The 57671-nt window shown below is 45.4% G+C and carries 56 protein-coding genes, 1 tRNA gene and 3 pseudogenes; 40 read left to right on the plus strand and 20 right to left on the minus strand.

Annotation, left to right across the window (positions count from 1 at the left end):
- The 8 genes from tssI to AYY17_RS00040 form a co-directional block, all read left to right on the plus strand.
- The coding region (gene tssI / locus AYY17_RS21685) for a type VI secretion system tip protein TssI/VgrG (RefSeq protein ID WP_162271082.1) at nucleotides 1-1763 on the plus strand (1763 nt) is incomplete at its 5' end.
- 99 nt (nucleotides 1764-1862) lie between these two features.
- On the plus strand, nucleotides 1863-3560 hold the full coding sequence (locus AYY17_RS00010; protein WP_067420260.1) for a hypothetical protein: 1698 nt from the start codon (nucleotides 1863-1865) through the stop codon (nucleotides 3558-3560).
- Between the two features lie 49 nt (nucleotides 3561-3609).
- A complete protein-coding gene (locus AYY17_RS00015) occupies nucleotides 3610-4434 on the plus strand; it encodes a hypothetical protein (protein WP_067420262.1) in 825 nt (274 codons plus the stop codon).
- Nucleotides 4435-4492: 58 nt separating this feature from the next.
- The gene (locus AYY17_RS00020) at nucleotides 4493-4762 is read left to right on the plus strand and encodes a PAAR domain-containing protein (protein WP_067420264.1); all 270 of its coding nucleotides are present in this window, start codon (nucleotides 4493-4495) and stop codon (nucleotides 4760-4762) included.
- Nucleotides 4763-4936: 174 nt separating this feature from the next.
- The gene (locus AYY17_RS00025) at nucleotides 4937-5917 is read left to right on the plus strand and encodes a hypothetical protein (protein WP_156656596.1); all 981 of its coding nucleotides are present in this window, start codon (nucleotides 4937-4939) and stop codon (nucleotides 5915-5917) included.
- A gap of 76 nt (nucleotides 5918-5993) precedes the next feature.
- A complete protein-coding gene (locus tag AYY17_RS00030; RefSeq protein WP_067420268.1) occupies nucleotides 5994-6263 on the plus strand; it encodes a PAAR domain-containing protein in 270 nt (89 codons plus the stop codon).
- 256 nt (nucleotides 6264-6519) lie between these two features.
- On the plus strand, nucleotides 6520-7344 hold the full coding sequence (locus AYY17_RS00035; RefSeq protein WP_067420270.1) for a hypothetical protein: 825 nt from the start codon (nucleotides 6520-6522) through the stop codon (nucleotides 7342-7344).
- A 58-nt stretch (nucleotides 7345-7402) separates the two neighbouring features.
- A complete protein-coding gene (locus AYY17_RS00040; protein WP_067420271.1) occupies nucleotides 7403-7672 on the plus strand; it encodes a PAAR domain-containing protein in 270 nt (89 codons plus the stop codon).
- Between the two features lie 95 nt (nucleotides 7673-7767).
- Here the strand turns inward: AYY17_RS00040 and AYY17_RS00045 are convergent, their stop codons facing one another.
- Nucleotides 7768-8223 carry an Lrp/AsnC family transcriptional regulator gene (locus tag AYY17_RS00045; protein ID WP_067362324.1) on the minus strand — a complete coding sequence of 152 codons (456 nt, stop codon included), beginning with the start codon at nucleotides 8221-8223 and terminating at the stop codon, nucleotides 7768-7770.
- Between the two features lie 446 nt (nucleotides 8224-8669).
- Between AYY17_RS00045 and AYY17_RS00050 the strand changes: the two genes are divergently transcribed.
- Nucleotides 8670-8742 (plus strand) — tRNA-Lys (locus AYY17_RS00050).
- Nucleotides 8743-8967: 225 nt separating this feature from the next.
- Here AYY17_RS00050 and AYY17_RS00055 read toward each other — a convergent pair.
- Nucleotides 8968-10575 carry an ABC-F family ATPase gene (locus AYY17_RS00055; protein WP_067420273.1) on the minus strand — a complete coding sequence of 536 codons (1608 nt, stop codon included), beginning with the start codon at nucleotides 10573-10575 and terminating at the stop codon, nucleotides 8968-8970.
- 215 nt (nucleotides 10576-10790) lie between these two features.
- Here AYY17_RS00055 and AYY17_RS00060 point away from each other — a divergent pair, with 215 nt between their 5' ends.
- The 7 genes from AYY17_RS00060 to AYY17_RS00090 all read left to right on the plus strand — a co-directional run bounded on the left by AYY17_RS00060 (nucleotide 10791) and on the right by AYY17_RS00090 (nucleotide 18617).
- Nucleotides 10791-11534 carry a DUF4184 family protein gene (locus AYY17_RS00060; protein ID WP_067420274.1) on the plus strand — a complete coding sequence of 248 codons (744 nt, stop codon included), beginning with the start codon at nucleotides 10791-10793 and terminating at the stop codon, nucleotides 11532-11534.
- A gap of 95 nt (nucleotides 11535-11629) precedes the next feature.
- Nucleotides 11630-12094 (plus strand): YaiI/YqxD family protein, encoded by a 465-nt coding sequence (locus AYY17_RS00065; protein WP_067420276.1) that lies wholly within the window; start codon nucleotides 11630-11632, stop codon nucleotides 12092-12094.
- 345 nt (nucleotides 12095-12439) lie between these two features.
- Nucleotides 12440-13864, plus strand: coding sequence for an NAD(P)/FAD-dependent oxidoreductase (locus AYY17_RS00070; protein WP_067420278.1), 1425 nt, complete (start codon nucleotides 12440-12442; stop codon nucleotides 13862-13864).
- A 37-nt stretch (nucleotides 13865-13901) separates the two neighbouring features.
- Complete coding sequence (locus AYY17_RS00075; RefSeq protein WP_067362358.1) at nucleotides 13902-14390, plus strand: RidA family protein; 489 nt, start codon at nucleotides 13902-13904, stop codon at nucleotides 14388-14390.
- Between the two features lie 332 nt (nucleotides 14391-14722).
- Entirely contained in the window at nucleotides 14723-17122 is a 2400-nt protein-coding gene (locus AYY17_RS00080) for a DMSO/selenate family reductase complex A subunit (protein WP_067420280.1), read from the plus strand.
- A complete protein-coding gene (locus AYY17_RS00085; RefSeq protein WP_067399549.1) occupies nucleotides 17119-17748 on the plus strand; it encodes a DMSO/selenate family reductase complex B subunit in 630 nt (209 codons plus the stop codon). The genes AYY17_RS00080 and AYY17_RS00085 overlap by 4 nt, the downstream gene beginning before the upstream one ends.
- Nucleotides 17745-18617, plus strand: coding sequence for a dimethyl sulfoxide reductase anchor subunit family protein (locus AYY17_RS00090; RefSeq protein WP_067420283.1), 873 nt, complete (start codon nucleotides 17745-17747; stop codon nucleotides 18615-18617). The genes AYY17_RS00085 and AYY17_RS00090 overlap by 4 nt, the downstream gene beginning before the upstream one ends.
- A gap of 52 nt (nucleotides 18618-18669) precedes the next feature.
- Here AYY17_RS00090 and AYY17_RS00095 read toward each other — a convergent pair whose 3' ends face one another.
- The 3 genes and pseudogenes from AYY17_RS00095 to AYY17_RS22650 all read right to left on the minus strand — a co-directional run.
- Nucleotides 18670-18969 carry a helix-turn-helix domain-containing protein gene (locus AYY17_RS00095; RefSeq protein WP_067420285.1) on the minus strand — a complete coding sequence of 100 codons (300 nt, stop codon included), beginning with the start codon at nucleotides 18967-18969 and terminating at the stop codon, nucleotides 18670-18672.
- A 1-nt stretch (nucleotide 18970) separates the two neighbouring features.
- Entirely contained in the window at nucleotides 18971-19318 is a 348-nt protein-coding gene (locus AYY17_RS00100) for a type II toxin-antitoxin system RelE/ParE family toxin (RefSeq protein WP_067420287.1), read from the minus strand.
- Nucleotides 19319-19591: 273 nt separating this feature from the next.
- Nucleotides 19592-19696 (minus strand): annotated as a pseudogene (locus tag AYY17_RS22650) (peptidoglycan DD-metalloendopeptidase family protein); the annotation flags it as partial.
- A gap of 318 nt (nucleotides 19697-20014) precedes the next feature.
- Between AYY17_RS22650 and AYY17_RS00105 the strand changes: the two are divergent.
- The 5 genes and pseudogenes from AYY17_RS00105 to AYY17_RS00120 all read left to right on the plus strand — a co-directional run bounded on the left by AYY17_RS00105 (nucleotide 20015) and on the right by AYY17_RS00120 (nucleotide 22600).
- On the plus strand, nucleotides 20015-21265 hold the full coding sequence (locus tag AYY17_RS00105) for a colicin-like bacteriocin tRNase domain-containing protein (RefSeq protein ID WP_067420289.1): 1251 nt from the start codon (nucleotides 20015-20017) through the stop codon (nucleotides 21263-21265).
- Between the two features lie 238 nt (nucleotides 21266-21503).
- A pseudogene (locus AYY17_RS22655) lies at nucleotides 21504-21893 on the plus strand (colicin E3/pyocin S6 family cytotoxin); the annotation flags it as partial.
- A 12-nt stretch (nucleotides 21894-21905) separates the two neighbouring features.
- A complete protein-coding gene (locus AYY17_RS00115; protein ID WP_067420294.1) occupies nucleotides 21906-22160 on the plus strand; it encodes a colicin E3-like toxin immunity protein in 255 nt (84 codons plus the stop codon).
- A gap of 86 nt (nucleotides 22161-22246) precedes the next feature.
- Nucleotides 22247-22330, plus strand: a pseudogene (locus AYY17_RS20910) (colicin E3/pyocin S6 family cytotoxin); the annotation flags it as partial.
- Between the two features lie 12 nt (nucleotides 22331-22342).
- On the plus strand, nucleotides 22343-22600 hold the full coding sequence (locus tag AYY17_RS00120; RefSeq protein ID WP_067420296.1) for a colicin E3-like toxin immunity protein: 258 nt from the start codon (nucleotides 22343-22345) through the stop codon (nucleotides 22598-22600).
- 140 nt (nucleotides 22601-22740) lie between these two features.
- Here AYY17_RS00120 and AYY17_RS00125 read toward each other — a convergent pair whose 3' ends face one another.
- The 4 genes from AYY17_RS00125 to AYY17_RS00135 form a co-directional block, all read right to left on the minus strand.
- Nucleotides 22741-23217, minus strand: a complete 477-nt coding sequence (locus AYY17_RS00125; RefSeq protein ID WP_067420298.1) for a murein hydrolase activator EnvC family protein — start codon at nucleotides 23215-23217, stop codon at nucleotides 22741-22743.
- 149 nt (nucleotides 23218-23366) lie between these two features.
- Nucleotides 23367-25322, minus strand: a complete 1956-nt coding sequence (locus AYY17_RS21965) for an efflux RND transporter permease subunit (protein WP_235845218.1) — start codon at nucleotides 25320-25322, stop codon at nucleotides 23367-23369.
- Nucleotides 25249-26454, minus strand: a complete 1206-nt coding sequence (locus AYY17_RS21970) for an efflux RND transporter permease subunit (protein ID WP_235845219.1) — start codon at nucleotides 26452-26454, stop codon at nucleotides 25249-25251. Before AYY17_RS21970 ends, AYY17_RS21965 begins: the two co-directional genes overlap by 74 nt.
- On the minus strand, nucleotides 26451-27548 hold the full coding sequence (locus AYY17_RS00135) for an efflux RND transporter periplasmic adaptor subunit (protein ID WP_067420301.1): 1098 nt from the start codon (nucleotides 27546-27548) through the stop codon (nucleotides 26451-26453). The genes AYY17_RS21970 and AYY17_RS00135 overlap by 4 nt, the downstream gene beginning before the upstream one ends.
- A 148-nt stretch (nucleotides 27549-27696) precedes the next feature.
- Between AYY17_RS00135 and AYY17_RS00140 the strand changes: the two genes are divergently transcribed.
- Entirely contained in the window at nucleotides 27697-27933 is a 237-nt protein-coding gene (locus AYY17_RS00140) for a hypothetical protein (RefSeq protein WP_067420304.1), read from the plus strand.
- Nucleotides 27933-28562 (plus strand): rhomboid family intramembrane serine protease, encoded by a 630-nt coding sequence (locus tag AYY17_RS00145; protein ID WP_067420306.1) that lies wholly within the window; start codon nucleotides 27933-27935, stop codon nucleotides 28560-28562. The genes AYY17_RS00140 and AYY17_RS00145 overlap by 1 nt, the downstream gene beginning before the upstream one ends.
- A gap of 57 nt (nucleotides 28563-28619) precedes the next feature.
- Here the strand turns inward: AYY17_RS00145 and AYY17_RS00150 are convergent, their stop codons facing one another.
- Nucleotides 28620-29081, minus strand: a complete 462-nt coding sequence (locus AYY17_RS00150) for a YehS family protein (protein ID WP_067362395.1) — start codon at nucleotides 29079-29081, stop codon at nucleotides 28620-28622.
- Nucleotides 29082-29222: 141 nt separating this feature from the next.
- Between AYY17_RS00150 and AYY17_RS00155 the strand changes: the two genes are divergently transcribed.
- The 7 genes from AYY17_RS00155 (at nucleotide 29223) to nemA (ending at nucleotide 36582) form a co-directional block, all read left to right on the plus strand.
- Nucleotides 29223-30623, plus strand: a complete 1401-nt coding sequence (locus AYY17_RS00155) for an amidohydrolase (RefSeq protein WP_067421254.1) — start codon at nucleotides 29223-29225, stop codon at nucleotides 30621-30623.
- Nucleotides 30620-31450: an HAD family hydrolase gene (locus AYY17_RS00160; protein ID WP_067420308.1), complete on the plus strand. Its 831-nt coding sequence runs from the start codon at nucleotides 30620-30622 to the stop codon at nucleotides 31448-31450. The genes AYY17_RS00155 and AYY17_RS00160 overlap by 4 nt, the downstream gene beginning before the upstream one ends.
- Before the next feature lie 69 nt (nucleotides 31451-31519).
- Nucleotides 31520-32356 carry a hypothetical protein gene (locus AYY17_RS00165; RefSeq protein ID WP_067420310.1) on the plus strand — a complete coding sequence of 279 codons (837 nt, stop codon included), beginning with the start codon at nucleotides 31520-31522 and terminating at the stop codon, nucleotides 32354-32356.
- 41 nt (nucleotides 32357-32397) lie between these two features.
- Nucleotides 32398-33327 carry a Dyp-type peroxidase gene (locus tag AYY17_RS00170; RefSeq protein WP_067420312.1) on the plus strand — a complete coding sequence of 310 codons (930 nt, stop codon included), beginning with the start codon at nucleotides 32398-32400 and terminating at the stop codon, nucleotides 33325-33327.
- A 111-nt stretch (nucleotides 33328-33438) separates the two neighbouring features.
- Nucleotides 33439-34791 (plus strand): molecular chaperone, encoded by a 1353-nt coding sequence (yegD, locus tag AYY17_RS00175; RefSeq protein WP_067420314.1) that lies wholly within the window; start codon nucleotides 33439-33441, stop codon nucleotides 34789-34791.
- 37 nt (nucleotides 34792-34828) lie between these two features.
- Entirely contained in the window at nucleotides 34829-35428 is a 600-nt protein-coding gene (locus AYY17_RS00180; protein ID WP_067421256.1) for a TetR/AcrR family transcriptional regulator, read from the plus strand.
- A gap of 53 nt (nucleotides 35429-35481) precedes the next feature.
- Complete coding sequence (gene nemA / locus AYY17_RS00185; protein ID WP_067420317.1) at nucleotides 35482-36582, plus strand: alkene reductase; 1101 nt, start codon at nucleotides 35482-35484, stop codon at nucleotides 36580-36582.
- Nucleotides 36583-36635: 53 nt separating this feature from the next.
- Here nemA and AYY17_RS00190 read toward each other — a convergent pair whose 3' ends face one another.
- The 5 genes from AYY17_RS00190 to AYY17_RS00210 form a co-directional block, all read right to left on the minus strand.
- On the minus strand, nucleotides 36636-37382 hold the full coding sequence (locus tag AYY17_RS00190) for an ABC transporter ATP-binding protein (protein ID WP_067420319.1): 747 nt from the start codon (nucleotides 37380-37382) through the stop codon (nucleotides 36636-36638).
- Nucleotides 37379-38362: a FecCD family ABC transporter permease gene (locus tag AYY17_RS00195; RefSeq protein WP_235845220.1), complete on the minus strand. Its 984-nt coding sequence runs from the start codon at nucleotides 38360-38362 to the stop codon at nucleotides 37379-37381. The genes AYY17_RS00190 and AYY17_RS00195 overlap by 4 nt, the downstream gene beginning before the upstream one ends.
- Entirely contained in the window at nucleotides 38359-39270 is a 912-nt protein-coding gene (locus tag AYY17_RS00200; protein WP_067420323.1) for an ABC transporter substrate-binding protein, read from the minus strand. Before AYY17_RS00200 ends, AYY17_RS00195 begins: the two co-directional genes overlap by 4 nt.
- Nucleotides 39271-39282: 12 nt before the next feature.
- Nucleotides 39283-41430, minus strand: coding sequence for a TonB-dependent receptor plug domain-containing protein (locus AYY17_RS00205; RefSeq protein WP_067421258.1), 2148 nt, complete (start codon nucleotides 41428-41430; stop codon nucleotides 39283-39285).
- Between the two features lie 336 nt (nucleotides 41431-41766).
- On the minus strand, nucleotides 41767-44256 hold the full coding sequence (locus AYY17_RS00210) for a heavy metal translocating P-type ATPase (RefSeq protein ID WP_067420325.1): 2490 nt from the start codon (nucleotides 44254-44256) through the stop codon (nucleotides 41767-41769).
- A 218-nt stretch (nucleotides 44257-44474) separates the two neighbouring features.
- Here AYY17_RS00210 and AYY17_RS00215 point away from each other — a divergent pair, with 218 nt between their 5' ends.
- Nucleotides 44475-44882: a bleomycin resistance protein gene (locus tag AYY17_RS00215; RefSeq protein WP_067420326.1), complete on the plus strand. Its 408-nt coding sequence runs from the start codon at nucleotides 44475-44477 to the stop codon at nucleotides 44880-44882.
- 23 nt (nucleotides 44883-44905) lie between these two features.
- On the opposite strand, the gene AYY17_RS00220 is transcribed toward AYY17_RS00215, so the two are convergent.
- Nucleotides 44906-45184 (minus strand): VF530 family protein, encoded by a 279-nt coding sequence (locus AYY17_RS00220; RefSeq protein ID WP_067399625.1) that lies wholly within the window; start codon nucleotides 45182-45184, stop codon nucleotides 44906-44908.
- A 63-nt stretch (nucleotides 45185-45247) separates the two neighbouring features.
- Nucleotides 45248-46324 carry a protein adenylyltransferase Fic gene (fic, locus tag AYY17_RS00225; RefSeq protein ID WP_067420328.1) on the minus strand — a complete coding sequence of 359 codons (1077 nt, stop codon included), beginning with the start codon at nucleotides 46322-46324 and terminating at the stop codon, nucleotides 45248-45250.
- Nucleotides 46325-46553: 229 nt separating this feature from the next.
- Between fic and AYY17_RS00230 the strand changes: the two genes are divergently transcribed.
- The 8 genes from AYY17_RS00230 (at nucleotide 46554) to AYY17_RS00265 (ending at nucleotide 54211) form a co-directional block, all read left to right on the plus strand.
- The gene (locus AYY17_RS00230; protein ID WP_067420330.1) at nucleotides 46554-46889 is read left to right on the plus strand and encodes a metalloregulator ArsR/SmtB family transcription factor; all 336 of its coding nucleotides are present in this window, start codon (nucleotides 46554-46556) and stop codon (nucleotides 46887-46889) included.
- A gap of 84 nt (nucleotides 46890-46973) precedes the next feature.
- On the plus strand, nucleotides 46974-48263 hold the full coding sequence (locus AYY17_RS00235; RefSeq protein ID WP_067420342.1) for an arsenic transporter: 1290 nt from the start codon (nucleotides 46974-46976) through the stop codon (nucleotides 48261-48263).
- 10 nt (nucleotides 48264-48273) lie between these two features.
- A complete protein-coding gene (arsC, locus tag AYY17_RS00240; RefSeq protein ID WP_067420344.1) occupies nucleotides 48274-48696 on the plus strand; it encodes an arsenate reductase (glutaredoxin) in 423 nt (140 codons plus the stop codon).
- A 245-nt stretch (nucleotides 48697-48941) separates the two neighbouring features.
- Nucleotides 48942-49934, plus strand: coding sequence for a YeeE/YedE family protein (locus AYY17_RS00245; protein ID WP_067420346.1), 993 nt, complete (start codon nucleotides 48942-48944; stop codon nucleotides 49932-49934).
- An 8-nt stretch (nucleotides 49935-49942) separates the two neighbouring features.
- Nucleotides 49943-51319 carry a rhodanese-like domain-containing protein gene (locus AYY17_RS00250; protein WP_067420348.1) on the plus strand — a complete coding sequence of 459 codons (1377 nt, stop codon included), beginning with the start codon at nucleotides 49943-49945 and terminating at the stop codon, nucleotides 51317-51319.
- A 316-nt stretch (nucleotides 51320-51635) separates the two neighbouring features.
- Nucleotides 51636-52694 carry an SEL1-like repeat protein gene (locus tag AYY17_RS00255; protein WP_156656597.1) on the plus strand — a complete coding sequence of 353 codons (1059 nt, stop codon included), beginning with the start codon at nucleotides 51636-51638 and terminating at the stop codon, nucleotides 52692-52694.
- On the plus strand, nucleotides 52691-53053 hold the full coding sequence (locus AYY17_RS00260) for a hypothetical protein (RefSeq protein ID WP_067420355.1): 363 nt from the start codon (nucleotides 52691-52693) through the stop codon (nucleotides 53051-53053). The genes AYY17_RS00255 and AYY17_RS00260 overlap by 4 nt, the downstream gene beginning before the upstream one ends.
- A gap of 24 nt (nucleotides 53054-53077) precedes the next feature.
- The gene (locus AYY17_RS00265; RefSeq protein WP_156656598.1) at nucleotides 53078-54211 is read left to right on the plus strand and encodes an SEL1-like repeat protein; all 1134 of its coding nucleotides are present in this window, start codon (nucleotides 53078-53080) and stop codon (nucleotides 54209-54211) included.
- 82 nt (nucleotides 54212-54293) lie between these two features.
- On the opposite strand, the gene AYY17_RS00270 is transcribed toward AYY17_RS00265, so the two are convergent.
- The 3 genes from AYY17_RS00270 to AYY17_RS00280 all read right to left on the minus strand — a co-directional run bounded on the left by AYY17_RS00270 (nucleotide 54294) and on the right by AYY17_RS00280 (nucleotide 56117).
- Entirely contained in the window at nucleotides 54294-54827 is a 534-nt protein-coding gene (locus AYY17_RS00270) for a toxin-antitoxin system YwqK family antitoxin (protein WP_067420359.1), read from the minus strand.
- A 101-nt stretch (nucleotides 54828-54928) separates the two neighbouring features.
- Complete coding sequence (locus AYY17_RS00275; RefSeq protein ID WP_067420362.1) at nucleotides 54929-55396, minus strand: DUF4878 domain-containing protein; 468 nt, start codon at nucleotides 55394-55396, stop codon at nucleotides 54929-54931.
- Nucleotides 55397-55418: 22 nt separating this feature from the next.
- Nucleotides 55419-56117: a tetratricopeptide repeat protein gene (locus tag AYY17_RS00280; RefSeq protein WP_067420363.1), complete on the minus strand. Its 699-nt coding sequence runs from the start codon at nucleotides 56115-56117 to the stop codon at nucleotides 55419-55421.
- 662 nt (nucleotides 56118-56779) lie between these two features.
- On the opposite strand from AYY17_RS00280, the gene AYY17_RS00285 reads away from it, so the two are divergent.
- Entirely contained in the window at nucleotides 56780-57523 is a 744-nt protein-coding gene (locus AYY17_RS00285) for an SDR family oxidoreductase (protein WP_067421260.1), read from the plus strand.
- Nucleotides 57524-57671: the final 148 nt, after the last annotated feature.

The following is a 57671-nucleotide window of genomic DNA, read 5'->3' on the forward strand; positions in this document are numbered from 1 at the left end:
TATCCCGTTTCAGACCGCAGGCAGACGGCGACGAACTGGCAACCGTTGTCGGACCGCCGGGGGAAGAAATTTACACCAATGAACAGGGCGCGGTAAAAGTCTATTTTCACTGGGATCGCCGGGGAAACCCTGATCACAGCGGCTCCTGCTGGTTGCGTGTCGCTCAGGGCTGGAACGGGGACGGATTCGGTTTTATGTCGATCCCGCGTATCGGGCAGGAAGTGATCGTGTCTTATCTTAACGGCGATATCGACCGACCGATCATCACCGGCTGCACTTATAACGGACGCAACCGCCCGCCGCTGAATCTGCCGAAAGAAAAAACCCGCACCACGTTTCGCACGAAAACCCATAAAGGGGACGGATTCAATGAACTGCGCTTTGAGGATTCAGGCGGGCAAGAGGAAATTTATCTTCATGCGCAGAAAAATCTGGCAATAAATGTGCTGAATTCCCGGGGAGAACGCATTAATTATGATCGCACGACCAGCATTGGTCACGACGATGAATTAGTGGTTGCCAATAACCGGACTCTCACTGTCGAAGGCCACCAGGCACACAAAACGACCGGCAACTATCAGGCGCAGATTGAGGGCGACCATCATCAGATCCTGGCGGGTGATCTTGTCGAACGTATTCAGGGCGCAGTCAGTACCGATGCAAGCGGTGATATCACCCTGCAAAGTAAGGGGAAAATCACCCTGAAAGTCGGCGGCAGCTTTATTGTCGTCCACGGCGGCGGCATTGATATTAAAGGTCCGGTGATTAATCTGAATTCCGGCGGCAGCCCCGGTGATATTTTGCAGGCAACAAACCCCGCCGTACTGAAAGCCGCCGCCAGCAGCGGGGCGGCTTTTGTGGCGCATTGCCCGATGAAAGAAACACAGGAGGAAACCGATAATGCTAAGTCAGAAACCTGTTACGCCGTTATTGATGCGGCTTGCGAGCCGGATGTTTTTTCATTGCTGGATAAATACAATCCACCGGCGTGTTGTTTGTACAGTGAGCCTCTGCAACCGGATATTGCCGAACTGGCGCCTTATCTGGTTGAAGTCACGGAGGAGGTCAGAAAATGGCTGGATGCACGACAAACGCCGTGGGGGATTTATATCTATGCAACGGCAAGTATGCGCGAGCTCCGGCATCATCTGCGTAAATTCACCATGGTCGTGATCCCTGATCAGGAAAAACCGGTATTCTGGCGGTTTTATGATCCGAGGAATATCTGGGAAATTTTAGCGACCTTTGATAACTGGCGTTTACATACTTTTCTGGGACCGGTGACAAAACTGGAAACCACCCTGTGGGGTAATGAGAAATCAGACCGGTTTAAAGAACAGCGGAAACAGTACCCTGAACAGGCGAATATGAGCGGGATGTTTTTGAAATTCTCATCAAAAGAGTATGACGAAATAGATAAGGTATTTGACCAAAAGCAGGCAGAAAAAATGGCTGTTTATTTTTTAATGAATGAGGCAAACAGTGATAACAGGAATTCTAAATTATCTATAATTGATATAATGAATAAAACATTAAGAAATGACAGATTCAATTATGAAAAATCATTAACGGGATTATCATCCTCCGGGCTTGACAGGTATCATAAACTGTCACTGGATATTATTGTTCTTTTCAAAAAGCTATCTGTTTCAGATATGGAGTCTTACCTGTATTTTTGCTATGCACTGTCATTTTGCAGAATAAAAAATTACAATGAAATACCATCTGAGTGGTTGCGTTTTTTTATCAGTATCGGAAGGTGAAGGAAATTATAAAATTTGCAAATTATTGATATCATTTTTTGGTGCCTTACCTGATATATATAACCAGTAGTTTACTATTTTATTTAACAGGAAAATAATATGCCACTCACTAACAAAAATAAAACTGCAAATGCTACTACTGGTGCTTGTCAGACATGTAAAATTCCTCCGGCCTGTACGCTGGAAGCAAAAATAAAATTCAAGGAAGAAGAAAAAATATACAGGCAGGATGAAAATTTTAATGTGAAATTTTTTCATCTGATTGATTTATCAAACGGAGCTAATATTTTTGACGATAAACATCGTGAAGAGATGAGTGTTCCGGTTGAATTTACAGCAACGGCAAAAAAATGTATATCCAGAAACCACAACTGTCCTGTCGGTAAAGTTTATGCCGAAAATTTTTCCGGTCCAATCATTAATTTTGATAATGCCAATGCTTATAAAGGAAGACTGGCCTACCTGAAAAAATATGAAGACCTTGAAAACGAAATATCCCCGATAGATGACCTCTTTGACTTGCTGGATACAAAAGTATTTTCAGATAATGGTTGTTATCAGCAGAGATACAGACTTATATTAACAGAGTGTAACGGCCAGCCATTTTATTCAATTGCACCGTATGATTTTCAACAGTATAAAAAATGGTTTGAATTAAATAAAGAAGAGATAGCAGAGTCGCCGGAAAAAATTATTTACCCGGTATTATCTTACGCCAGTAAGCTGATAAATCCGGTAGATACCTTTAAAGACGTTTTATTTAAACAGGGAGTGCGACAGCTTTGTAGTGCAAAATTCATCATTGCAATTAATCGCTCGGTTGAAGCCAATTTAAAAATAAAATTCAGTAACAAGCAGGAAGAAAGTGATATTACAACAGGTCAGTACATACAAAAAACAGCAGTAAATATATCAGGAGAACTGATATCCAAAATAGGTACAAGTGAAGTATCTCTGAAAACAGAATACGAATTAACACAATCGTATCAGCAGAATGTCGGTGATTTTAATTTACTAAAGAAAACCAATGATTTAATCAATTTTTTTGTGAGTTCAGTTTCAAAAAGCGATAAGGAAAACGATGCGTTCCCTATTCTGAGTTTTGAACTTATCAAGCCGGAAATGAGTGTAAAAGGTAAAAACGACCTGGTTTTGAGTAAAGAAAAAAAATTAATCTCCAGACTAACATGTGATGTCGGGCTCGACCCGATGATTGGTCTCAAGATCCAACTTGATTTACTGCAGAGTTTTATTTCCTTATTTCCTGCCCGGTATGGCGTTACAAAAGCCAGGGAAGTCCTGGCCGCTGATGAAAAAAAAGTAAAAAAAGGGGAGGATGGTGCATTTTTATTAGCAAAAATCAATATTGTTCTGGAGCTGGCTTCTAAGTTCACCTTTTCCTTCAAAACGGATGATACCGGTGACTGGGGATATGTCAGTCCGGTTCTCGGGTTTAATGTGAAAGTCATCGGCACGGCCAGTCTTGAGAGCGGTGCCCGCTGGAATGGTATCAGTGGTTTTTTCAATGCCGAAGCGGCGATGTCTGCGAAATTTTACTTTGAACTCGACGAGGAAAATAACGGAAAGAAAGGCTTGAGGGCTATTTATTATCACGACGGGTTATCCGCAGAGGTAACTACGGGATATTCGGTCGGAGTGGCTAATGATACACCTAATGATGAAGGTATGAATAGTGAAAATACAACAATTACTCCAAAATCAAAACCGGAAAAGTGGGTTATTATCCCAAAACTTAAGAAAGCGGATTCAACACACATTATCAACTTTGGCGACTAAGTTAATTTTTATTTTAATAATATCCGGTTATGCGAATGCAGGTAAAGTAATGAAAACAAACTACTCAGCATCTTTTAATTCCAGTGCGGCATTTTGCTTGGTGAAAGTCAACGACATCTTAATTATGGACAGCAGTAGTTCATCTACTGGCACGATGTTTGCCGGACAGACCATCAGTGGGTTACTGGAAAACGGTGAAAATACGATTACGGTTACAATGCTGAATAAGCCTTATCGCCAACAAAATACAGAATTAACGACGGATATGGCCTGTACAGCGGTAGTTGAAAAGCTATATCCCGGAAATAAATCGGAAGTCATTAAAACTGTGACATTAATCGTCAATGATGATAAAAACATCAAGCCTGATAACCCGGATGATAAATCGATTGTGAAGTTTGGTGTTACAGATCGTCGTTTTGAAGATGGCTCAATAGAAGTTACAAAAAAATTCTTGGTCGATGGCCTGCCGGAATGGAACTGGACAACAGCCTCACCGGTAACGGAGAACGATATACCAAAAATTAAAGCATTTTATGAAGAGCTTCAGGATGCGTTCAGACAAAAAGATTTAGTCAAAATAAGAAAAATGACCGGCGGGGCATGGAATATGTTAGCTACCATCCAGGGAGGAACACCCGATATGATGTGGAATTCCATGGATTTTCAGCGCTATTTTGATAATGGTTATAAGGCCACTCCTGTTAACTGGGATAAATACGAATTACATGCGTATAAAAATGACCGAATCTTTCGCTATGAAGTAGGTTATTCACGAGGATCACCTATCAGACTGGAGAATAAAGAAGACCGCCGTTTTGTCTACAATCCGTACCTTTCTATCATTGATGGTAAGGTAACGGTTGTTCATTAAAATAAAAAAGCCATTATTTTATGTAAGATAATGGCTCATTTATTAAATAAGGAACTGTATGTCCTCTGGAATTCTTATCGGTGATACCGGTACCGGTCATGGCAGCCATAAACCGACTAACGTGATATCCGGCTCCCATACCGTAAAAGCAGATAATAAAGGTATTGCGTGTCTGGGCGATAGCCTGGCGCCTCACGGTAATCATAGCCGGAATATTATTACCAGTTCCGCGAGTGTTTTTGTTGACGGCAAACCAGCGGCAAGAAGCGGAGATAAAATTAATTGTGGCAGTATATTGGTCGGTGGCTCAACGGTTAATGTCGGCTAGCCTGGTCGAAGATGTGTTACAGCGCAGCTCTTCCGGCATGGCCGCCGATATTTATTTTACCTCTGTTATTATTTGTTTTTATATCTGGCTTTATTCAGGAACTGACTTATTTAATATGTTATACGGAATGAAAATATGATTATAAAAAATAACTTCATAGCGTTATTATTCGTTATGACTGGGATATTTACAGCACAGGCAAAAGAACGCAATATTGAAATAAGAACCTCCATTGATTCCAAATACCTTTTTTGTGAGGTCAAAACAAACGGGGTTCCGGGGTATGACAACCGGGCAAGTGCAATGAGAGGGGAAGGTGCCGGCACGACCAGCACAAATTCCTACATCGTCATGAGCAATGGTGAGAATGAATTAACGGTGGAAGTGGGGGCGCTGGACTGGTTTTCAAAAAATGCCGCAGAGATTGAGAATAAAGAGACCTTTAATCCGGCGGCATATTGTAAAGCGGAGATGACACTGGTTGACTATGATAATGACCAGGTACTGAATATTGCCACACTGGAGATAAAAATTAATGAACAGGGAATACCGACCGCGTACCTGAATAATGTGCCGGACAATACAGTGGTGTTTAATAAAACAACTTCTCACCCGACAGAGCGTGTTACCAAAAATAAAGCCATATCTGCTGATATCGATAAGCGGGGGTACCCGGATAATATGACCCTTTATCAGTTTACTAAGTCCTTTACGGTTTCCGGTCTTCCTGACTGGCAATGGGGGTATTCAGAGCCGTATACCGGCAGTCCGGAACAAATTGTCCTGCTGAAAGAGGCCTACAGCGAACTATGGCTGGCGTTAAAAAACAAAGATATTAAGAAAGTGAGAAAACTTCATACCCCTGCAGCTGAAAGTTGGGCGATAACAACACAAAGTACAGTTGAAAAAATCCTTGACTCTCAGCGGTACAATACCATTTATGATGAAAAGCATGTTGAGATGAAAACGATAGACTGGGATAATTTTTATATCATTCCGATGAATAACGGGAAAATGGTCCGGATGGTTTATAAAGAAACATTACGGTTTTCACCGGTGGGTATAAGTTATGTAAACGAAAGAGGAAATAAATCCTCATACTTTTTTTCCCCGATATTTTCATTGGTGAACGGGAAATATATACCGGTTATCTGATGTTATAAATGCACTGTTTTTATTTTTTGATGGTGCATTTAAATTTGGTATTTCAATGATTTAACAGGAAAAAGAGATGCCCTCTGTAATTCTTATCGGTGATACCGGTACCGGTCATGGCAGCCATAAACCGACTAACGTGATATCCGGCTCCCATACCGTAAAAGCAGATAATAAAGGTATTGCGCGTCTGGGCGATAGCCTGGCGCCTCACGGTAATCATAGCCGGAATATTATTACCAGTTCTGCGAGTGTTTTTGTTGACGGAAAACCAGCGGCAAGAAGCGGTGATAAAGTTAATTGTGGCGGCATCTTGATCGGTGGCTCAACGGTTAATGTTGGTTAGCTGACTCTGACTCTGTTTTACAGTAATAGCCATCCTGGCATAATCGCTGGCATTCATTTTATCTAACTAGCTGAAGATAATACTAATAAAAGAGGAATTAAGCGTGGCAGTACAAAAATTACCTCAAAATAAAAAAACGATAAATGGGTTGTTATCCCAAAACTTAAGAAAGCGGATTCAACACATATTATCAACTTTGGCGACTAAGTTAATTTTTATTTTAATAATATCCGGTTATGCGAATGCAGGTAAAGTAATGAAAACAAACTACTCAGCATCTTTTAATTCCAGTGCGGCATTTTGCCTGGTGAAAGTGAATGGTATATTAATTATGGATAGTGGTGATTCATCTACTGGCACGATGTTTGCCGGACAGACCATCAGCGGATTACTGGAAAACGGGGAAAACACCATCACCATGGCAATGGTAGATGAACCGTTCAGCCAGGACGGCTCCGGATTAACAACCGACATGGCCTGTAAAGTCACTGTGGAGAAATTATATCCTGGTAACAAATCAGAGCCGGTAATAACGGCGGCATTACTGGTCAATCATGATAAGCAGATTGTTCCTGTTACCCCGGATGATAAATCCATTGTGAAGTGTGGTGTTACAGACCGGCGCTTTGAAAGTGGTTCAATGGAGGTGACAAAAAAATTCCGGGCTGATGGTTTGCCTGACTGGAACTGGACCACAGCCACACCGGTCACTGAGCAGGATATCCCCAAGATCAAAGCGTTTTATGAAGAACTTCACAATGCGTTCAGACGGCAAGACCTGGCGAAAATACGGAAAATGACCGGCGGGGCATGGGAGATGTTAGCAACCACGCAGGGCGGAACGCCGGATATGATGTGGGATTCCATGGATTTTCAGCGCTACTTTGATAATGGCTATAAAACGGTTCCGGTTAACTGGGATGAGTATGAGTTACATACGTATAAAAACGGCAGAATATTTCGCTATGAAGTCGGTTATGATCGGGTATCACCTATCGAGCTGGAGAATAAAGACGGCGATAATTTTGTCTATAACCCGTACCTTTCTATCATTGATGGTAAGGTAACGGTTGTTCATTAAAATAAAAAAGCCATTATTTTATGTAAGATAATGGCTTATTTATTAAATAAGGAAACATATGCCCTCTGTAATTCTTATAGGTGACACCGGTACCGGTCATGGCAGCCATAAACCGACTAACGTGATATCCGGCTCCCATACCGTAAAAGCAGATAATAAAGGTATTGCGCGTCTGGGCGATAGCCTGGCGCCTCACGGTAATCATAGCCGGAATATTATTACCAGTTCTGTGAGTGTTTTTGTGGATGGCAAACCGGCGGCAAGAAGTGGCGATAAAATTAGCTGCGGAGGGATATTGGTTGGTGATTCAACAGTTAATGTTGGTTAGTCAGGTTAGCTGTTATATACGGTTTCATCAGCGGATTATCAGGCGCGTAAACCCTTTTTGTCGTTTGGTAAAAACCGCGCCCGGCTTTTTTGTGCTTACAGCAACGGCAGTTCCCGCAACTGAATAACATTCTTCATCACCAGTGTGGATGTCAGGCGCTGGACACCCGGCATTGCAGAGAGCTTACTGTCATACAGGCGCTGGAATGCATCAATATCTTTTACCACAATTGTCAGCATATAGTCCGGATCACCAAATAGCCTTTTAGCTTCAATAATGTACGGAACATCAACAACCGCTTCTTCAAATTTGCGCATGCTTTCCTGATTACCGTCTTTCATGGTTACAAAAACCAGTGCTGAAAAATTCAGCCCCAGTACCCGCGGGTCAAGCTGTGCGCGGTAATCACAAATTGCCCCGGATTGTTCCAGCGCTTTCAGTCTGCGGTGGCAGGGCGAAAGACTCAGGCCGACGCGATCTGCCAGCTCAGTGACAGTTAATCGTCCATCAAGTTGTAATTCAGAAAGGATCTTCCTGTCAAAGCTGTCCATTGGCAATTTCCTTCCAAAAATAAGGTAAATCAGGTGCTGATTAGCAAGCACATTCTATCCGATTAACGATATTCTTCCTATCAGTTTCCGGTGAAGGAAAGAGGTATACGGAAACGGATTTTAAAAAGTGTCAGAATGACCCGGCAACAAGCCCCCGCCGGGTCTGACTAAATAAAAAACCCCGTTTCATGGCTCTGAAACGGGGTTTTTCTTATTCTGAGAATGGCTAACTGTGCGGATGATTATAATGCCCTGCATTTTGCATGTATAAGGGTATATAGCCAACGTCATTCAAGATGCAGGAAGGCGGCAAGGGAAGACAGACGGGGAGCATACATTAGTATGTGACCCGGCTGGCTTCATGCTGCCAACGAACCTGCAGTTTGAATGAATAAGGGTATAAAGTAGTTGAACCTCATGATCCACAGGTGTATTTTATTACTCACGGGCTGTTAGCTCAGTTGGCAGAGCACTGGACTCTTAATCCATTGGTCGGGGGTTCGAACCCCCCACAGCCCATCAATAAAAATAAGATGTTACCTGTTCCGCGTCATCAGGCATGTTCCATGCGGGACGTAGCCGGGATGCAACTGCTAAAAATCATATCAATTTGCCGGGCATTGTCAGTCAGAGGATTGAGTGCGGGGTGAATCTCTTGCGTGTCGAAACGCTTAGTTTGCCGTTAAACGATAAAACACCCGGTGGATATCATCGGGTGTTTTATCATTGAAGGTGGTCAGTGTATCAGCTTGCGGATGATTCAATGCCCTGGCTGCGCAGGTATTCATCATAAGTTCCGGTGAAGTCGATAACTTTTTCCGGGGTGATTTCGATGATGCGGGTAGCCAGAGAACTGACGAACTCACGGTCATGGGAAACAAAGACTAATGTTCCCTGATATAAATCAAGCGCCATATTCAGAGATTCAATGGATTCCATGTCGAGGTGGTTAGTCGGCTCATCCATAATAAGAATGTTCGGCTTGGTCATCATCAGCTTACCGAATAACATCCGGCCTTTTTCGCCTCCTGACAGAACCTGAACCGGTTTCTTGATATCATCCTGGGAGAACAGCAGACGCCCGAGCACACCGCGGACAGATTGCTCATCATCACCGGCCTGCATCCACAGACTCATCCAGTCGAAAACCGTCATATTGACATCAAAATCAGTCCCGTGATCCTGCCCGTAATAACCGATAGCCGCATTTTCAGACCATTTGTAGCGGCCTGCATCCGGTGTCAGTTCGCCGACAAGAGTTTTCATCAGTGTGGTTTTACCGACACCATTCATACCCAGAACGGCGATTTTTTCACCCACTTCAACCATCATATTGATGTTTTTGAACAATGGCGGGTTGTTATCATACCCTTTGGTCAGGTTTTCTACTTCCAGCGCATTACGGAACAGTTTTTTGTCCTGATCAAAACGGATAAACGGATTCTGGCGGCTGGAGGCTTTTATTTCTGCCAGCTGAATTTTATCTATCTGCTTAGCGCGGGAGGTTGCCTGGCGTGATTTGGAGGCATTTGCACTGAAACGGCTGACAAATGACTGCAATTCATTGATCTGTGCTTTTTTCTTCGCGTTATCCGCTAACAGACGCTCACGGGATTGTGTGGCGGCAAACATATATTCATCATAGTTACCCGGATGCACATTCAGGCTGCCGTAATCCAGATCCGCCATGTGTGTACACACCATATTGAGGAAGTGACGGTCATGGGAAATAATGATCATGGTACTGTTACGGGCATTCAGCGTCTGCTCAAGCCAGCGGATAGTATCGATATCCAGGTTATTCGTCGGCTCATCGAGCAGCAGAATATCCGGGTCAGCAAACAGCGCCTGGGCTAATAAGACACGCAGTTTCCAGCCCGGAGCGACTTCGCTCATCGGGCCGCTGTGCTGCTCCAGCGGAATACCCACACCCAGCAATAATTCACCGGCGCGGGATTCGACTGTATAGCCATCCATTTCGGCAAACTGTACTTCCAGATCCGCCACACGCATGCCGTCTTCTTCGCTCATTTCCGGCAAATTATAGATGCGGTCGCGTTCCTGTTTGACTTCCCACAGCTCACTGTGACCCATGATCACAGTATCAAGCACGCTGAATTCTTCATAAGCAAACTGATCCTGCTTCAGTTTACCCAGGCGCTCATTCGGGTCGAGGAAGACATTCCCGCCGGACGGAGTGAGTTCGCCGCCGAGAATTTTCATAAAGGTGGATTTACCACTGCCGTTCGCGCCGATCAAGCCGTAGCGATTGCCGCCGCCGAATTTTACAGAGATGTTTTCAAACAGCGGCTTAGCGCCGAACTGCATCGTGATATTATTGCTGATTAACAAGACGAATACTCATTAGTTGAAATTGAAAAAAGAAACGGCGGGCATTATGCCACAAATTAAACGCGAACTCACCGGTGTATAAAAAAAAAGGCGGGGCATGTGCGGAAAAATGCAAAACAAAATTGATAAACAGCCGATTCTCTGATGAAGTTGTCCCGGGCTTTCTGTAAGAGAAGCCCGGCGGGTATATACCCGACTTCATTCAGGATAGCGCTATGCCATGGACATTTTCTCATCCGGCGGTTGTTTTTCCGCTGAAACATTCCCGTTTCGGACGCGGGCTGAATCTTCCCGCTCTGATAACCGGCAGTCTTTCGCCCGATTTACTGTATTCTTTCGGGTTATACCGCGCAGCAGATGATGCGCATCATTTCGGCGGCTGGTTTTATACCGGACTGCCGTTTTGTCTGCTTCTTATTCTGATTTTTCATTATTTATCTGATCCGCTGAAAAAAATTCTGCCTGTTCCTGTCACCGACCCGCTGACACGTTCATGGCGCGGCAATGCTATCCTACTGATTTCTTTGTTTATTGGTGCTGCCACTCATATTATCTGGGATGCATTTACCCATGAAACCGGCACTGTCGTCAGAGCGGTGTCACTGCTGCAGGCGTCTGTATTGCAGGGAATGACTGACGGGCAGGAAATTGGTGTCTACAAAGTGTTACAGCACCTCGGCTCACTGCTCGGCGCCGGGTATCTTTGTCTGGTCTATATCCGCTATCAGCGCAGGCTTGATGCCGCGCAGCAACAGAAAAACCGCCGTAAATTTGTTCGCCTGGCGGGTCTTGCTGTATTTTCAGCCCTTTGTGCATTGCCGGTTGCATTGTGGCTTGCTCACAGGACAAACGGTTTTCATGTGAATCGTTTTGTCTTTTATGAATTGTCGCTGACTGTACCGTTTTTGTTCGGATTTATTGTATTGATGGCACTATTTTATGCAGTTAAGCGGGTTTGACGGCTTTATTCTGTGCGTTTTGATGTCACTCCGGTATTCTTGGTATAAATTTTAGCGCAGCCCTTAGCGCAACATACCTGTTCAGAGGAAATACCATGGCAATCTGGGTCGATGCTGACGCCTGTCCGAAAGTAATCAAAGAGATACTCTACCGGGCAGCAGATCGTGAAAAAATAGAGATTACATTTGTTGCCAACCAGCGCCTGGTTGTCCCGGCATCACCCTTTTTGCGAACATTACAGGTGTCCGCAGGGTTTGATGTCGCTGATAACGAAATTGTCTGCCGGGTGCAACCGGATGAACTGGTGATCACCGCCGATATTCCGCTGGCAGCCGAAGTGCTGGAAAAGGGCGGTGTAGCGCTCAACCCGCGTGGAGAACGCTACAGCAATGCCACTATCCGGGAGCGCCTGACCATGCGTGACTTTATGGACACTATGCGAGCCAGCGGTGTTCAGACCGGCGGTCCGGCAACCATGAATCAGCGTGACCGCCAGCAGTTTGCCAATGAACTGGATAAATGGCTGTTACAGCGCAAAAAACGCCTCTCTGTGTCCTGATCCCTCCATGTCATTAATATATGAATGTTTTCCGGGCTGCATTATGTAGCCCGGCAGTAATAATTCCCTCTCTTTGTTCACTATCCGACCTAAAACATCATAATAACAATGGGTTATAATTATTCTGCTGCCGTATTTATGCAGACGATCTGGTCTGGATCTGACTAAATGCCTCGTTAAATCCGATACTTTATATCGGTCATTCCTGATAATGCTTCTATTTAGCACTGATATTATTAACAATGCATCATATTCATTAACAATATAATGATATTTGTTATAATTAGCGTGCTACTTTATTAAAGAATTGCCATATAAATATTAAATAAAATGATGAGGCTTTAGATGAAAATCTCACGCAGAAAGTTAATCTTAGGGGTTGGTGCTGCCGGGGTGTTGGCAGGTGGTGCTTCAGTATTAGTTCCGATGGTTCGCCGCGACGGTAAATTTGTGGAAACCACATCCCGTGCAAAAGCAGTTACCGGCACGGAAGGCGCGTTACCGAAAGAAGCCGATGCTGTGATTATCGGCGGCGGTATGATGGGCATCATGACTGCAATTAACCTGGCTGAAAGGGGCATGAGCGTTACCGTCCTGGAAAAAGGAGATATTGCCGGTGAACAGTCCGGACGGGCTTACAGCCAGATCATCAGCTATAAAACATCAAAAGAAATTTTCCCGCTGCACCATTACGGCAAAATGCTGTGGCGCGGTATGAATGAAAAAATTGGCGCGGATACCAGTTACCGGACTCAGGGCCGCGTTGAAGTGCCGTCAAGTGCGGACGATCTCGAAAAATCACAGGCGTGGGTTGAATCTGCCAAAGTGTGGGCATCTGACTTTGATGCGCCGCTCAATACCCGTTTTATTAAGGGTGATGAATTAAAACAACGTCTTGCCGGTGCAAAAACAGACTGGCCGATTGCCGGGTTTGAAGAAGATTCCGGCAGTGTGGATCCGGAAACAGGCGTGCCGGTTCTGGCTGAGTATGCCAAAACACTGGGTGTTAAAATTTTCACCCACTGTGCGGTTCGCGGTATTGAAACTGCCGGCGGTAAAGTATCTGATGTTGTTACTGAGAAAGGCGCAATCAAAACCTCTCATGTTGTACTGACCGGGGGGATCTGGTCGCGTCTGTTTATGGGCAATCTGGGTATTGATATCCCGACACTGAATGTGTACTTGTCACAGCAAAGGGTTTCCGGTGTGCCGGGTGCGCCACGCGGCAATGTGCATTTACCAAGCGGTATCCATTTCCGTGAGCAGGCCGACGGCACTTATGCAGTAGCGCCGCGTATTTTCACCAGCTCAGTGGTGAAAGACAGCTTCCTGCTGGGACCAAAATTCCTGCATCTGCTGGGCGGTGGCGAATTACCGCTGGAATTCTCCATCGGGGAAGATTTATTTAACTCCTTTAAAATGGCAACCTCCTGGAATATGGATGAAGTATCGCCGTTTGAGACTCACCGGATTGCGACAGCAACACAGAACAGCGAACATCTGGATGCGGTATTCGCCCGCATGAAAGCAGAGTTTCCTGTATTTGAACAATCAAAAGTGGTTGAGCGCTGGGGTGCGGTTGTTGCACCTACGTTTGACGAACTGCCGATTATTTCTGAAGTGAAAGAGTATCCGGGACTGGTTATCAATACCGCAACCGTATGGGGCATGACCGAAGGTCCTGCATCCGGCGAAATTACAGCGGATATTGTTACCGGCAAAAAACCGGTGATTGATCCGGCACCGTTTAGTCTTTCACGTTTCAGTTAATTAGTTAATTACCTGCAATATTATAAAGAGGCTTAATATGCGTTATAAAAGTTTACTGTTAGCTCTTCCGTTAGTATGGGGTGCGGCAAATGCAGCTGAAGGTGTTGTTCATCACAAACTGAACGGCATGCCTATCTCTGAATCTGTGGAAATCAGCGGCAACAAAAACATTATTTTCCTCAGCGGAAAAGTCCCGGCTAAAATTTCAAAAGACGCACCGGAAGGTGTTCTGGCGTCTTACGGTAACACTGAAGCTCAGACCATCAGTGTTATGGAACAAATAAAAGCACATCTGGCTGAATTAGGTCTGGAAATGAAAGATGTGGTGAAAATGCAGGTGTTCCTGGTCGGCGGTGATGAAACCAACGGCACAATGGATTTCGCAGGCTTTATGGCAGGTTATTCTAAATTCTATAACGATAAAGATTCCGGCAATGCATTACCGGCACGCAGCACTTTCCAGGTGGCGAAATTAGCCAACCCTGCATGGCGTGTAGAGATTGAAGTGACCGCAGTACGCCCGTAAGGTGATATAGCGGCATCATAATTAACGGATTTATACTTTTCGGGGTATAAGTCCGTTACTTGTCCGCTGTACTAATAAAATTGTTATAACCTGTTGAATTAAGATAATTAATCCTGTTATTCCCCGGCGTGTACATACTGCGTTATTCTGCCTTTTGAGACAACGATATGCTGACACGAGTCGGCTTTTCACTATAAAATGGCACTCTGCCTGTTAACTCTTCCTGTATTCAAAATAATCCCGCACCTTTTATATGGTTTTGATATTAATCAATAAGGTCTGACCAGTCCATTTTATGATTGTCAGTAATTAAAGAGCGATGTGAGATTATAATGACAACAAAAATAATACCTGAAAATACGGATGGATTGCCGGTCAGCCGCCGTCACTTTGTGCAGGCGGGTGCCGCACTGGTTACCTTGCCGTTTATCAGCAGTAACGCCGGTGCACAGGCGGATGAGAGTTTGCCGCAGAGTTCGGCCGACAGTGTGACCGCGCATGCCGGAGCTGATGTGATAGCCACATGCAGCACGTTTGACTGCGGCGGGAAATGTGATATTCGCGCACATGTGAAAGAGGGCATTGTCACGCGGATAACCACCCGCCCGGATGCGGATCTTGATGAGGGCATGCCGGTGATGCGGGCGTGTGTCCGCGGGCGCGGTTACCGTAAATTTGTCTATAACGCTGATCGGCTGAAATACCCGATGAAACGGGTCGGCAAGCGCGGCGAAGGGAAGTTTGAGCGGATTTCATGGGATGAAGCAACCACCATGATCGCCGAAAATGTCACCCGGCTGACAGAAAAACATGGCGCAGCCAGCCGCTTTCTGACAGTTAACACCGCTGTTACCGGGGGAATTTTCTCCGGCGATACTATGATGAAGAAACTGTTTAACCTGACCGGCGGTTATCTGCCGTATTATCACTCCGTCAGTCTGGGAAACACAGTCAAAGTCACCCCTTATACTTACGGGATTGCCAAAACCGGCAGCTCGATGGATACCCTGGCAAATACGCCGTTAGTGATCCTCTGGGGACATAACCCGAACGAAACCGTATTCGGGCATTCCAATCATTACTATCAGAAAATGAAGCAAAACGGCACAAAGTTTATTGTCGTTGATCCGCGCTATTCTGATACCGCGCAGTCTCTGGCTGACCAGTGGATCCCACTGTTGCCGACCACAGATAATGCCCTGATGGACGCGATGATGTATGTCATCGTCACTGAAAACCTCCACGACAAAGCGTTTGTGGATAAATATGTTATCGGTTTTGATGAAGAGCATATGCCGGAGGGTGTTCCGGCAGGTGAATCGCTGGTCGCTTATCTGACCGGTAAAAAAGACGGCACCGAAAAAACACCGGAGTGGGCAGAAAAAATTACCCGCGTCCCGGCAAATACAATCCGCCAGCTGGCACGTGAGTATGCGATGACCAAACCGGCGGCACTTATTCAGGGCTGGGGACCACAACGCCACATTTGTGGTGAGCGCAGTGCGCGCGGCTCCACTCTGCTGGCGGCGATCACCGGGAATGTCGGGAAAGAGGGCGCATGGGCTGCCGGTTACGGCGGCGGCGGTAACCGTGTGTCAATGCACGGGCCGGATACCGGCGAAAACCCGGTTAAAGCACAAATCTCCATTATGAACTGGATGCAGGCGGTTGAAGATGCCGGTAAAGTGCGCCCGGAAGACGGGTTACTCGGTGTTGATAAACTTGATACCAATATCAAAATGATCTTTTCGCTGGCGGGTAACTATCTGGTTAATCAAAACCCGGATGTGAATGCGGCAGCAAAATTACTGGCAGATGAATCAAAAGTTGAATTTATCGTTGTCAGTGACCTGTATATGTCGCCGTCCGCCAAATACGCTGATCTGCTGCTGCCGGAAACCAGCTTTATGGAGCGCTGGAATATTGGCGATACCTGGGGCACCGGCAGTTACTTTATTCTGTCTGAAAAACTCATCGAACCCGCATTTGAACGCCGTTCTGATTATGACTGGATAAGTGAAGTGGCAGATAAAATGGGTGTAAAAGAAGCGCTGACAGAAGGGCGCAGTGAAAAAGAGTGGATTGCGTATCTTGTCGGGATGAATAAAGCCCGCTTCCCTGAGCGCCCTGATTTCCCGACCTTTGAGGAGTTACAGAAAACCCGCCGTTACCTTTTCAAAGATAAGCCGTTTGTTGCCTTTGAAGCGAATATCCGTGACCCGGAAAATAATCCGTTCCCGACACCGTCCGGCAAAATTGAAATTTTCTCCAAACGTTTGTATGACATGCAGAATCCGGATATTCCGGCGCTGTCTCATTATGTCCCGGCGATTGAAGGACCGGAAGATAAACTGACGGACACCTATCCGCTTCAGATGCTGACCTGGAAAGGGCGCAACCGCGCAAACTCCACGCAGTTTTCTAATCCGTGGTTGCAGGAAGTACAGGGACAAACATTGTGGATTAACCCGATTGATGCAGAAAAACGCGGGATCAGTGAAGGGGATATGGTGCGTATTTATAATGAGCGCGGTATTTCTCAGATCCCCGCGCTTATCACTCAGCGCATTATCCCGGGCGTTGTCGGAATGCAGGCTGGTGCCTGGTGGAATCCGGATGAAAAGGGTGTTGATCACGGCGGCTGCCCGAATGTGCTGACATCCACACGGATGACCCCGCTGGCACACGGTAACTCGCATCTGACAGTTCTGGTTGAGGTAACAAAAGCATGAGTGATTTTAAAGAATACGCACCGGTCAGTGATGAACAGCTCGGGTTCTTTATTGACTCCTCACGCTGTTCCGGCTGTAAAGCCTGCCAGGTCGCCTGTAAAGATAAAAATAATCTGGAAGTCGGGCGCAAATTCCGCCGTGTGTATGAAGTTCAGGGTGGCGGATTTGCACCCAATGGTCAGGGCGGTTATGAAAACAATGTTTTTTCCTACACGCTGACTATCTCCTGTAACCACTGCGACGATCCGGTCTGTGTTAAAAACTGCCCGACCACCGCGATGCATAAACGTCCGGGTGATGGCATTGTGCGGGTTGATACGGACAAATGTGTCGGCTGCGGCTATTGCGCCTGGTCGTGTCCTTACGGCGCGCCGCAGATGAATAAAGATACAGGGCAAATGTCCAAATGTGACCTTTGTGTCGACTTGCTGGCGGAAGGTCAGAATCCGGTATGCGTTGATACCTGTCCGCTTAATGCCATAAAATTCGGTAAAATACGCGAACTTCGTGAAAAATACGGGCATTTAAGCCAGGTTCAGGGATTGCCTGACTTTACCATCACACAGCCTAACCTGGTGATAAAACCACACAAAGGGGCGCAGAATAAAGGGGAGGCGACATCATGAGTGAGTGGCCGTTAGTTGCATTTACGTTATTTGTACAAAGCTCAGTCGGTGTTGTGATTTTTTCCGCGCTTTTCTTCTGTTATCTGGAAAAATCACTGGGCAATCAGCGGGCAAGCCTTGCCATGAAACCGGTATTGCTGACCGGCGCAGTTCTCGGTTGTCTCGGGCTGCTCGCTTCGACACTGCACATGGGGTATCCGTGGAATGCATTTCATGCGCTGCGCCATATCAGCACTTCCTGGCTGAGCCGTGAGATTGTTTTTGCTGCCGTATATCTGGGTGCGCTGTGTCTTTATACCCTGTTTGTTTTGATCAAAGGGCGGATGAACCGGAGTATTCTTGCGCTGATTGGATTGCTCGGACTGATTGATATTTACTGTATGGCATCCCTGTATTTCAGTACCGCGATGATGACATGGATGCATGTGAATACCTATATTCTGTTCTTTGCAGCCGTGTTTGCCGCAGGCGGTGCCATTGCGCTGGGATTAACCGCGCTTCGGGTGAAATCAGTTATTGACGGTACAACAGCAGTACGGATTGTTGCAACCGCACTGGGTCTGATTTTCCTGGCGGTTGCGGTACGGATGGCAGCTCAGCCATTCTTCCTGGAATGGTTGTCTGAAACGGCACAAAACAGTGATGCGATAACCTTTCCGCACTCACCGCTGGCCGCTTACGCAACAACGTCCGGACTGAGGATTATTGCCGGTGCATTATCAATCAGCGGAATTTTGTTCCTCGGATTCAGCCTGATGCGGATGCGCAACACTGTACTGACCAGTGGTCTGCCGGTTATTTTATCCGGTTCAATCCTGATTTTTGCCGGTGAGGTGCTTAACCGGTTTGCGTTTTTTATTGTGAAGTAGTTAAGTTACCAAGGCATAGTTCCTTATCATTGAGGGATTATGCCTGTGTTAGTCAGATACGGAAAACCCGGTCATGACCGGCCGGAAGTTCAATAGTCAGGCGAAGTTTACAGCCCATTGCTTCAATATAGCGTTTCAGTGTTGCCAGTTTTATATCGTTGCCGCGTTGTTCTATTTGAGTGACCGCGGGCTGAGATATTCCCAGGTTAGCAGCCAGCATTTTCTGCGAAACATTCAGCTCTTCCCTGATAAGTTGTAATCCGGTTTCAAGAACCAGTTCATCAGTCAGCTTTTTTATGCGGGCCCGGCTTTCAGGGCTCTGTTCTGCAATTACATCCTGCAATGTCTTCATATTATTTTCCTTCTGTTGATGCAAGATATGACGAAAATTGTTCGTCAGCAATACGAATCATTGTCTGATAAAATTTTTTATCCTTACTTTTATCGCCTGCACATAAAACAATTGCCTGTCTCTTGGAGTCGAAAGCAAAAAAGGCACGTATGGCTCTGCCGGTGTGCTGAATTCTCAGTTCCTTCATATTCAGGTATTGAGATCCTTTAATTGTATCCACATAGGGTCTTGCCAATAACGGACCATAAACCTCTAAATTTCCAAGAGATATAAGTATTTTTTCTCTGGTATGAATGTCCTGCCCGGATAACCACGTATCAAAATAATCCGTTAATATTACTGTCCACACAACTCACCATCCATAAATTATGGGTTCATTGAATATAATAAGCTAGAGCTTATATGTCAATGCGGTATTCTGAGGCCACATTTACAAATAAGCTTACCTGCCAGAACAGGATTAGGACAGTAACCATATGATTATAAATAATTATCCTACAAAGTTATCGGCTAATGTTTTACAACCGTGTTGTTTTGACTGAGGGAGGCAAATATTCAGGGGAAGACCGTTAACACTAAAAACCTCCCTGAAATAAGGAGGTTTATGCAAACAACAGAATGATTATTTTGCCAGATACAGGCACGGATCTACGGTATTACCGTTTTTTCTGACTTCAAAGTGCAGCAGTGGCTGTTTGGCGTCAGTGTCCCCGACCGTGGCGATTTTCTGACCGGTTTGCGTTCTTTATTGTGACGTAGTTAAGTTACCAAGGCATAGTCCCTTATAATTGAGGGATTATGCCTGTCCATTCTGTGGTTTCTCGTTCTCTCCGTATTTTTCATTCCCGCACCTTAACTGCCGTTTTTTCATAATGACGGTGCTGTTATCATGCAACCTATTTTTATTATTAACTTACTAATTACTATGCAAAAATTAACATCATGAACCAATTTTGACATTCTGTTTAACGAGAACTATAGTACTATTCACTGTGCGAATATACAGTATATTAAATGGATTATTTTAATAAAAAAGGATTTTACTATGGGTAAAAATAACAGCGGCGGCTATGGTGGCAGTAACCTGGGTGGCCATACCACTGACCACGGTAATGGTAAGTCTACCAGCTCAGATAATCGCGGTGATATCAGTCACCACACAGACAGCGGCGGTAGTAAAGGTGATCATGGTTGGGGGCGCGGCGGCGACGGAAGCGGAGGTTCATCCTCTTCCCGTGGGGATGCTCCGGAAAATGCAAGCCGGGTGAATATGGCTCACGCCGGAATTCCGGTCGCACTTTATCCGGTCAGCGGTGTATTAACTGTTTCACTGAACTGGCCGACCATAACAGCCGCAGTACGTGAGGCATTTATCGGACTGGATACCTATTTGGGTAATTCTCTTGCCCGGACGGCTCCTTACGCCGGACGTCTTCTTGGTGTCGTCGTCGGCAGTCTGTTGCCGGGCCAGATAGCCCCGGACCCAAAATTTTCATATAACCTTAAAGATCCCCTGGTCGATAAAGACAATCCTTACAGTGTTACCGCATTACCAGCAGAACTGGTTACATCGGTACCGGTTGCGGATATTCCTAAAAATACGACGGTTCCGGCCAGAGTACTGGCACAGGCGGTGATTGATGAACTGGCCCAAACCCGGCCGGTCACGATTACGCCGGTAAAATCTACGCTGGTGCCGGTTGTTAAAGCGCAGAAGACTAACAAGCATAATGTGTATACTGCGCAGGTTGTTCCCGGTATGAAGCCGGTGCGGATCCATGTCAGTTCCTATCCTGATAAATCTCAGGTGATGCCAAACAGTACACCTGCCGTAAAACAGTATTTATCTCATCCTGATGAGGGGCGTTCACACCATGCTATTCTGGATTTTGGCAGAGATCATGCGCCGGTTTACGTTTCAGTCACAAAACAACTCAAACCGGAAGAAGAGAAAAAACTGGCGGAAAAGGCGCGAAAAGAGTGGGTGGCGGATAATTCGGTTGGAGTGATTAAGGTTCTGGCGGATATTAACACGCTGATTATCAGCACAGAAAAGCAGATGTCAGCGAAGCAACAGGAACTGAGAAATAAACAGGCTGAATTACAAGACCTGAGCAAAGAATTAATGGTAAAAAATGCACGCGATAAAAAGAAACGGGAAATTAACACTGTAATCAATCAGCTTACCGCCGATCTCAGCAATATTCAGAAAGATCTGGCAGATGCTGCAGAGAATAAAATTCTCAATGAAAAAAACGCTGGCAGAACTGAAAAAGCAGGAGCTAAATCAGGTTAACACTCCGGAAGATGCAGAGAAAGAACTTGCGGCGGCAAATACTGCACTGACCAAAGCCCGCGCCCGGGTTACAGAAAAGGAAAAACCGCTGGCAGCGAAGCAACAGGAGCTGAAAAATAAACAGGCTGAGTTACAAGACCTGAGCAAAGAGTTAATGGTAAAAAATGCGCGCGATAAAAAGAAGCGGGAAATTAACCTTGTAATCAATCAGCTCTCTACCGAAGTCGGTTTACTGGAAAAAGCGCTATCGGATGCGATGGAAAGCCGAAATAAAGCAGAAGGTAAGAAAAAAGCCGCTGAGGATAAGGTTAAGGAAGCTAAGAACAAAAAACGTCAGGGCGTTAAAGAAAAAGGTCATGATTACCATCCGGCACCGAAAACTGAAGAAATTAAAGGGTTGGGTGATTTAAAAGGAACTCGGAAAAAGACACCAAAACAAGGCGGAGGAGGAAAACGAGACCGCTGGATAGGAAGCAAAGGCCGTAAAATCTATGAGTGGGACTCACAGCACGGTGAATTAGAAGGGTACCGTGCCAGCGACGGCCAGCATATCGGAGCATTTGATCCGAAAACCGGTAATCAACTGAAGCCTGCCGACCCTAAACGCAATATCAAAGAATACCTGTAAGGAGATAACATCATGGGATTGAAATTAAGACTGGAATGGTTTGATAAAAAAACAGAACTACTAATTGGTGAAGAGTATTCAAAGGATCTTGGCGATGACGATACTGTTATCGAGCAGACAGTTAAGCCAAAAGAAAATATTATTAATAATGGTGGTTTCGATGTTATTCCGGCATGGGTTTCTTATCTTCAGAAGCATCTGGCTCATAAAATCGAGTTGGATAAATACGACTATCAGGTGTCCTTTGATTACCGCGATACGTGGTAATTAATTTATATCAGGAATGAAATGAAGGCGAATACCCGTTCCTTACGGATAAGTGACGGGTATTCACTCACAACAACAGTGATGGCCAACATATAGGTGCTTTTGACCCGAAAACCGGTAATCAACTTAAGCCTGCCGATCCTAAACGCAATATCAAAGAATATTTATAAGGAGATAACATCATGGGATTGAAACTAAGAGTTTATTGGTTCGATAAAAAGACAGAAAACTTTATTGGTGAGGAATATTCAAAAGATTTTGGTGATGATGATTTTTTAATTGAAGAAACAGTTAACCCCCAAAATGAGAATATTATCAATAATGGTGAGTTTGATCTGAAAAAAGAATGGACTAATGCTATTCAAAAACATGTAACTCATAAAATTGAACAGGATAAATATGATTATTTTATTGCCTTTGATTACCGAGATAAGTGGTAATTAATTACCACCAGGAATGAAATGAAAGCGAATTCCCGTTACTTACGGATTGGTGGCGGGCATTCATGAATAATTTGACCACTATAGTTAACACTAAAAACCTCCTTCAGATAAGGAGGTTTATGCAAACAACAGAGTGATTATTTCGCCAGATACAGGCAAGGATCTACGGCATGACCATTTTTTCTGACTTCAAAGTGCAGCAGTGACTGTTTGGCGTCAGTGTTTCCGACTGTGGCGATTTGCTGACCGGTTTTGACTTTATCGCCTTCTTTTACCAATATTTTATCGTTATGTCCGTAGGCTGTGCGGTAAACCTCATCATGACTGATGATAATCAGGTTACCGTAGCCTTTCAGGGCATTGCCGACATATACAACATCGCCGTCAGCAGCGGAAAGGACGGGCTTGCCTTTTTCACCCGCAATAGTGATTGCTTTGAGGGTGGTAAAGTTATCAACAATATTGCCTTTCAGCGGCCACTGAAACTGCCCGGTTGTTTTTGCGGCGGTTGCGGCATCACATTCTGTCGTCGCGGCTTTCTCAACCGGGATTGTACAGGCTGACAGCAGAACGAATACCGGCGCAAATACGACAGCCGCAGTTAATTTTTTCACTGATTATTCCTTAAATATGAATGACTCTTCTTTTAAATAATAATCGTTTGGTACAAGCATTCACAGGTGAATTTATTGTTTATACCCTTATTCATTCAGTTGACTGCATCTTGAATGACGTTGGGTATAGCATCACTACGGATGATTACTTACCATTCTTTCACATCGCGATCCGCGTTAGTGACGGAGGTCAGTTTTGCCAGCCGGGGCTGCAATGCCATTTTCAGGTCATCCATAAAGGTATAAATCACCGGAACAAACAATAAGCTCAGCAGAGTAGAGCTGATAAGCCCGCCTATTACCGCAACTGCCATCGGGGCACGGAACCCTGCATCCGCACCGCTGGTGAGTACCAATGGCACCATGCCGGCGATCATGGCAAAAGTGGTCATGATAATCGGGCGGATACGCGCCTGTCCGGCTTCCTGAATGGCCTGCATACGACACATGCCGCTGCGCTGTTTTTCCAGGATAAATTCCACCAGCAGAATAGAGTTTTTGGTGACTATTCCCATCAGCATCAGAATGCCGATAATCACCGGCAGATCAATCATTGCGCCATATATCACCAGCGCCACAATGGCGCCGCCGACAGAAAACGGCAGGGCGGCAAGAATAGTGATTGGCTGCATAAAATCCTTAAACAGAATAATCAGGATAGCCAGCACCAGCAAAATACTGAACAGCATGGTGGTACTGAAACGCATAAACATATCATTCATATACTCCATATCGCCGTATTCTAACTGTGACACTGTCACTGGTAGATTCTGATATTCAGGCAGTGCCATAACGGCATCCAGTGCGTCGCCAAGAGATAGCCCGTCCAGATTGGCGTCTACTGATATTTTCCGTGATCGGTTTATCCGGTCTATTTGTGCAGGACCATCACTGAAATCAATAGTTGCGACGGATTTCAGCGGGATATTGCCTTGTGAATCACTTCTTATATATAAATTATTCAGCACGCGGATATCGTTTTTCTGATGTTCCGGCAAGGTCACCTGTAACATCAGTTGTCTGTCCGGCAGATTGAATTTTGCACTGCGTGAGCCGGATTCGCCCATGGTGGCAACGCGCAGTGTATCAGCGATTTCAGCTGTATTGACCCCGGTACGACCGAGGTTTTCAGATACCGGCGAAACAATCAGCTCTTTGCGCAGCAGAGGTTTAATCACCTGCACATTATTTATCCCGGGGATCCGGGCCATTCCTGCGCGCAGATGCTGCATTGCTGTTTCCAGCTCAGCCGGGTCGCTGCCGGTAAAGACCAGCGAAAATTCTTTGCCACCGTTACTGTTGCTGAAGTTATAGTGCGCATCTGGGCGTTCATCCAACAACGGGGCAATCGCCTGTTCAAACTCCTTTTGTGATAGCTCACGCTCCCCCGGCGGAGTCAGCGTTAAGATGATTTCACCTTTGTGTTGTGCAATGCCATCTGCGTCATCCGCAACACCGGCAATGGTATAAACTGATTCTATTTCCGGCCGGGTTTTCAGTGATTGTGCCAGAAACCGCAGGCGCTTCTGCGTTTCTTCCACCGGGGTTCCCGGCGGCAGTTCAACCTCTATCTGAGTCACACTGATATCGCCCTCAGGCATGAAACCGACCGGCAGATAGCTTACCGATGCAACAGAGCCCACCAAAAAAACCAGCGCCAGCGCCAGGGCTGATTTGCGGTGCGTCAGTGTCAGCGCCAGGATCTGTGTGTATTTTTTGATCCAGCGCGGGATCTGTCCGGTGGTATGCGGTTTTTTCGCCGGCAGCAAAATATACGCGGCCATCAGAGGGGTAACCAGGCGGGCCACGAGCAGAGAAGACAATACAGCCGCAGAGACGGTGATCCCGAACGGCACAAAATACTTCCCGACAAATCCGCCGATAAAACTGACCGGCAGGAATACCGCGACAATCGTTAAGGTAATCGCCACTATGGCAAATCCGATAGCGTCCGATGCTTTCAGTGCGGCAAGATAGGGCCGCTCTCCGCGTTCAATATATTTCTGGATATTTTCGATTTCGACAATTGCGTCATCCACCAAAATACCGATAACCAGTGTCAATGCCAGCAGGGTTATACTGTTCAGGCTGTAGCCAAACATCATAAGGACAAAAAAATGCCGGCAGGATGGATAAGGGCAGTGCGACTGCTGCGATCAATGTTGCCCGCCAGCTTTTCAGAAAGAAAAAAACAATCACAACTGTCAGAAAAGCACCTTCGAGCAGTGTCTGAATGGTCAGCTGATAGCTTGATTCTGTGTAGGTTACGGTTGATGACACCAGGTCAATCGTCAACTCCGGATGTTTTTTCGCAAGGTCGCCCAGTGCTTTTTCAACATGTTCAGCCACGGCGGTATCACTGGCACCTTTTGCACGGAACACGGAAAAACCCACCACATCACGCCCGTTAAGCTGTGAAATTGTGCGTGTGGTCTTTTGTCCGTTATAGATCTCAGCGATATCCCCCAGGGTTATCCATTGTTCATCACCCACGGGTAACTGAATGCTTTTGATGTCATCAATCGATTTCTTTTCACCCGGCACACGAATGGTGTGTGAAAGCGCATTGTATTTTGATGATCCGCCCGCTGAGTTCTGATGAACACCGCGCAGCAGATCGTTGATTGTCACGACAGAGAGTTGCAGTGCCGCGAGTTTACCGGCATCCGGTTCAATACGGATCACCCGGTCAGCGCCGCCTGTACGGCTCACTTTCTGCACACCGGGCTGCATAATCAGTTGCTTACTGATGGTGTCATCCACAAACCAGGAGAGATCGGCGGCCGGGATTGTATCGGATGACACGGCATAGCGCAGGATAGCCCCGCCTTCAACATCGATGCGGTTAATCAGCGGTTCATCAATACTTTGCGGCAATTCGCTGCGGATTTGAGTTATCTGCTCACGGACATCATTTGTGGCGGTATTGGCATCAATATCCAGGTTAAATTCCACCGTCGTGGAGGAAATGCCCTCTGTCACAGAGGAAGAAATATGGCGGATACCGGGAATGCCGGATACTGCACGCTCAACCTGTTTGGTGACCGCATTTTCAAGCTCTGCCGGTGAAGAGCCGTCCTGAGTGACAGTGACGGTGACAATCGGAAAGTTAATCACCGGGTTTGCGGTGACCGGTAACTGTGAAAATGAAAATAACCCGGCAATGGTCAGCGCCAGAAAGATAACAATAACGGGAATAGGGCGCGTAATCGCCCATGAGGATAGCTGTAATTTCATTCGTAAGCCTTAACCGGCGTGACAGTGTCACCATTTGTCAGAAATGCCTGCGCATTGATAACCACATCCGCATCCTCTGCCAGCGGGCTGAGGATCTCAATGAACCCGTTTTCTGTTCTCCCGGTCTGCACAGGGTGCTGTAATGCTTTATTGTTATTCACAATAAAAACAGAACGCTCACCATTCTGACCGGTGCGGATAGCGCTGTAAGGCAGTGTTTGCCGGGATTGCGGCGTTTTTGTATAAATCATGACACCGGTTTGTCCCGGGTATGCGGACATATTTTCCGGTATATCAATGATGGTGGTACGAACGCCGCCGGATTGTGTCAGTGACGATAATTTTGCCGGCAGATAGCGGATTTTTCCCCTGAGCGCAGTCTGCTGTCCGGTTTTAAGTATAACCTCATGTCCGGGGCGCATCTGAGCCAGGTCAGCGGCATAAACGGAGGCTTCAAATTCAATCTCATTATTTTCAATTATCTTAAATAACAGGGCGTTATCTGACAGCATACCTTTAACAGCATGGCGTTCACTGATAACCCCGGCGGCAGGGGCGAAAATCTTTGATTTATCTTCCTGACTCTTTTCCCGCGCCAGTTGCGCCTGTAACTGACGCAGTTCTGCACGGGCGGCATCCGTCTGCGCTTTCAGGGCTTGCGCATCGGATTTGGCTTTTTCAAATTCACTGGCAGAGATAACACCACTGCGTGCCAGCGGTGTCAGGCGTGCCAGATCACGCTGTGATTGCTGAGCGAGGGTGCTTTCCCGGCGGATATCAGCTGCCGCTTTTTCTGTTTCGGCCTGTAACTGGCGGACAGAGGCGCTCTGCTGTGGTGATTCAAGTGTCGCCAGCAACTGATTTTTCTCCACCCACTGACCTTCTTCGGCAAAGACATCCGTTACCATCTGTTGTTGCAGTGGTGAGCCAACCGCAATTTCATTTCTTGCCACAAAAGTTCCGGGCAGCACCATTTCGTCTGCCGTCCGGGTTATCTGCGGGTGTGTCACACTGACGCGGGCAGTTTCTGCACCACTGGAAAATGATGCAGCAAATAAAATAAGTGTTACCGTCATCAGCAACCTGGTTTTCATCGTAATACTATTTCCATTCCGGGGAGTTACCCGATAAATTAAACTAATTAGTCTAGTTTTCCTTAATTCTGCGTTAAGACGTGATTTTGCATTAAGCTGATTTAAGGAACGGTCCGGACCGGCAGATCCTCTGAAGAATAATAAGAAAATGAAGCGCATTCTGACCCGGCAATATCAGCAATATACGGTTACGACAGATACTAAACTGTTTGATATTGATGCCGTAAAATTGAGCATCAGTAATAGCCTGTGTTTCGGGCTTTTTGACGGAGATACTCAAATCGGGGTGGCAGACAGGAAGGTATCACCATACAATCTCCCGGTGGATCAGCCGGAAAATTCCGCTATAGTAAGGCAGTTTTATTCATCCATCGGACAGGGATAATGACGAACCCGACAGTAAGCAGTAATAATGAAAAATCCGGCTCTGCCGGCGGATTAAAAACCGGGCTGAAAAATGGTCTCTATTTTGTGCTGTTTTTAATCGGCATTCAGTTACTGACCGCGATCACCGGTGGTGCAGTCACTGCGTTGGGGATTGAGCCGCGTACCATTAACGGGCTGTTTGGCATTTTGCTTGCGCCCTTTATTCACAGCAGTTGGGGGCATTTGTTCAGCAATCTGCCGCCGTTATTAATTTTAAGTGTTCTGCTGATGCTGCCGTCATTTAAGCACTATGTGAAAGCCTCTGTGTTTATTATTATTGTCGGCGGGTTACTGGTCTGGCTGTTCGGCAGAAATGCTGTGCATGTGGGGGCCAGCGGGTGGATTTTCGGCCTGTGGGCGTTACTTATATATCAGGGGATTTTCCGCCGTAAGCCACTGGATATTCTGATTGGTATTGCTGTGCTGTTTTATTATGGCGGCATGATAACCGGGTTGTTTCCGGGGGAGCAATATGTCTCTGTGGAATCCCATATCAGTGGTGCGATTGCCGGTATTTTATTCGGCTGGATCCAATACAGAAAACGCAAACCTGCGGTAAAAACCGGTACAGAGCAGAGCGGGAAGTAAGGTTTTAAATCAGAATAATCACCGGGTGATAACACCCGGTATCAGGCAGGAGTCAAATCAGCCGCGCAGGCGGACTGTCAGTCCTTTCAGGAAATAACGCAGCAGTTGATCACCGCAGTTGCGGTAATTTTTATGATCCGGGTTACGGAACAGGGCGCTTAATTCTGGTTTTGATACAGTGAAATCAGCATTCTTATAAATTTCCTGCAAATCCGCATCTTTCAGTTCGAAAGCGACGCGCAGTTTTTTCAGCATAATATTGTTGGTGAGCCGCGCATCAATTACCGGATCAGGGCGGCTGTCATCTTTTCCGCGACGGAAAGAGATCAGTCCGTTAAGAAAATGCCCCATCGCATTATCATTAATTTCCTGATAATCCGCATCATCTTCTTTTTTCAGCCACGCGGTCATTTCTGCCTGCGTTACAGTGAGTCCGCCCAGTGCGGTAACTTCAGTCATTTTGATATCAGACAGATCCAGCATGTAACGGACACTGCGCAGAACATAGTTATTTAACATAAATTGGGTTTATCCATTGGGATACAGTTGAAAACCCCGTTATGGTAGTGATTATCGTCCGGGTTTTCAATGAAATCTGCCGATTGGAAGTACATAAGAGGCAATGGTATATTGGTTTTTTCAGCCCCGCTTGAGGTTTTTATGTCATTATCCCGTTCTGCCTGTGTTGTAACCTTGCTTGCCGCCGCCTGTTCTGTTTATGCCGCCACGCCCGCCGACCTGATGATAACTGACGGAACGGTTCTGACGATGAACCCGGAAAACCAGGTCATTGAACACGGCACGGTAGTGATTAATGCCAATAAAATAATTGCGGTCGGCGGTCCCGAACTGGCAGAGAAATATCAGGCAAAAAAAATCCTCAATGCAGAGGGCGATATTGTGATGCCGGGGCTTATCAACACCCACACGCACGGGTCAATGACGGTTTTTCGTTCCCTCGGGGATGATGTTCCTGATCGCCTGCACCGCTATATTTTTCCGCTGGAAAATAAATTAGTTTCCCGCGATATGGTGCGCATTGGCGCGAATCTTGCCAATATTGAAATGATCAAAGGCGGCGTAACAACGTACGTCGATATGTATTATTTTGAGGATGAAGTCGCTAAAACAGTCGATAAAATCGGTCTGCGGGCGGTTCTGGGTGAAACCATTATTAATTTCCCGGTTGCGGATGCTCAAAATGCCGATGAAGGTATTGCTTATGCCGTGCGCTTTATTAAGGAATATAAAGATCACCCGCGCATTACACCGGCCTTTGCGCCACATGCACCTTATACCAATAGCACCGAAAACTTACAGAAAATCGCGGCATTGTCTCTGGAACTGGATGTACCGGTAATAACGCATCTGGCAGAAACCGACCGCGAAAAAGAAGAGATTGCCAAACGCACCGGTGGGAAAAGTCCGGTTCAGTATATGGCGGATATCGGTGTGCTTAATCATAAGTTGCTGGCGGCACACGTTATTATGGCTGATGACAATGATTTGGCGCTGCTGAAGCAATATGATGTCGGTGTGGCGCATAATATCAGTGCCAATACCAAATCCGCCAAAGGGGTTGCACCGGTAACGGCAATGCTGGAAAAAGGCATTCGTGTCGGGCTGGGAACGGATGGCCCGATGTCATCCAACACGCTGACGACGATGAATGAGCTCGGGCTGGTGGGTAAAATCCACAAACTGGAAACCAAAAACCGTGCAGCAATGCCGCCGCTGACAGTGGTTGAAATGGCAACCATGGGCTCAGCCCGCGCGCTGCACATGGAGGATAAACTCGGCTCTCTGGAACCGGGCAAGCTTGCTGATATCATTGTGGTGGATACCAAAGCGCCGAATATGGTTCCGATGTATAACGCGTTTGCCGCATTGGTATACGGGGCAAACGGGGCGAATGTCCGCCATACCATTGTGGACGGTACCATTTTAATGGAAGACCGCAAATTACTGACCGCAGACGAGACCGCCATTATTAAGGACGCACAGATTTTTGCGGACAAAGTCCGTGAAACCGTGCTGGCATCAGGGGAAGAGGTGAAATGACCGAAAAATTAAAGTGCGCGCTGATTTATGATTTTGACGGCACACTAGCCGAGGGCGATTGCCCTGAGCACGGATTAATGCCCGCGCTGGGCGTGAATGATTTCCCTGCATTCTGGCGTGAAGTGAAAGCACATGCCAAAGAAGATGACGGTGATGAGATTCTGTCTTACATGGGAACGCTGGCGGCAAAGGCCAATGCAACACACTCAGATGAGCTTAGTGTTGAAAAGCTGATGAAACACGGTAAAACCATCCCGTTATTTCCCGGTGTAACCGCCTGGTTTGGCCGGATCAATAAGTGGGCACAGGAGCATAACTTACTGCTGGAGCACTATATTCTCTCCAGCGGGTTGGATGCCATGATCCGCGGCACGGCTATCGGCAAGGAATTTCGTGATATCTACGCCTGTAAATATCACTATTCCCCTGACGGAAAAAAAGCCCTGTGGCCGGCTCAGGCGATCAATTACACCACCAAAACCCAGTTTTTATTCCGTATCAATAAAGGAATACATAATTCCTGGAATAACGCAGCGGTGAATGAGTTTATCGAGCCGGAGGAGCGCGATATCCAGTTTCGTCATATGATCTATTTCGGTGACGGGGATACAGATATTCCGGCAATGAAAATGATCCGTTTACAAGGCGGTTTTTCATTAGCGGTATTTGATCAGAAAAAATGGGGTAATCCGGAGACTCAGCAGAAAGTCGGTAAATTGATCGCGGAAGAGCGGGCGAATTACGTGGTGCCTGCCAGCTATGAAGAGGGTAGCCAGCTGGATGTTACGGTAAAAGGATTATTGCAGTTATTCAGCCGCAAGCGGTAAAAATGAGTTAAATCTGCCGTTTCCGGAAACAGAGCGGCAGATATGTTAAACAAACACAGGGAGTTGTGTATGAAAACTATTTCATGGGTATTCAGCAGTTTTTTATTTACCGTATTGTCTGTTCAGACCGCAAACGCGGATATTACAGTTCCGATTATATATGTTGAAAATGCTATTCCGGCGGTATCACTTACTGTTAACGGCATTCAGGTCCCTAAATTATCTATTGATACCGGCGCACCCGGCGGCTTATATCTGTTACCGCCGGTATTTGAACAGGTTTTATCTGTGCAGAAAAATAAAACAAAAGAGACTCAGGCCGCCATTGATATATTCGGAGGACAGAATTCAACAGAATTTATCCGTAATGCTACAGTGACTATGAATAATGAAGCCATGACCGGCACAGATGTTTTTGTGTTCAATCCGTGGGGTGCAGGAATGGCAGCGGCTGACGGACGTCTGCTTATTGATGGTGTGCTCGGGCTGGGCGTGGTCAATAAAAACCGGTCTCTGATTATTAATTTTGCGGCAAAACAACTGACCATCGCAAACACCCCTGCGGCGCGCCCTGAGGGCTATCGCTGGCAAACGATGGACTTTACACGTTCAGATCAGGGAATAGTGATTAAGGTGCGCGGGGAAAGTAATCATTCTTACCGGATGATGATTGATACCGGCGCAAGTCACACGGTGCTGTTTAACCGGAACGGAAAAGGCTGTGCGACACCGTCTTTATCCTGCCCGCGGGAAACTATTATTACCCCGGACTCCGTTACACTCTCAGCGCTGTTATTTCAGGTCAGTGACAGCCGGATAAATTATGACGGATTATTAGGCAATGATTATTTGTCCGACAAAGTGTTGTTTATTTCAGCCGACACCCTGTTAATTGGTGTACGATGACAGAAGGTCAAATAATCAATAACTGAAGAAACGGAGATAATATGAAATACCAGGATGTGACTAACCAACCCGGCGAAAATGCGTATTTTCTTGTTTTTAATCTGACGGAGAATTCACAGACACGGGATAAAGTGGTTACGCTGTGTAATAACTTATCAGGCATGCTGCGCAGTATGCGGACCCGTTATCCTGCGCTGGAAGTCAGTTGTGTGGCAGGATTCGGTGCGGATGCCTGGTCGCGGTTATTTCCTGATGCAGGAAAACCCCGTGAACTGAATACATTTAAAGAAATAAAAGGTACGCACTTTACCGCGGTATCCACTCCCGGTGATATTTTCTTTCATATCCGGGCATTAAATGTCTCTGCCTGTTATGAACTGGGATCTGTTATCAGTCAGGCATTAAGCGGAGCGGTGACCGCTGTGGATGAAGTCCACGGATTCCGTTATATGGACGGACGCGCCATTATTGGTTTTGTTGACGGCACAGAAAACCCGGCATTTGAAGATGAGCGCGCTGAATATTCGGTTATTGGTGGTGAAGACCCGGCATTTACCGGTGGCAGTTATGCCTTTGTGCAAAAATATATTCATGATATGAGTGCCTGGCAAAATCAGAGCACGGAATATCAGGAAAAAGTCATCGGACGCCATAAATTTAATGATGTTGAACTGACGGATGAGCAAAAAATACCCGGCTCCCATAACGTAGTTACCAATATTCAGGATGCAGACGGAAATGACCTGAAAATTGTCCGCGCGAATATGCCGTTTTCCAATCCGGCAAAAGATGAATACGGTACCTATTTTATCGGCTATGCGCGTTATTTCTCCACCACCCGCCGGATGCTGGAAAATATGTTTGCAGGTGCAGAAAGTGGCGCGAGTGATGAATTACTGAAATTCAGTACCGCGGTTACCGGCACTCTGTTTTTTATTCCGCCGTCTGCGATGTTAGATGATATTGAATAACTGAAACCTGCTATATAACGGATTTCTATCTGTTTTCGGTGGTGTTTTTACGCAACCTGATGTAAAGTTGCCGGCTTTTTTCCGGTACGAAATAACTATTTGGGTGGCGGTATGTTTATTGGTTTTGATTACGGAACATCAAATTGCTCTGTTGCAGTCATGAAAGAGGGTGTTCCGCTACTTTTACCGCTGGAAGGCGATAATGTGTATATTCCTTCAACATTGTGCGCGCCTACCCGTGATTCGGTTTCTGAACACTTATTCCGCCACCGGGATATTTTACCGTCAGATAAAACCGGCGAACAAATATTGCGCAAAGCCATTGCGGCAAACCGGGAAGAGAGTATTGATCTGGAGCCGGAAGATATTGTTTTCGGGCAGGCAGCACTGGAATTATACCTTAATGATCCGCGCGATGTGTATTATGTCAAATCCCCTAAATCCTTTTTGGGCGCGTCCGGATTACATGAAGTGCAGATCAGTTTTTTTGAGGATTTAGTCTGTGCCATGATGGCGAATATCAAACATCAGGCTGAAAAATCAACACAAAATACCATCACACAAGCCGTGATCGGCCGTCCGGTTAACTTCCACGGACTCGGTGGTGAAACGGCAAATCAGCAGGCGGAAGCAATTTTATTGCGTGCGGCAAAACGATCCGGCTTTCATGATGTTACTTTCCAGTTTGAGCCGGTTGCGGCGGGGCTGGAATATGAAGCGACCCTGGAAAAAGATCAGACTGTGCTGGTGGTTGATATCGGCGGTGGTACAACCGACTGCTCATTAATCCGCATGGGGCCCGGTTACCGCGGACAGGCAGATCGCACTGAAACATTGCTTGCACACAGCGGGCAGCGCGTTGGCGGGAATGACCTGGATATTTATCTGGCGTTCAAAAAACTGATGCCGTTATTCGGCATGAGTACCCGCGCATCATCCGGTATTGAAATGCCGCTGATGCAATTCTGGAACCCGATCGCCATTAATAATGTGGAAGCCCAGCGTGAATTCTATTCACGGCCTAATTTGGCTGCATTACAACAGCTCAGGCGTGATGCGGCAGAGCCGGAAAAACTGCTGCGCCTGCTCGAAGTGTATAACGAAAGCCTGGGTTACAGTATTGTCCGGCGTGCGGAAGAAGCTAAAATAGCGCTTTCATCCTCTCCGCAATACCGGGCGGGCATCCGGCTTCTCAGTGAAGTGCTGGAAGTTGAGATTGCTGCTCAGGAGATGGAAGACGCGATTTCATCCCCGAAGGATAAAATGATCGCGCTGGTTAATGACGCCGTGCAGCAGGGCGGCGTTACACCGGACACCATCTTTATTACCGGCGGAACAGGGCGTTCACCGGTATTGTGCCGTGCCATAGAACAGCAGTTACCGGGGATCCCGGTGGTCAGAGGGAATGATTTCGGCTCTGTTACAGCCGGTCTGGCACGCTGGGGTGAAATTTGTTTCAAATAAACTTGCACCAGACCGATCGGTCTATTACAGTATTTGCATGAACAGACAGACTGACCATGATACCCGTGAACACCTTTTAGCCACCGGCGAACAGCTTTGCCTGCACCGGGGCTTTACCGGAATGGGACTGAGTGAGCTGCTCAGAACCGCAGAAGTGCCTAAGGGGTCGTTTTACCACTATTTCCGCTCAAAAGAAGCGTTCGGTGTTGCTATGCTGGAGCGCTATTATGCGGATTATCTCACGCGCTTAGCCGATCATTTTGAGCGCGGGGAAGGGAATTACCGGGCGCGTTTTCTCGCGTATTACGGGGAGATGCTGAAAAACGCTTGTCAGCACAGCCGTATCCACGGGTGTCTGACCGTAAAATTATCAGCGGAAGTCTGTGATTTATCAGAAGATATGAATGCCGCAATGGATAACGGTGTCAGCAAAGTCATTGCTCTGCTGGCGCAGGCGCTGGAAAACGGGCGTGATGAAAAATCACTCGTTTTCAGCGGCAGTTCTCTTGCCACCGCACAGGTTTTATATTCCCTGTGGCTGGGGGCGAATTTGCAGGCCAAGATTTCCCGCAGTGCGGTTCCGCTGGAAAGCGCGCTGGCTCATGTGAATGTATTGCTTACAGCGTCGGATGTATAACCGGCGTTTTTATTTACCTTGCAACTAGTCGACTGGTCTAATCCGGAGATATTATGTCACAAGAAAAATTATTCACCCCGCTGAAAGTGGGTGCATTTACTGCCCCGAACCGTATTTTTATGGCGCCGCTTACCCGCCTGCGCAGTATTGAGCCGGGTGATATTCCGACGCCACTGATGGTTGAATATTATCGTCAGCGCGCCAGTGCCGGACTGATTATCTCAGAAGCGACACAAATTTCTGCGCAGGCCAAAGGCTACGCCGGGGCACCGGGGCTGCACAGCCCGGAGCAGGTAGCAGCATGGAAAAAAATCACGGCCGGTGTTCATGATGAAGGCGGCCATATTGCCGTTCAGTTGTGGCATACCGGTCGAATTTCGCACACCAGCATTCAACCGGGCGGGCAGGCACCTGTTGCGCCATCGGCTATCAGTGCCGGAACCCGCACATCATTGCGTGATGAAAACGGGCGCGCCATCCGCGAGGATACCTCCATGCCGCGTGCATTGGAAACGGATGAAATTCCGGGAATTGTGAATGATTTCCGCCACGCAGTCGCAAATGCGCGTGAGGCTGGTTTTGATATGGCAGAGCTGCATTCCGCCCATGGTTATCTGCTGCATCAGTTTTTATCACCGGACGCCAATCACCGTACTGATCAGTACGGCGGCAGCGTAGAAAACCGCGCCCGTCTTGTACTGGATGTGGTTGATGCGGTTTGTGATGAATGGGCACCGGAGCGCATCGGGATCCGTCTTTCGCCAATCGGCACTTTCCAGAATATGACAAATGGTCCGGATGAGGAATCAGACGCGTTGTATCTTATTGAACAGTTGGATAAACGTGGTATTGCGTATCTGCATCTGTCGGAGCCGGACTGGGCTGGAGGCAAGCCGTACAGTGAAGAATTCCGCCGGAAAGTGCGTGCGCGTTTCCGTGGTGTGATTATCGGTGCCGGTGCTTATACAACGGAAAAAGCGGAAAATTTAATTGAAAAAGGGCTTATTGATGCCGTTGCTTTCGGTCGTGATTATATTTCTAATCCGGATCTGGTCGCGCGTCTGAAACAAAAAGCCGCACTGAATCCGCAACATCCGGAAACCTTTTATGGTGGTGGCGAGCAGGGGTATACGGATTATCCATTCCTCGTATAGCAAAGTATGAAAAACAAACAGACAAAAGCGGCGAATTATGCCGCTTTTTCTTTTCAGGAACGCAGTATTCTGTCGGCATACACAGTGCAATATCCGTCCATTTCTATTTTTTTAAATCTGACATCAAATACGTCACTTAACAGTGCGGAATCAATTAATTCAGCCGATGATCCGAAATAACGTAATTGCCCTTGAGACAGTAAAATAACAGACTCAAAATACCGAAAAACCATATCCAGCTCATGCAAACACACGATAACTAATTTATCTTTACCCTGTGTGGTTAAGTCTTCAATAAGCTGTATCCGGTGTTTGATATCCAATGCCGCGCCCGGCTCATCAGCAAAAATAACCGGCGGATTACACATCAGCGCCATCGCGGTTAATACCCGACTTTTTTCACCGCCGGACAGAATATGCCAGTGTTTATCCAGCAGCGGTATTAATTCATATTTCTGACAGACCATTGATTTTGCCTGTGCAGGGTCTGTCGCCCGCTCTGCGGCAAGTGTAATTAACTCATCCACCTGTTGATCCCAGCAGGGATTAAAACTTTGAGGAATAAGCCCGATTTGTTGCATTCGTGCCGCCCCGCGATACGCCGCGATATTTTTTCCGTTTAATGTGACGGATGAAAATACCTCCCGGTTTAGACCGGATAAGGCATTAATCAGAGTTGATTTACCAGAGCCATTGGGGCCGATTAAGGCAATGCTGCCTTTATCCGGTAAATTCAATTCATCTATTGAGAGAAGCGTTTTTTCCTGTTTGCAAATATGCAGGTTTTTTACTGTGATCATATTTTCCGCACCCGCTTTGCCAGTAAGTAAATAAAGAAGGGGCCGCCGATAAAGGCTGTAATCAGTCCGAGCGGTATTTCACCCGGTGGCAGTAAACTGCGGGACAGGGCATCAGAAAACATAACCAGTGCCGCACCAATAACAGCGGCTGCCGGTAATACGGCTTTATGGCGCGTACCAACCTGCCAGCGGGCAATATGCGGGGCAATAAGCCCGATAAACCCGACAATTCCCCCGAGTGAAACCGCAATCGCCACAATAGCCGACCCGGCAATTAACGCTAATATAGTGAACCGTTCAACGGATAAACCAAAACTCATCGCCATTGTTCTGTCGAGTCCCATTAGATCCAGCCCGTCAGACAAAATAAAGACAGAAATCAGAATACAGGATGCGGTTAACAGCAGGCAGATAAATAAACCTTCCGGAGAAGGCGTTTGTATGCCGCCCAAAATCCAGCTGAGCACAACCTGAAGGCTGGTGCTTTCATCAGATAGCGCCATCATCATAAAAGAACGGGTTGCATTTAATACCGCGCTCACTGCAACACCGGTTAATAATAATGTGGCGGTATCCAGTGAGCCCGCTATTCGGGAAACAGAGATTACAATAAATATTGCCGCGAGTGCACCACTGAAGGCAAATAAGGGCAGGGTAACGGTCATCGGTAATGCCAGCGGCACTAATAATGCAATCGTTCCGCCAATTGCCGCACCACCGGATGAACCTAATAACCAGGGCTCTGCCAGCGGGTTACGAAATACCCCCTGAAATACAGCGCCGCTTAATCCCAGCAATGCGCCGGTAAACCCGGCGGTAATCACCCGAGGCAAACGCCATTCAATTAATAGCCGGGATGTCAGGTCATCTGCATAAAATAACGCACCGATGACTTTAACAGGGCTTTCCCATGTGTGCCCGGCACAGGCAGAAAAAATAAAGGTGATGATGAGCAGAAATAACAGACTGACTACCTTCACTGTTTTGTGCTCCATTGTTCAAATAGTTCAGACATGTATTCAATACCATCAATAATGCGGGGACCCGGGATCAGAACAAAAGCACTTTTCACCGGATAAATATCGCTGTTTTTTACCGCCTTTATCTGAGACCAGCCCGGTAATGCCAGCAAGGAGGCCATTTTTGCATCCGTAATGGTATAAAGAAGAATATCCGGATCAGCGGCAATAATCGCTTCAGGTGAGATTTGTTTTAACACCGGACCGCCATGTTTATATTCCTCAAGGGCAAGTGTTCCGCCTGCTTTTAAAATGGAGTCTGCGGTATAGCCGGGTGTTTTTTTATAAGTCTGCGGTCTGGCGACCAATAATAATCCGTTGCTGATTTGCCCGGTTATCATAATCACGCGGGGGGCGTGATAATCCGCCGGTTTATGCTGCACATTACTCAACCGTCTTTCCATCTCAACGGCGATCTGTTCGCCTTTCTCTGTCGTTTTTGTAACCTTTGCCACCAGGCGGATATTACTGATAATTTCTTCAATACTGTTACCTTCGAGCACTAATACCGGGATCCCGAATTTTTGCAGGGGAATTAACAGTTGATGAGTTGCCTGGCGGGCAGGTGTCATAATCACCAAATCAGGTTTTTGCTCAATAATACGCTCAAGGGAAAAACCAAGACGCCCGCCGATTAAAGGCTTGTTTTTTATTTCATCGGGGAAATAAGTGTATGCATCAATACCGACAATATTATCTGACAGACCCAGGATTGCCGTGATTTCAGTATTTGATGAAAATATTGTCACAATGCGCTGTGGTTTTTCATGCAGTGTAACCGGTGTATATAACGGTGCTGTTATGCAAAAAGCAGGAAGAGCATGGCACAAGGCCATGCTCAGTGTGATAATTAAAAACAGATTTCTCATCATTATTATCTGTTAAAACCGGTAAGACACACCGGCAATAAAGGAGCGCCCCGGCATGGAGGTTCCCAAACTGCCGTTAGATTTGGCCGGCAACATAATGTACGGGTCTTCATCCAGTGCGAAAAATACCGGGTGTTCATTTTTATCCAGAATATTATCTATGCGACCATAAAATGTCAGGGACGGGCTGATATCGACATCCGCATGTAAATTCCAGACCATAAACGGGGATTTACGCATAACATAAGAGGTATAAGGACGGACTTCAGGGATAATTCCTTCTTCGGTTTTATACCACATTGGTCCGCGCAAAATGCCCTGAAGCTGAATACTCCACGGATACTGACCATTGGAAAAATACAGGTCATTAATCACGGCGCCCTGATATTGATACATCCGCTGCACTTTTGTACTGTTATTGGTCGCGGTTATCTGTGCGCCTTTATCTTCCATATCGAAGTTCCAGCTGCCGTTAAACCGTAATACCCAGTCCCAGTCAGTCTGCCAGTTCATTAATTGATTTACGGCGGTACGGCTGTTTATTTCCAGCCCGCGCACAACAATATCATTTTCACTGTTTGCATACTGATATACATTGGGTGAGATAGTATCTGTTTGTATTCTGTCCTGAATAGTATTTTGAAACAGAGAGATATCAACGGAATGGAGAGAATTGCCAATAATGGCACCAACTTCAATCTGCCGGTTACTTTCTGCATTCAGTGTGCTGTTACCTAAATATTGTGCGCCGGACAGGGTTGTATAATCGGCACCCAACTGTGTTGCAGTAGGGGCGCGGTATCCGGTTGCCAGAGAGGATTTCAGGTTCAGCCACTCATTTACCTGATAGTTTGTTCCCAGACTCCAGGTTAATTTATTATAGGATGTACTGCCGGTAAATTGATTGTCCAGGTGCGGTGTTTTATCAAAGTCTGTTTTACCATAGGTATAACGCATTCCGCCGCGAATTATCCAGCTGTCATCAAATAAGCTCTGTTTGTCATCAAAATAAAATGCATACAGGTTTTCAGTCTGATTATTATCGTAAGGCGCGGATTGTTTGATTGGTTTTCCGCTCACACTGACCTGATGCCGCTCAGAGCGTAAACGACTGTGTTCATAATCGACACCCAGTAACAGATCGTTTTGCTCATGAATTTTAATGACCGGCTGAAATTTAATACCATAAATATCTAATGCACGGCGGTTATGATCACTGCTGGTTTTCGCTGTTATCGGCGATGCCCATCTGAAATTATCCACATCCTGAATAAAATATGCATGGGTATCCATGCTGACGATACTGTCATTATTACCGTTTTTCCAGACCAGATCCGCAGAACGGTTATAACGGGTATCTTTGGCATAAATATTCCCGGTTGACCCGCGAAAACCGCCGTCATAAATACCATCTGTCCTCAGTGATAAATCCACCAGGTTATTTTCGTCTATTTTCCAGCCTAAATTCCCGCTTAAACCAAAGCGTTCCCAGTTTGTATTTTCCTGTTTATGTCCGCCTTTACCTGAGTGGTAATCATCCCGGCGCCCGGCTTCAAAACCAAAATAGCCGTATATATCGCCGTTATCATTCTGAAAACCATAGCCGCCATAGGTTTGTGCTAATCCCCATGAACCGGTTTCAACTGATAATTTTCCGCCTTCATCGGTTAATCCGTTTTTCAGGAAAATATTAATTACCCCGCCCATTGCCTGAGAACCGTAAATAACAGAAGAGGGGCCTCTGATAATTTCAATCCGGCTGACATCTTTAGGTGATAATTTAGATAAATTCGCGGTACCGGCACGGCGGCCGTTTACCAGTACTAAAATCTGACCGGCAAAATCTTTTCCCTGACCGTCGGTTGCAGCACCACGGATATTCACGGATGTTTGTCCGGGGCTCCATTCACTGAAAAACCCGACACTGTTTTGTGCTAATAAATCTGTCAGGCTGGTTGCGTGAGCGCGCTCTATTTGTTCGCTGTCAATAACCTGAGTGGTCACCGTAGATTTGCGTTGCTGCTCTTCACGTCCGGATGCGGTAACCACAATGGTGTCACTTGCCGGATCGGATTTACTGTTATTTTCTGCACTGACTGCTATTTGTGAATACGATATAATTAATGAAAGAAGTGCTATTTTCCTGCTGTCTATTTTCATCTCAAAACTCATTATTTTTATTTATGGCATAACCAAAATATCAACCGGTAATATCCGGAAGGTTTCCCTGTAATAAAGAATATTGCCCACAAATGATAGGCATTATCATTCTACAAAAAAACAACAGGCTAAGTTACTAAAAATAAGAGTAAAAATTCAAAGGGTGAGAGTGGTCAAGGTAATTGAAATTAATCTGTTACAATCACGGGCGGGAATTATAAAAAGGTATGAAGATGTGTCTTTAATCCGCAAAATATTAACAAAATAAACACATCTTTTTTTTATAACATTCCGCCGTGCAGATGATTGCACGGCGGAATAATACATCATAATAAATCAGTTTTTCGCGGGAACCTGAAAACGTTTCAGGCGTAATGCATTAGCCAGAACAAAGACACTGGAGAGCGCCATTGCTGCAGCGGCGATCATCGGTGACAGTAACATTCCGTTGACCGGATACAGCAGACCCGCCGCGACAGGGATAAGCAGGGCGTTATACGCAAATGCCCAGAACAGATTCTGTTTGATATTACGGATTGTTGCGCGGCTTAATGCAATCGCATCCGCCACACCACGTAAATCACCCGACATCAGAACCACATCCGCCGCTTCAATCGCCACATCGGTTCCGGTTCCGATAGCAAGGCCAACATCAGCTTCGGCAAGCGCCGGTGCATCATTAATACCGTCGCCGACAAATGCAACTTTCGCCCCGTTACTGCGCAATTTCTTCAGTGCTGCCACTTTGCCGTCAGGCAGAACTTCCGCCGCGACTTCATCAATACCCAGTTGTTTGGCGATGGCTGCTGCTGTTGCTGCATTATCACCGGTGATCATCGCAACTTTCAGACCCAGAGCATGCAGGGTCCGGATAGCTTCCGGCGTTGTGTCTTTAATCGGATCTGCCACTGCAATAATCGCTGCTAATTTCCCGTCAATTGCAGCATAAAGCGGGCTTTTACCTTGTTCACCAAGACGCTGTGCTTCCGGTAATAAGCGGCTGATATCCAGACCCAGCTGTGTCATAAACCGGTCTGCGCCGACAGAAACAGTGCGCCCGCCGACATCAGCTGAGACACCAAAGCCCGGTACGGCGGCAAAATTCCCGATTGGCGCCAGTGTCAGTCCTTTTTCCTCTGCCGCCGCCACAATCGCTTCGGCAATAGGATGCTCTGAGCGGGTTTCAATGGCTGCAACCAGGGCGAGCACGTCATTGTATTCAAATCCGTCTGCCGGCACGAGGTCGGTCAGTTCCGGGCGGCCCTTGGTCAGAGTGCCTGTTTTGTCGAGTGCGACAACGCTGACATCACGCAGTGCCTGCAATGCTTCGCCTTTACGGAATAAAATTCCCAGCTCAGCGGCGCGGCCGGTTCCCACCATAATGGAGGTTGGTGTTGCCAGTCCCATTGCACACGGGCAGGCAATGATCAGAACCGCAACCGCATTAATCAGCGCGAATGCCAGTGCCGGGTCCGGCCCGATAAATAACCAGATAAGGAAGGTGATTACCGCACCCGTCATAACCGCCGGAACAAACCACATGGTGATTTTATCTACCATCGCCTGGATAGGTAATTTCGATCCCTGTGCTTCTTCGACTAACCGGATGATCTGTGCCAGTACTGTATCTGCACCAATTTTAGTGACACGGAAGCTGAATGCGCCGGTTTTGTTAATGGTTCCGCCGACGACTTGTGAGCCGGTTTCTTTTGATACCGGAACCGGTTCACCGGTGATCATGCTCTCATCGACATAAGAAGCACCGTCAGTTACCTCGCCATCGACCGGAATTTTCTCCCCGGGACGCACAAGAACAATGTCATCTGTCATCACATCACTGAGTTCGACTTCGACTGTTTTTCCGTCACGCAATACGCGTGCCGTTTTAGGCTGAAGTCCGACCAGACGTTTGATTGCCTGTGATGTTTTCCCTTTGGCGCGGGCTTCCAGAGTGCGTCCGAGCAGGATCAGTGTCACTATCACAACGGCAGCTTCATAATAAATATTTGCCGTTCCTGCCGGTAAAATCTGCGGAATAAAGGTGGATACCACGGAAAAAAGATACGCCGCTGCGGTACCTACAGCAACCAGCGAGTTCATATCCGGTGCGCCACGCAGTAATGCAGGAAATCCTTTGCGGTAAAAACGCATTCCCGGACCAAATAACACAATAGTGGCGAGCACAAACTGAATATACCAGTTCAGCTGTTGCCCGAGCGTATCTGTAACCCAGCCGTGTACGCCGGGAATAAAGTGAGAACCCATTTCAATGATAAAAACAGGCAGGGTGAAGACCGCCGCAGTCAGAAGTGCACGGCGCAATGAACGGTCTTCTTTTTCCCGGCGGATCTCTGCCTGATCGTTTGTGGTTGTTCCGCTGTCAGACAAACGCCTGGCTTTATAGCCCGCTTGTGTGACTGCTGCATCCAGGTCAGCAAATGTTACCGCACCCGCAAGATGGCGTACCCGGGCGCGCTCTGTTGCCAGGTTTACGATCGCTTCAGTAACGCCCGGGACATTTGCCAATGCTTTTTCAACGCGCCCGACACAGGATGCACAGGTCATTTCTTCAATGGCGAATTCGGTGGTTTCCATTGTGACGTTATAACCCGCACCTTCAATGGCGCGAATAGCTGCCGGCGCATCGGTATCGCCGGCAAAGGTGATATCTGCCCGTTCAGTTGCCAGGTTAACAATTGCATTATTTACACCCGGAACGGCTTTCAGCGCTTTTTCAACGCGACCTACACAAGATGCGCAGGTCATGCCTTCAACTGATAAGCTCAGCCGTCCGGATGATGAAGATGGGGATAGAGTCGTATTCATAGTTTTTCCCTCTGGAATAAGATTTATAATAAGAAGACTAACCCTTCCCTTTAGGGGAAGGTCAAGCGTTATTAGTTTTTTTTCAAAGAGTGTTGTATTTGGCTTTCATCAGACGCAATGGACTAATATTGATTCAAAGTCACGGCTTCAGCGTTACGTTGTGGTGTAACCTGAACAAAGTATTATCTGGTGGAGTGTTATGACACAGAGGAAAGAACATGATTTACAGAAATAAAAATGTCCCGGAACTGATTGTCAGTCATTTAGAGAAAAGTCTCGCTTTTTGGGTCGGCATTCTTGGTTTTACGATTTTATATGAACGCCCGGAAGAACGTTTTGTTTATCTGGATTTAAACGGGGTTCAGTTTATGCTGGAGGAGCACCAGGAAGATCAATGGATAACTGCACCATTGGTTCCGCCTTTCGGGCGTGGCATTAATTTTCAGATTGATGTTGAACAACAGGATATGATTTTATCGGCATTAGAAAAAAATCATTATCCTTTATTTTCAGCGCCACAGGAAAGAGTCTATCAGGTCAATAACACTGAACGGGTGCAACGCCAATTCCTTGTTCAGGATCCGGACGGGTATTTATTACGCCTGGTTCAGGTTATTAATCACTGAGCAGAAGAAAAGCCGGATAATATCTATTCAATCGTTTTAGTCCAGGGATTAAATCCCGGATGTGTCTCTTCTTCCTGAATATCTTCATCCCGTGAATCAAGATACAGCGCTTCAACTTCTGCGCGCGCCCAGGGGGTTCTGCGCAAAAACTTCAGGCTTGATTTCACACTCGGGTCACTTTTAAAGCAATTTATCTTAATAATCTGAGACAATTTGACCCAGCCATATCTGGCAACGAGAGCATTAACCTGCATTTCAAGAGTGACGCCGTGCAAAGGGTCTTTAGACGTATTTGCTGTCATGAATAAAGTGTCCTGTTATATCAGATATCAAAAAATAGGGGAGCTGGCGGAGTTTAACACAGATTACCGGTTTAATTCCTGTAACAGACGAGTATTAAGATACAGTTTTTCCCGCCCTGACTGCATTTCTTCCAGCACACCTATTTCAACCAGTTGTTTCAGGTAAGCAGAGGCCGTCTGACGTTTTGCCACACCCCGTTCAACAAGATTCTCTATCCGGCAATAAGGTTGTACAAAAAGAACCTGAATTAACTCATGAGTATAAATTTTAGGTAATTTTTCCCGTACGTATCCGGTAATTTCTTCTATTAGTCTGCGGATAACGGCTATTTTTCGGGATGTCCATTTTGCTGTGTTTTCAGTGGCTTCCAGCATAAAAAGTATCCAGGGCTCCCAGCCCCGGTTTTCTGTCACTCCGCGTAATAATGTGTAGTACTTATCCCGGTTTTCCAGAATAAAACGTGACAGATAGAGAATAGGCAATGACAGAATGTCAGTCTGAATCAGATATAAAATATTCAGTATCCGCCCGGTTCGCCCGTTACCATCGGGAAACGGATGAATGCATTCAAATTGATAGTGTAATATTGCCATTTTAATCAAAGGGTCAATATCATCTTCCGCATGCAGGAATGTTTCCCAGTTTGTCAGCAAATCCCGGATAACCGTTTCGCCTGACGGCGGGGTATATATCACATTCCCGTATTGGTCGCTTAATACGGTTCCCGGCGTTTTGCGGATATCCGTCTGAATAGATCTCAGCGTTGTACAAATCGTTATTGCGGTATTAGTACACAGCGGAAATGTGTTTAACTGTGCAAAACCATTATGCAACGCAGTGCGGTAGCGTAATGCTTCTTTAGTTGCGGGGTCAGCGTTCTCTTCGTGACCGGCATACTGAAATAATTGATCGCTGGTGGTAACGATATTTTCAATACGGGAAGAATCTTTTGCTTCCAGCAACGGCAAAATATTGATCAGCAGGGCAGGATCCGGAATCAGTTCTCCTGCTGTTTTCAGTTCAGCAACCGCCGCACGTGCAGTGATGCAGGCTTTGAGTATTTTCCGTGTTTCAATAAGATCCAAATCCGGCGGCAGAGCCGGGAGCGCATTGTAAGGAACTTTCGGATCATGAGTCATATGTTTACAAAACCTGTTTTTATCGACATATGACCATACTATGTTGATAGTATAAACATGTCACGCACTATATGTACGAAAAACCCACTTTTATCGACATATCACTGATATGTGTCGATGTGATAAAGGTATCCGGTGAACCGAACTCATAGCTGTTTTATTAATATATATGTTTTGACGGATATGACGTGGTGATATACACTAACTGACAGATAATAAAGGAGAGGGTATGGAACCATTACAACTATTCAAAATACTCAGTGACGAAACACGACTGAATATTATTTTGCTTTTAAAGGCATCAGGTGAATTGTGTGTCTGTGATATTTATACGGCATTAAACCTCTCTCAGCCAAAAACATCCCGACATCTGGCTATGTTACGTGAAGCCGGACTATTGCTGGATTCAAAACACGGGAAATGGGTTCACTACCGGCTATCTCCTGCATTATTACCCTGGGTAAAACAAATTATAGACCAGGTTTATATCACAGAACAAAGCAGAGTATCCGGATTACTGAGCCCGATAAAAAACAAAGGATCTGCCGGCAGTTGTGCTGACTAAAAAAAATTTAGACAAACACATTTGATAATTCATATATGAAGTCGTGACGACTAATAGTCCCTCATTTTTCAAAAGAGGCAACGCATGCTAATTGCAGCATTTATTTTTATTCTGACTATCACCTTTGTTATCTGGCAACCCAAAGGGCTTGGCATAGGATGGAGTGCAACTATTGGTGCGGTATTAGCACTGGTATCCGGGGTAATCAGTTTTCAGGATATCCCGGTTGTTTGGAATATAGTCTGGAATGCGACTGCAACATTTGTCGCGGTTATTATCATAAGTTTACTTTTAGATGAAAGTGGTTTTTTTGAATGGGCAGCGCTGCATGTGGCTAAATGGGGAGGCGGAAAAGGGCGCTTATTATTTACTTATATTGTTCTGTTGGGCGCATCCGTTGCCGCTCTGTTTGCCAATGATGGTGCGGCATTAATTCTGACACCGATTGTCATTGCCATGTTGCTCGCATTAGGTTTCAGTAAAGGTACAACACTGGCATTTGTTATGGCGGCCGGGTTTATAGCGGATACAGCAAGTCTCCCGCTGATTGTTTCTAACCTTGTTAATATCGTTTCTGCTGATTTTTTTAATATCAGTTTTAACGAATATGCTTCTGTAATGGTTCCCGTTGATATTGCGGCAATTATAGCAACACTGGTGATGTTACATTGGTTTTTCCGTAAAGATATTCCTCAGCACTATACCGTATCAAAGCTGAATAGCCCGGCATCTGCAATTAAAGACCCGGCAACGTTTAAAGCCGGATGGTGTGTATTACTGCTGTTATTGATCGGCTTTTTTGTATTAGAGCCATTAGGTATTCCTGTCAGCGCCATTGCGGCAACGGGTGCGTTAATTCTTTATATCATTGCATCAGCCGGGAAGGTGATTAATACCGTAACCGTATTACGCGGCGCACCATGGCAAATCGTTATTTTTTCACTGGGAATGTATCTGGTTGTTTATGGCTTGAAAAATGCAGGCCTGACGAATTATCTTTCAGATATATTGAATTACCTTGCAGGCATTGGTCTTTGGGCGGCCACATTAGGCACAGGATTTATCACCGCTTTTTTATCCTCCGTAATGAACAATATGCCGACAGTATTAATTGGCGCATTATCAATCGAAGGCAGTGAGGCAAGCGGATTAATACAGCAGGCAATGGTGTATGCCAATGTGATCGGTGCAGATTTAGGACCTAAAATTACACCAATAGGCAGCCTGGCGACACTGTTATGGCTTCATGTTTTATCACAAAAAAACATCACCATTACATGGGGCTATTATTTCAGAACGGGAATTATCATGACCATTCCTGTATTAACCGTCACATTGGTAGCACTGGTGCTTCGTTTGTCTGCCCTGAATTAAGAGAGATAGCATGAGTAATATAACAATTTATCATAATCCGGATTGTGGCACATCACGAAATGTTCTCGGGATTATCCGTAACAGCGGGGAAGAGCCTGATATTGTTTATTATCTGGACACACCTCCGGACAGAGATACCCTGGTAACATTGATGTCAGACATGGCGATCACGGCCAGAGATCTTCTGCGGAAAAATGTTGTACCTTACCAACAATTAAATTTGGAAAATGATATTTTCACAGATGAACAGCTTGTCGATTTCATGTTACAGCATCCGATATTAATTAACCGGCCAATTGTGGTTTCACCGTCAGGTACAAAACTTTGCCGCCCGTCAGAAGTTGTGCTTACAATATTACCTCAACCACAAAAGTGTGACTTTATTAAAGAGGATGGAGAGGTGGTTCATAATCTGTCCCGACAAAAGAGCTGATATCACTTATCCGATCTGGTGGATATTTCATCAGATCACTCTTTTTTCTTCCGGAAATTGATGCAGAACAAGTTAATAAGATTCAATCTCATTGTTTAAGCGTTATCATAAGAAAATCAGAAAAGAACCGGAACATCGCGCTCAGGATATAATTTAAAGCGCGGTTACCGGTTTTTCTGGTTTTATTCAGGATAACTATTGAGGGATATTTATGCGGTTCACAGGATCTTTACGGGAGCCTGCTCATGATTAGCGGCTTATTCATCGGCATGCTCTTTGGCGGGCTTTTACAATCAGGACAATTTTGTTTTGTTTCCGGTTTCAGGAATATTGTTTATCAGAAAAACCCCCGTTTTCTTACTGCGCTGCTGATTGCGGTTTCTATTCAGGCGACCGGATTTTTTACTCTGCAATCCATGGGATTACTGACTATTCCGGAAGGTACACTGCCGGTTACCGCTACTATTATTGGCGGTTTTTTATTCGGGATTGGCATGGTATTAGCGGGCTGCTGCGGTAGCGGTGCCTGGTTCCGATCCGGTGAAGGACTGACAGGAACGTGGATTGCCTTGTTTGCATTTGTCGTCACCATGGCGTCAGCCTGGAAAGGCAGTTTAAAACATTGGATTGATCCATTATTAATACATCCGGCACAGGCTGACACTATTTATAAAACACTGAATATCTCTCCGTGGTTTCTGGTCGCTGTATTAATTATTATCACTGTCGGATTACTGATTTATCAGCATCGTCATCCCCGTTATTCGCCGCCATCATCGGGAAAATTTAAGCGATTACCTCTTAACCTTACCGCCGTACTTATTGGTATACTGGGTATTATTGCCTGGTATTTCAGTGCGGAAAGCGGCCGCAATTTCGGTTTTGGTATTTCTGTGCCTTCCGCCAATGTCATTCAATATTTAGTGACAGGTCAGCAGCGTTATTTCAATTGGGGAATGTTATTTGTTATCGGTATTTTCGCCGGTTCAATGATCAGCGCTAAAATACGCGGGGAGTTTACTTTAACATTACCACCGGACGGAAAAACCGTTGTAAAAAGGTTAACCGGCGGCATAGTCATGGGAATAGGGGCAACACTTGCCGGCGGGTGTACCGTCACTAATTCTCTTGTTGCGACCGCGTATTTCTCCTGGCAGGGTTGGATTTCAACACTGACTATTATGGCCGGCGTCTGGATCACCAGTTATTTCATAAGACCATCACAGTGCAGAATATAGGAACCTATATGAAAGGAAAATTAACAATCTTATTATTATCAGCGCTGTTGTCAGGCTGTGATCAGACCGTCGTAAAAGATATCAGTGTCGGTGAGTTATCAAAAAACCTGGATAATCCGGATTACCTTATTATAGATACACGTCCGGACAGCCTGTATTTTGGTTTTAAAGATAAAGGTGCCACCCGCGGTGGTCATATAAAGGGTGCAATGCAATTTACTACCGGTTGGCTCGATTTTATTGATGAAGACAAATTCAGCAATTTTGTTGCTGAAAAAGGAATTACCAAAGAAAAAACGCTGGTTTTCTATGACAGTAACCCAGACGACCTGGACAGAGTCACCGCTGAATTTGCCGCCAAAGGCTATAATGTACTCGCATTTAAAGAGTTTATTCACTATGCAAATTCAAATTACCCGATGGAAAAATACCCGAATTATCAGATGAGTGTTTCAGCCGGATGGGTTAATGCCGCACTTAACGGTGAAAAGCCGGAAAGTTATACCAGTGATAAGAAACCCGTGATATTTGAAGTTTCATGGGGAGAGGCGGAACAATCAAAATCATATTCCACCCATATTAAAGGTGCCTATCATTTTAATACTGACTGGATTGAAAATGCACCGGTATGGAATTTATCCGAACCAGATGTTATTAAAAATAATTTACTGAAAAATGGTATCCGCAAAGATACCCCGGTCGTAGTCTATTCTGAAAATCAGATGGCGGCATTAAGGGTATTATGGGCGCTGAAGTGGGCAGGAGTTGAAGATATCCGTTTTCTTAACGGTGGTTTGAATGTTTGGATTGATGCCGAATTACCGACAGAAACTGTGGTTAATATACCTGTACCGGTTTCTGATTTTGGTACCGTTATTCCGGCAAATCCACAGGTCAATATTTCCATGCCTGCTGAAGCTGTTCAGGCACAAAAATCAGGATTAAAACTGATCAGTAATCGTACATGGGATGAATATACCGGAAAAATTACCGGCTATGATTATATTCCGCGTAAAGGCGAGCCGGCAGGGGCTATCTGGGGATTTGGCGGTAAGAATTCCAATGACATGTCTGATTATTATGACCCTGACGGCACATTACGTAATCCGGAAGAGATCTTTGCACTCTGGAAAATGCAGGGAATTGAGCCTTCAGATCACGTTGCGTTCTATTGCGGAACCGGATGGCGGGCAAGTGTCTCGTGGTTTATGACGCAAATGGCGGGCTGGGAAAACAGTCAGATATATGATGGCGGTTGGAATGCATGGCAAATGAACCCGGAATTACCGGTGCTGGATAATGCACAGAGCAAAATCAGCAAACCAAATGCACTGAATGACTTTGGTGAAATTGTGAAAAAACCGGGACAATCCTGCAAAAGTTGATATGGCACCTGAATTACCCGCCTGTTTACGGGCGGGTATATCTGAGATTGGATTTAATGTTTCAAGACCGCTATATAACTTCTTACGAAATGTAATTAATCGCAAGATATAACTGATAATCGTGTTCACCAGGTATATTCTGAAAATACATAATCCTGATATGATGTTATATCAGTCACGTCCGCAGTAAAAATAATATTGTATGCTGATATCACTATCTGTATACGGATTTTTATGTATTTTATACTGCCTGTGAATTATTGAGATAACATGGTCAGTCGTGATATGAGCGGTTTAATATCGCCGGGAGGGTCTGGTGCGAATTTCCATGGTGGTGATACTTATTGCAGGTATTGTAAGTTGTAATGTCAATGCCGGTCCGCCGGTACTTTCAGAGAACAAAATTAATTTCGTCAATGTTCCTGTGCCGGAGTGTTATACCCCGGTTGAACCGGTATTATCCTTAGCTCCTTATTCAACAATTGACACTTATTACCGTGCTGCCAATAAAATAAAAGGGCAGCGCGATGTAATGTTCTACAAACAAATGTATGTTCTCGGCCGCAAAGCTGCAGATTCCGGACACTGGAAAGCGCAGTTAATGATGGCTGAACTTTATCTGCGCCGGAAAAACCCGAGCTATTACGTGGAATTTAATCCCCAACAGGCCAGAGTATATCTGGATATCCTGATGCGTCAGAATGTCGCAAAATCATTTGCACTGATGGTTGAAAACCGACGTTTATATAAAGATGTCAAAACACCACAATCCGCATTTTTATTTCAGGCCGCCGCACTCGGTGATCCGGAATCAATGGTGAGTGTCGCCAAAATATTCCAGACGGTTAAGCGCTTCGATGATGCAAACAAACTGCTGTCTTGCACCTTAAAATACGATGGCGGGGGAGCTGCTCTGGATGATTTGGCCACTGATGTCGTATTCCATGCCGGGAAAAATATGCAGGAGTGGAATAAAGGTTTTAGTTATTACCTGGCTGCCGCCAAATCCGGTTATATCGACGCTCTCAGCGGTATTATGTTTTATGATGACCGTGACTTCCGGCCGAGATTTAAATATTACTACTTCACCAACCCGGAGTATGCCAGAAGAATGCATACTTTAATGGTACTGGCGGACCCGCTTTTTTATCATGATGATATCAGTCAGAAAGGTAAAAAACGGCGGGTGCAGGGTAATGATAATTACAGTTACCCGAATCTTAATAAAGTTCTGCCGTTTCCGCCTGTTAAAAACCTGCCACCATGGAATGACGATATCACCATCCTGTTATCCGATGAAGATAAACGGGATTATCAGACAGACTATGATTATAAACGACTGGCAAAAGAGATTCAGGTAGACGGATTATTATGAAAATAAAACTTTTTCACTCACTGTTATTACTGGCATACACATCTGTGAGTGCCGGTGCTATGGCCGGAACCTGCGGAAAAACCATTGATCTGGCTATCACTATCGGTAGTCAGGGGGTTGTACTTGCCGCCCCCGATAAACCTGTGGAAGACGGGTCACTCGGGGTAATTTATGCAGGTGAAGTATATGTTTTGCGTGAAAACGGACGCACCGTGCAAAATGGCCTCGCGAATAAAGACGGACAGGTTCGCTATAATTTTGTGATCGGTCAACTGTATCAGTTGGATAATATTATCCAGCCGCGTACCTTTATGATAACTGATGCCGGCTGTACACAACAGCTGATAAATGTCCGGTAATCGATGACAGGGAATAAAGAAAATATGAAAAAAATTACCGGACTTCTTATCACCGGACTATTGATTGCCGGATTTTCGGGTATTACTGCACATGCATCGGATTATAATCCGTCAAAACGATATCCTGCGGTAAAAATACTGGAAATACCGGCACCTCCCTGTGTCGAATATAAACGAATACCTGACAATTCTGTTCCGTCTGCAGAAAATGCCTATCAGATTGCACGCAAAATATGGGAAGACGAAGAAATCGGCTTATACCCGCAGATGTATCAACTGGGCGAACAAGCGGCCAGTGCCGGACACCTCCGGGCTATGCTGCTGATGGCAACATTATATACTCAGGAGAAAATAGATAACGGATTTTACGAATATATCGAATTTAATTCCCAAAAAGCAGAGCAATACCTGAATTACCTGATGGAAAGAGGATATACCGAAGCCTTCTTTAATACGGCAAATATCCGCAGCTACAGTCTTATCAAAACAGTCAGTCCTGCCTCTTTCTTTTTTAACAGGGCGCTGGAAAACGGCCATCCGCAGGCAATGATGGGAATTGCGAAGTTACATATTGATGCCCGCAATACAGCAAAAGCAAAACCCTTCCTGCACTGTGCAGCACAAAATGGCTCAGGGATTGCGTTAAATATGATAGCACTGGCACAGAATTTAAATGCCACAACACAATCGGACTGGGATACTGCCTTTAATACACTCTGGCGTGCCGCAAAAGCAGGAAACGCCTCATCATTTAAAGAGTTTGCCCGCTTTAATAGCGATTATAAGGCCCAACAAGGTAAAAATTATCTTTCCCCGGAATTTATAAAACGGACCGGGCGCTTTGCTGACAGTTTACATTTCGGGCTGTTTTTGAGTGACCCGTACCGAAAAAGTATCGGACAAAATCCGCTGAAAAAAGGTTCGGGATACAGACGATACCCGAATCTGGAAAATGTTCTGCCGTTGCCCCCGGCGAGACTACCGGCCTGGAACGGCGATATGACACTGGCGATGTCAGCGACCGATGCCCGTTATTACCGCGAAGATTATACATTAACCAGGCTTAATGCCATGCTTGGCCGCCGTAATGACGTTCCCGGGGGCAGAGTGGTTATTTTTTATTGTGACGGCAAAAAGAATTGTGCTGTGAAAAAATAACACAAAATATCTGTTCCGGAGGGGAATGAGTTTCCCTTCCGGACTCGGTTATTGTCAGCTATTTATCCGGAGCAGAAGGGCTTTACTGTAACGGATAAATTTTACCATTCCTGATCTCACCTTTTTTAACTAATTCTCCGTCATCATCATATTGCTCAACGAGTCCTTCAAAAACACCGTTGCTCATTGTTCCCTGCATATAAATACCGTTATTGGACGTATTGTGATAGCGTTTGAACGGACCATAAAGATACCCGTCACGAACACCCATTTCATTTTCTAAATTTCCGTTGGAATAATAACTTCGGATAATACCGTTACCTTTACAATTCCTTAATGGAAGAAACATTTTTAAATTTCCGTTATCATAATAAGTGTAAAGATAACGGTCGATGCATCCGTTGTTTATCCATGTTTTATATCTCAGATTACCGTTTTTGTAGTGAACATACGCGCCATTCTCTGTGTCGTCAGGAACATCGAACACGGGGATCTCTGAGCCTTCAAGAGCATAAAGGTTATCAAATGATATTCCGTTATCCTGTGTGACATAGGATGTTCCGCAGGCAGCGAGAAGAAATAAAGAACTGAACATAAAAAACCGGATTGTATTCATAGAAACCCCATGAATTAAAAGCTTTTATTCAGATGATTAATACACGAAAAGAGTAACAGTTAAATACAGGAAATCTGTATTTAACTGTTAATGAAATATTACTACAGACGATAGATGCCATCTATTTCTGCTACCCACCATAAGCCATTGGCATCTTTAATGAGATCGATACTGGAGCTTTTCTCAAACCATTCAGTCGGACTATGACGGGTAACGTAAGGTAAATCAATATCATAGTAATAATTACGGGAGGTGTCATTATTGCTTTTCTTAATATTTGTGATTTTTAAATTTTTGTAACCACCACCATTTTTAATATATTTACCTATATTCTCGACAGCAATAAAAATCATTTTTGTATCTTCGTCTTCATTTATTTCAGCAAGCTCCTTTGGGGAGAGTATCTTTTTTATCGTACCCGGGTTACCTGAATAAAAAGCTTCTATATAGGCGTTAGCAACCGCATCCGGAGACGTCTGGTCCACTTTTTTTCCGAAATTAGGTAATGATGCACAAGCCGATAAAAAGAACATAAAAATAAGTACAGAAGTAATTTTTAATGATTTCATGCTATTAATTTCCTTATATAATTTATTTATTACCATATTCTTTTAAAATACGGCAACCATCCGCATTACCGCTCCGGCAAGATAATTCTGACCAAAAATAGCCTTCCGTATTGCTTTGTTTGACTCCGGCGCCTTCATAATACAAATAACCAAGCATTGCCTGAGCAAGGGTTTCGTTTTGATCGGCCGCCATCCGGATATATTTTGCACCCTGTTCATAGTCAGGCGTAACACCCAGTCCATCGACGTACATCATGCCCAAATTACGTTGTCCGTATCTGAAACCCTGATTTGCAGATTGCGTATACAGTTTAAGTGCTTTCGCATAATCCTGTTTAACACCACGTCCTTTTTCATATAATAAAGCAAGATTAAACTGAGCATTAGCATCACCCTGATTAACAGATTTCTGATACCACTGTGCCGCTTTTACATAATCACGAGCTACACCAATCCCCTGATTATAGAGCCAGCCCATATTTCGCTGTCCGACAGCATCACCTTGTAATGCCGATTTTTCATACCAATACCGGGCCTGCTGATAATCCTGAGCAACACCTTCACCATTTTCATAAAAATAACCGATTCGGGTTTGTGCTGTAGAATCGCCCTGACGCGCATCTTCAATTTCATCATCAAAAGCGGCTAATACGCCAGTGCTCATCGACATGCCAAAAATAAAAGGAATAAATATTACCCACGAATAACGATCGGTTTTCATAACGTATCATTCCTGAAAAAGGTTGCCTGTAAGCTGAACTATCATCATATTAAAAATCTCGGCACTACATAATTTACTATATAGCACGACGGTTATTTATAAAAACATAATTACTCTGAATAATGATGTGACAGGATTATTAATAGTAACTAACCAGAAAAATGCGGTATTAACACGTAAAAAACAGATGTTTTCACATGAATTTTATATTTACTTAATTATCATTCTCACAATATTCTGCTTTGAAACTAAAATATAAATAATCTCATCTGACTGATATATATCATTATATAAATAACAACGCATACTAAAGTGTCTGTTTTATTTTTTATTTTATCATCTGACCGGGAAAACGCTGAAAATGACATCCTTCCATTACAGTAAAACTCCCGGTTTCACGAGCCAGCTATGCTTTTAAGATACGAATAAATAAGCCTTGTCGGTGGTGAACAACTGGCGGCAGTAGTTTCCCAAGCCAGAAAGGGCACTTGTCTGGTGTGCCCGTAGTATGGTGATTACAGCGATTTAGTTGCGTGAACTGTTACGTTAGCAGGTAGCGGCTTCGGACACCGGATGATTTAACAACAGGAGTCTTTGTATTGGCGCTATTGCACGGCAATCTGTATGCTTATCTTTATGCGTTACCAGAGAGAACAAATTTAATGAAAAATGTACTAATCACAGGTGGTAGCAGAGGTATAGGCAAGGCAACTGCAATGAAACTCGCCGTATCGGGACATTTTGTATTTATCAATTACAAATCTGATAACCACGCCGCGGATTCTGTAATTTCGCAAATAAAAGAACAGGGCGGACAGGCGATGGCTATCCAATGTGATATTGCCTGTGAGGATGATGTCGTCCGTATGTTTGAAATTATTAAGCAACAGAGAGGTGAACTTCATTACCTGGTTAATAACGCAGGAGTCTTATTTCAGCAGTGCACTACAGCAGAATTAACAGCAGAAAGGATAAACCGGGTGTTAAGTATCAACGTTACCGGAACATTAATTTGTTGCAGGGAATTTATCCGAAATGCCCGGATTTATGGCAATTATAAAGATAAAGGGATTGTTAATGTTTCTTCGGCTGCGGCAAGGCTGGGAGCTGCCGGAGAATATATTGATTATGCTGCATCTAAAGGTGCTATGGATACCATAACAAAAGGATTATCGCTGGAACTTGCCGCCGACGGCATAAGAGTAAACGGCGTGCGTCCCGGTTATATTTATACGCAGATGCATTCCGATGGTGGAGAACCGGGACGCGTTAACCGGGTTGCAGAACAATTACCGATGAAAAGAGGCGGAGAACCGGAAGAGATAGCAGAAATCATAATCTGGCTATTAAGCAATTCTTCTTCCTACGTCACCGGTAGCATTATCGATGCAGCAGGCGGTAGGTAATCAAGTGTGATAGCGTGGGATGTGAGCGTATTTATCATTACACTAATCGCATTTAACATAATATACATTATACGAACCAAAGTATCAAATGTAGGAATCCGATGCTTTGGCGTCTGTGATTACCCTGTTCCGATCTTGTTGAATTCCT

Source organism: Morganella psychrotolerans, assembly GCF_001676055.1.
GTDB lineage: Bacteria > Pseudomonadota > Gammaproteobacteria > Enterobacterales > Enterobacteriaceae > Morganella > Morganella psychrotolerans_B.

Coding starts and splice junctions, on each gene's coding strand:
- AYY17_RS00010 (WP_067420260.1), top strand. CDS start 1,863: ATGCCACTCACTAACAAAAATAAAACTGCAAATGCTACTACTGGTGCT.
- AYY17_RS00015 (WP_067420262.1), top strand. CDS start 3,610: ATGAAAACAAACTACTCAGCATCTTTTAATTCCAGTGCGGCATTTTGC.
- AYY17_RS00020 (WP_067420264.1), top strand. CDS start 4,493: ATGTCCTCTGGAATTCTTATCGGTGATACCGGTACCGGTCATGGCAGC.
- AYY17_RS00025 (WP_156656596.1), top strand. CDS start 4,937: ATGACTGGGATATTTACAGCACAGGCAAAAGAACGCAATATTGAAATA.
- AYY17_RS00030 (WP_067420268.1), top strand. CDS start 5,994: ATGCCCTCTGTAATTCTTATCGGTGATACCGGTACCGGTCATGGCAGC.
- AYY17_RS00035 (WP_067420270.1), top strand. CDS start 6,520: ATGAAAACAAACTACTCAGCATCTTTTAATTCCAGTGCGGCATTTTGC.
- AYY17_RS00040 (WP_067420271.1), top strand. CDS start 7,403: ATGCCCTCTGTAATTCTTATAGGTGACACCGGTACCGGTCATGGCAGC.
- AYY17_RS00045 (WP_067362324.1), bottom strand. CDS start 8,223: ATGGACAGCTTTGACAGGAAGATCCTTTCTGAATTACAACTTGATGGA.
- AYY17_RS00060 (WP_067420274.1), top strand. CDS start 10,791: ATGCCATGGACATTTTCTCATCCGGCGGTTGTTTTTCCGCTGAAACAT.
- AYY17_RS00065 (WP_067420276.1), top strand. CDS start 11,630: ATGGCAATCTGGGTCGATGCTGACGCCTGTCCGAAAGTAATCAAAGAG.
- AYY17_RS00070 (WP_067420278.1), top strand. CDS start 12,440: ATGAAAATCTCACGCAGAAAGTTAATCTTAGGGGTTGGTGCTGCCGGG.
- AYY17_RS00075 (WP_067362358.1), top strand. CDS start 13,902: ATGCGTTATAAAAGTTTACTGTTAGCTCTTCCGTTAGTATGGGGTGCG.
- AYY17_RS00080 (WP_067420280.1), top strand. CDS start 14,723: ATGACAACAAAAATAATACCTGAAAATACGGATGGATTGCCGGTCAGC.
- AYY17_RS00085 (WP_067399549.1), top strand. CDS start 17,119: ATGAGTGATTTTAAAGAATACGCACCGGTCAGTGATGAACAGCTCGGG.
- AYY17_RS00090 (WP_067420283.1), top strand. CDS start 17,745: ATGAGTGAGTGGCCGTTAGTTGCATTTACGTTATTTGTACAAAGCTCA.
- AYY17_RS00095 (WP_067420285.1), bottom strand. CDS start 18,969: ATGAAGACATTGCAGGATGTAATTGCAGAACAGAGCCCTGAAAGCCGG.
- AYY17_RS00105 (WP_067420289.1), top strand. CDS start 20,015: ATGGGTAAAAATAACAGCGGCGGCTATGGTGGCAGTAACCTGGGTGGC.
- AYY17_RS00115 (WP_067420294.1), top strand. CDS start 21,906: ATGGGATTGAAATTAAGACTGGAATGGTTTGATAAAAAAACAGAACTA.
- AYY17_RS00120 (WP_067420296.1), top strand. CDS start 22,343: ATGGGATTGAAACTAAGAGTTTATTGGTTCGATAAAAAGACAGAAAAC.
- AYY17_RS21965 (WP_235845218.1), bottom strand. CDS start 25,322: ATGATGTTTGGCTACAGCCTGAACAGTATAACCCTGCTGGCATTGACA.
- AYY17_RS21970 (WP_235845219.1), bottom strand. CDS start 26,454: ATGAAATTACAGCTATCCTCATGGGCGATTACGCGCCCTATTCCCGTT.
- AYY17_RS00135 (WP_067420301.1), bottom strand. CDS start 27,548: ATGAAAACCAGGTTGCTGATGACGGTAACACTTATTTTATTTGCTGCA.
- AYY17_RS00140 (WP_067420304.1), top strand. CDS start 27,697: ATGAAGCGCATTCTGACCCGGCAATATCAGCAATATACGGTTACGACA.
- AYY17_RS00145 (WP_067420306.1), top strand. CDS start 27,933: ATGACGAACCCGACAGTAAGCAGTAATAATGAAAAATCCGGCTCTGCC.
- AYY17_RS00150 (WP_067362395.1), bottom strand. CDS start 29,081: ATGTTAAATAACTATGTTCTGCGCAGTGTCCGTTACATGCTGGATCTG.
- AYY17_RS00155 (WP_067421254.1), top strand. CDS start 29,223: ATGTCATTATCCCGTTCTGCCTGTGTTGTAACCTTGCTTGCCGCCGCC.
- AYY17_RS00160 (WP_067420308.1), top strand. CDS start 30,620: ATGACCGAAAAATTAAAGTGCGCGCTGATTTATGATTTTGACGGCACA.
- AYY17_RS00165 (WP_067420310.1), top strand. CDS start 31,520: ATGAAAACTATTTCATGGGTATTCAGCAGTTTTTTATTTACCGTATTG.
- AYY17_RS00170 (WP_067420312.1), top strand. CDS start 32,398: ATGAAATACCAGGATGTGACTAACCAACCCGGCGAAAATGCGTATTTT.
- yegD (WP_067420314.1), top strand. CDS start 33,439: ATGTTTATTGGTTTTGATTACGGAACATCAAATTGCTCTGTTGCAGTC.
- AYY17_RS00180 (WP_067421256.1), top strand. CDS start 34,829: ATGAACAGACAGACTGACCATGATACCCGTGAACACCTTTTAGCCACC.
- nemA (WP_067420317.1), top strand. CDS start 35,482: ATGTCACAAGAAAAATTATTCACCCCGCTGAAAGTGGGTGCATTTACT.
- AYY17_RS00190 (WP_067420319.1), bottom strand. CDS start 37,382: ATGATCACAGTAAAAAACCTGCATATTTGCAAACAGGAAAAAACGCTT.
- AYY17_RS00200 (WP_067420323.1), bottom strand. CDS start 39,270: ATGAGAAATCTGTTTTTAATTATCACACTGAGCATGGCCTTGTGCCAT.
- AYY17_RS00205 (WP_067421258.1), bottom strand. CDS start 41,430: ATGAAAATAGACAGCAGGAAAATAGCACTTCTTTCATTAATTATATCG.
- AYY17_RS00210 (WP_067420325.1), bottom strand. CDS start 44,256: ATGAATACGACTCTATCCCCATCTTCATCATCCGGACGGCTGAGCTTA.
- AYY17_RS00215 (WP_067420326.1), top strand. CDS start 44,475: ATGATTTACAGAAATAAAAATGTCCCGGAACTGATTGTCAGTCATTTA.
- AYY17_RS00220 (WP_067399625.1), bottom strand. CDS start 45,184: ATGACAGCAAATACGTCTAAAGACCCTTTGCACGGCGTCACTCTTGAA.
- fic (WP_067420328.1), bottom strand. CDS start 46,324: ATGACTCATGATCCGAAAGTTCCTTACAATGCGCTCCCGGCTCTGCCG.
- AYY17_RS00230 (WP_067420330.1), top strand. CDS start 46,554: ATGGAACCATTACAACTATTCAAAATACTCAGTGACGAAACACGACTG.
- AYY17_RS00235 (WP_067420342.1), top strand. CDS start 46,974: ATGCTAATTGCAGCATTTATTTTTATTCTGACTATCACCTTTGTTATC.
- arsC (WP_067420344.1), top strand. CDS start 48,274: ATGAGTAATATAACAATTTATCATAATCCGGATTGTGGCACATCACGA.
- AYY17_RS00245 (WP_067420346.1), top strand. CDS start 48,942: ATGATTAGCGGCTTATTCATCGGCATGCTCTTTGGCGGGCTTTTACAA.
- AYY17_RS00250 (WP_067420348.1), top strand. CDS start 49,943: ATGAAAGGAAAATTAACAATCTTATTATTATCAGCGCTGTTGTCAGGC.
- AYY17_RS00260 (WP_067420355.1), top strand. CDS start 52,691: ATGAAAATAAAACTTTTTCACTCACTGTTATTACTGGCATACACATCT.
- AYY17_RS00265 (WP_156656598.1), top strand. CDS start 53,078: ATGAAAAAAATTACCGGACTTCTTATCACCGGACTATTGATTGCCGGA.
- AYY17_RS00270 (WP_067420359.1), bottom strand. CDS start 54,827: ATGAATACAATCCGGTTTTTTATGTTCAGTTCTTTATTTCTTCTCGCT.
- AYY17_RS00275 (WP_067420362.1), bottom strand. CDS start 55,396: ATGAAATCATTAAAAATTACTTCTGTACTTATTTTTATGTTCTTTTTA.
- AYY17_RS00280 (WP_067420363.1), bottom strand. CDS start 56,117: ATGAAAACCGATCGTTATTCGTGGGTAATATTTATTCCTTTTATTTTT.
- AYY17_RS00285 (WP_067421260.1), top strand. CDS start 56,780: ATGAAAAATGTACTAATCACAGGTGGTAGCAGAGGTATAGGCAAGGCA.